Genomic DNA, 42,142 nt, shown 5'->3' on the forward strand with positions numbered 1-42,142 from the left:
CAAGCCCGCACCCTCTGGGTGATCCATGAAACGCGCCCCTCGCAGCCTTCAACACCATGTTTTATATAGGAAATATAATGGTCAGGACAGCGAAATCAGCGCCTTACTTGGGAAATGTGGGATGAAGCGTCTGATCGAAAAGGGGCTGATGTTCGGCAATCTGATCCGCGTGGACAGTCCCGCGCTGATCGAGCGGTATAATCGCGCGCTGAAACAGCTGAGCGGCAAGACCACGGCCCTGACAGAGTTTCACATCGACATTTCGGGCTATTCCCCCGAGGTGGGCGACGAACTGGGCGATCATTTGTATCTGAACCCGAACGGCTGCAACCGGCAGTTCATCCTGCTCTCGACCGAGCAGAAATCGGCGCCTTTGCTGGCTGCCAAATTCTCGATGTCGCGCAGCATCCTGCGGGAATTCATCGAGGCGAACGAGGCGCAGCTGTTCAGCCTGACCGCGCGCGATGCGGTGGCCGGAGAGCTGGAAGACACCGTCTATGAGCTGAGCACCCCCGCGCGGTTGTTCGACATCCAGCGCATGGTGGTGGTGGCCGATACCACCGGCAATCATGTGGCCGAGGCCGAGAAGCTGGCCGGTCTGATCGAGCAGTTCCGCACCCGGCCGGATGCCTGGTATGACGATGTGCTGATCGCGCAGATGATCGACCTGGCGAAGAAGACCGGCGATGTGACGCGCAATCCGGTCACGCTACGCTCTACCGCGTTTGAAACGCCGGATTTCTGGACGGCCCATTTCGGCGGGGTCTATGTGTTCCGCTCGGTCGCGCATCCGGCGGCGATCTGCATGGGCGATCGCAGCGCGCTTGGCGCCTTGCCGATTGCGCATGTCTTCGGCGCCGCGCAGCGCAACGAGATCGCCAAGTTTCTGGAACTGAACGGGTTGGTCGAACCCATCGTGCAGGCGCAGGGGGCGCAGGCCGGGGCGATCCTGCGTCAGAAGATGGATTTCATTCTGGTCGAGGCCGCCGCAGCACTTGGGCTGGATGCCGGGGCTGGCTCGCGGCGCGAGTTGCGCGCGGTGGCGCAGCGTCTGGGCGCCGATCTGCCGCCCGAGTTTCAGGCGCTGGCGGCGCTGCTGCGCTGGGTCGAGGCGGGCGGCCCCTGGCCGCGCATCGACAGCCAGCACCCGGCCTATTTCTACACGTTGCGGGCCGCGCAGGGCCCGTTGCGCGATCTGGTCAACATGCTGCTGGCCGAACTCAGCCCGCTGGATGTGCGGCAGATGTTCATCTGCCACAAGGAACTGTTCTATCGTCTCTACACGACCTGGCCCGAGGCGAAGAAAGCCTATGTGGCGGATTTCCTTGAGAAGGAGTATCAGATCGACAAGGCCGGAGCCCGGGCAGCGCTGTTCGGGGACGAGCCGTCGATGAACGAGGCCGAAGGGCCTTGGGGCGCCCCGCGTCCCGCGCCCCGTCCGGCACCGCGCGATCCGGTCGATCTGGTCGGGCCCTGGGGCGCAGTAAGGAAGGAGCGGCGATGATCGGATTTCTGCGACTGGCGATTTTCGGCACAGTGGCGGCGGCACTGTCCTATTGGGCGCTGCTGATCTATTCCCGTTCGCTCCGGCGCGAGGCGCTGGAAAAGGAATGGGACGGCGATTGGCACGAGGATGCCAGCCCCGAGGCCCGTGCGCTTTTCATCGAAGAGGGCATGGCCGAGTATGAACACAGCCTGCGGCGCAAGCTGATCTGGCTGGTCCTGGTGCTTCCGGCGGTGGTCGTCGGGGTGCTGATCTATCTTGTGAATTACGCGTGAGGCGGCGATGAAATATGTGAAATGGACATTCCTGGCGGTGATCCTCATCGTGGTGGGGGGCTTCCTGCACTACACCTTGCCGCAGCATGACATCGTGCGCGTGGTGAACACCTATCAGGAACGCCAGGATCTGAACGACTGGACGCGGATCTTCTGGTCCTCGCCGGACGATCAGTCGGGCACGCTGACCAACCGCGACGTGCAGTTCATCTCGGCGATCCAGACCAACGGCAAGCCGATGGTGTATCGCAATGAAGATACCGGATGGAACTGGCCGCCTTATTTCAAGTTCGACACCGCCAGCCTGCAAACCGAGGCGGACGACCTGAAATCCAACGCCGAAAACCCGAAATGGGCGGTCATCACCCACTACGGCTGGCGCAACGAGCTGTTCTCGATCTTCCCGAACGCGGTGGGGATCAAGCCGGTGGCGGGGCCGGATGTGCGGATCATTCCCTGGGTCAACATCTTCATCCTGACGGTGTTCCTGATCGTCCTGCTGACGATCCGCGCGATGTGGCGCCAGTTCAAGGAACGCTCGATCGACCCGGTGCTGGAGGATGTGGGAGAGGCCTGGGACGAGGTCGAAGACCGCGCCGATGCCGCAGGCGACGAGGTGCGCGGGCTCTGGGGCCGGTTCAAAGGATGGCTCGGCACCTGGCAGGGCAAACCGCGGAAATGACCAAAGGCGCGCCCCGGGGCGCGCCTTTTGGTTTGGGGGGTATGCGGGACGAAGCTGCCATTGACGACACGCTCTGCAATGTCTGCAATCACTTCAAGATGGAGTATCTGATAGTCTCCAGTCAGTCGCTGCAGCACAGGAAGTTGTCACTTCCCAGGCCGCGCCGTTGCGGCTCTTTGTTTCGCTCCAAAGAACCATTCCTGGGCGGAGCCCGCTCCGACTACAGATTGCGTCTGTAGCCAAGACGGCGATCAAAAAGTTGCCGTGCTCGGAGAGCGTTGGAGCCTCAATGATAAGGGTGAAATCCTGTATTGCATCGGCCCTGAGCACTTCACCAGAAAAATGTTCACCGAGAAGTTTTCCGAAAAAATCATTGGACTGCACTCCATTCTCGACGATGGGAAAAGCCAACTGAAAACCAGATAGTGCTTCCTCGACATTCACCGAGCCATCCTCGAGCAGGGGCACCTGAACAATGTCCGCATACGACGGTTGCGCAGAAAGAAGACAAGCAAAAAGACAAATGGAAATGCGCACGTTTTTAACACTCCGATCAACCGACGGGTTTGGCTACCGATATGTGCCTTTGTCTTACACAACAAGTCGTTGCTGTATCCCCCACTTCATTGCCACCATTCATCCAAAGTACAGCATCGGTCGCTTTGGGCTCGAACCTGCCTTCCCTCACTCTCCATAAGGCACCCAGATCGTCTTGATCTGCGTCGCACGGGTCAGGAAGCTGCGGCCTTGGGCATGGGTCCAGTCGCGGTTCTCCATCACCCAGGTGGGCTTCAGGTTGGCCGCACTTTCGGCCTCGACCATCGCCGCGCCTTGGGCGCTGCCGCAATACCACAGGGCCGCCACGTCATCGTGCTGGGCCAGCGTGCGGGCCAGATCGTCGCGCGGGCCGGTGACGATATTGACCACGCCGCCGGGCAGGTCCGAGGTGTCGAACACCTGATAGAGGTCGGTCACCGCCAGCGGCATCGAGGGCGCGGGGATCGCCACCACCCGGTTGCCCATCGCGATGGCGGGCAGCACGAGGCTGGCAAAGCCCAGAAGCGGCGCCGCATCGGGGCAGGCCACGCCCATCACGCCGAAGGGCTCGTGCATCGCCAGCGTCACATTGCGCGTCTTGGTCGATTTCACCGCGCCGTCGAACTTGTCGGCCCAGGCGGCATAATAGAAGGCGCGCTGGATCGTCGCCTCGACCTCGCGCGGGTCGTGGTCCGTGCTTTTCAGCCGTGCCTCGAATTCACCGGCGCGGGCGGCCAGATTTTCGGCGATGTAATACAGCACCTGCGCCCGGTTGTGGCCGGTGGCCTTGGACCAGCCGCTGGCCTTGTGCGCGGCCTCGACCGCGTTGCGGATGTCCTTGCGTGAACCCAGAGGCGCCAGCCCGATTTCGGTGCCCTTATGGGTGATCGCGTAGGAATAGCCACTGTCGGGGCGCTTCTGCGCGCCGCCGATATAGAGCTTTGCCGTGCGGTCGATCCCCGGCTCGGCGGGCGTGTCGGGGCGCGGGCTGGCTGTGAAATCCGTGCTGCCCTCGGGGCGTGCCTTCGGCTCGGGCGTGCGCAGATAGGCGGCCATCCCCTCGCGCCCGCCTTCGCGGCCAAAGCCGCTTTCGCGCATCCCGCCAAAGCCCGCGGCGGCGTCGAAGACATTGGTCTGGTTCACCCAGACCACACCCGCCTTGACCTTGGCCGCGATATCCAGCGCCAGCGTCAGGTTTTCCGACCAGATCGAGGCCGACAGCCCGTAGCGGGTGTTGTTGGCCAGTTCCACCGCCTCGTCGGGCGTGCGGAAGGTGCTGAGCGTGGCAACGGGACCGAAGATTTCCTCGACCATCGCCGGATTGGCGGGCTGGGCGCCGGTCAGGATGCCGGGGGCAAAGAAGCTGCCCTTGGCGGGCAGTTGGCATTCGGTCTGGATCAGGCGCGCGCCCGCGGCTTCGCCCCGGCTGACCAGATCGCGGACCCGGGCCAGTTGCACCGGATGCACAAGCGCCCCCATGTCGGTGCATTTGTCCAGCGGATTGCCGACGCGCAGCTTGGCCAGCCGGGCGGTCAGGCGGGCGGTGAAGGTTTCGGCCACGGCCTCGGCCACCAGCAGGCGCGAGCCCGCGCAGCAGACCTGCCCCTGATTGAACCAGATCGCATCGACGACGCCCTCGACCGCCGCATCCAGATCGGCATCTGCAAAAACGATGAAGGGCGATTTGCCGCCCAGCTCCAGCGTCAGCGCCTTGCCGCTGCCTGCAGTGGCGGTGCGGATCGCCCGGCCGACTTCGGTGGACCCGGTGAAGGCGATCTTGTCGACGGGGGCCGCGACCAGCGCCGCGCCGGTCGCACCATCGCCGGTGACGATGTTCACAACACCCTTGGGCAGGCCCACCTCGGCGCAGATCTCGGCAAAGGCCAAGGCGGTCAGCGGCGTGTATTCGGCGGGTTTCAGCACCACGGTATTGCCCGCGGCCAGGGCGGGCGCGACCTTCCACGCCAGCATCAGCAGCGGGAAATTCCACGGGATGATCTGCCCGCAAACGCCATAGGGCGCCTGACCGGGAAATTCATCGGCCAGCAGCTCGGCCCAGCCCGCGTGATGGTAGAAATGCCGGATCGCCAGCGGCAGATCGACATCGCGGCTTTCGCGGATCGGCTTGCCGTTATCGAGCGTCTCGAGCACCGACAGGAACCGTTCGCGTTTCTGCAGGTGGCGCGCGATGGCATAAAGCCACTTGGCGCGCGCATGGCCGGGCATGGCGGCCCATTTCGGCTGCGCCCGGCGCGCGGCGGTGACGGCGGCGGCGATATCCTCGGCGGTGCCCTGCGTCACCTCGGCCAAGGTCTCGGCGGTGGCGGGGTTGTCGGTGGCAAAGGTATCACCGGGCTTGGTGAAGGCGCCGTTGATGAAATGGCCGAAACGCCCGCGCGCGGCCAGCCAGGCGCGCACCTCGTCGGTTGCCTCGGGGGCCGGGCCATAGTCCATGGTTTCCAGAATCTCGGTCACAGTCGGCATCTTTCCCTCAGGCCAGTGCATGGCGGCTGGAGGACGCATAGCGCCCGGTCACATGGTGTTCGAGCTGCCGCTCGATATCGCCCAGCATCGACGAGGCGCCAAGCCGGAACAGATCGGGGCGCAGCCAGTCGCGGCCCATCTCCTCGTTCATCAGGATCTGCCAGTTCAGCGCGTCCTTCGCCGTTTTCATCCCGCCCGCAGGCTTGAAGCCGATCCGCACACCCGTGCGCGCGCCATAATCGCGCAGCGCCCGCACCATGGTCAGGCTGACCGGCAGGGTGGCGTTCACCGCCTCTTTCCCGGTCGAAGTTTTGATGAAATCCGCGCCCGCCTGCATTGCCACCATAGAGGCCATATAAACATTGCGCAGCGTCTTCAGATCGCCGGTGGCCAGGATCGCCTTCATATGGGCGGCCCCACAGGCCGCGCGCATCGCCGCAATCTCGTCATACAGCGCGGTCCAGTTGCCCTGCAGCACATGGGCGCGGGTGATCACGATGTCGATTTCGTCGGCGCCCTGATCGACCGCATAGCGGATCTCGGCCAGGCGCAGATCCAGCGGCATCAGCCCGGCGGGAAAGCCCGTCGCGACCGAGGCCACTGGAATCCCCGACCCGTCAAGGGCGCGCACCGCCGCGCCGACCATCGTCGGATAGACGCACACCGCCCCCGTGGTCAGATGATCCAGCCCCAGCCCCGCCATGATGTGATCGGCCAGCGGGCGGCGCGCCTTGGCGCACAGCCGGGCCACGCGGTCTTCGGTGTCATCGCCTGCCAGCGTGGTCAGATCCATGCAGCGGATCGCGTTGACCAGCCAGGCGGCCTGATGGTTCTTCTTCAGGCTACGACGGGCGGTCAGGCTGGCAGCCCGGACCTCGGCGGCAGGCGTATTGACGGCGATCTGCGTGAACCACGCGGGCTCGAGCGGCATGCCGGGGTTGCGGGTTGCGGTCGAGGGGAAAGACATGGCGTGTCCTGAACTGAGCGGGCCTGACGGCAGGCTACCCAAAGCCCGGGCGCGCCGCAACGGGGCAGGGCTGGAGGGAGGCAAAGCAAAAAGCCCCGCGCAGGACACGGGGCTTTGCGGCAGATGTCGGTGCCGGTCAGGCGTTGGCGGCGCGGATCTGTTCGGCGGCCTCTTTGTTGTAGGCCACGCCCTTGTCTTCGAACAGCTGATCCAGTTCGCCCGACAGGGTCATTTCGGTCACGATATCGCAGCCGCCGACGAATTCTCCCTTGACGTAAAGCTGCGGGATCGTCGGCCAGTCCGAGAAATCCTTGATGCCCTGACGGATCTCGGCATCGGCCAGAACGTTCACGTCCTTGTAGGTCACGCCCATGAAGTTCAGCACGCCCGCCACGCGCGAGGAAAACCCGCATTGCGGCATTTCCTTGGTGCCCTTCATGTAAAGCACCACGTCATTGCTGGCGATATCCTGTTTGATCTGTTCGATCGCGCTCATCTGTCTGTCCTTTCGGTCGCCCGGGGAGGGCCTGAAATCAGTCGGGGGCCTTGGTCGTCAGCGCCAGGGCGTGCAGCGGCGCATTGGCGCCGTCCATCGCACCCTTCAACGCGGCAAACACCGCGCGCTGTTGTTGCACCCGGTTCATGCCCTTGAAAGAGGCGTCGATCACTTCGGCGGCCCAGTGATTCCCGTCGCCTGCCAGATCGGTGATGGTGATCTTGGCATCGGGAAACCCCGCGCGGATCAGGTTTTCGATGTCTTGGGCTTCCATCGGCATTCGGGTCTCCTCGCTCGTTGCGACAAATCTAGGGCCTGGGCCGAGGCGCTGCAAGGGCGGCTGCGCCGGAGCCTCCGGCGGGAGTATTTGGGCCAAGAAGAAATACGTCCTTCTTCTTGGTGAAAATACTCTCGGGGGGTGCGGGGGGCAGACAGCCCCCCGTCTGCGGTCTCAGCCTTCGACCGCGGCGGCAAAGGCCGTGCGATAGATTGCGCTCAGATCGGCCAGAGGGGCCGTGGCGGCGCCAAAGGTTACCGCATCGCCGCCAAACCGGCCGACGCGGGTCACAGTCACGTCGGCGGCCCCGGCTGCGGCCTCCAGCGCGGCGGCGCCAGCGGCGTCGCAGATCACCAGATAGCGCGCCTGATCCTCGCCAAAGAGCGTGGCGATATCGCTCGCGTCGAGCGTCACGCCCAGACCGGCGGCTTCGGCCATTTCAAAGGCCGCCAGCGCCAGCCCGCCATCCGACAGGTCGGTCGCGCCCTTGACCAGCTTGTGCTGCGCACGCAGGAATTCGCCATTCTTGCGTTCAGCTGCCAGATCGACGGCGGGGGCATCGCCCGCCTCGATCCCGAAGGCCTCGTAGGCCAGTGCCGATTGGCCCAGATGGCCGAAGGTTTCGCCGATTACCAGCGCGATGTCGCCCGCCTCGGGCAGGCCCGCGATCATCTCGTCCAGCGATTTCAGCAGGCCCACGGCGCCGATGGTGGGCGTGGGCAGAATGCCGGTGCCGTCGGTTTCGTTGTAAAGCGAGACGTTGCCCGACACGATCGGGAAGTCGAGCGCGCGGCAGGCCGCATCGATGCCTTTGATCGCGCCGACAAGCTGACCCATGATCTCGGGCTTCTCGGGGTTGCCGAAGTTCAGGTTGTCGGTGGTGGCCAGCGGCAGCGCGCCGACGGCGGTCAGGTTGCGGTAGGCCTCGGCCACCGCCTGCTTGCCGCCCTCGAACGGGTTGGCCTTGACGTAGCGCGGCGTCACGTCGCTGGTGAAGGCCACGGCCTTGTCGGTGCCATGGATGCGCACCACGCCCGCGCCCTGACCGGGGCGGCGCACGGTGTCGCCCATGACCTGCGTGTCGTACTGCTGGAACACCCAGTCCTTCGCGGCGTAGTTCGGCGATCCGATCAGGGCCTTCAGCGCCTCGATCGGGCCGATCTCGGGCAGGCCGGCCAGCGGCGCGGCGGCGGGCGTTTCAACCCAGGGGCGGTCATATTCCGGCGCGCTGGAGCTGAGCTTCGACAGCGGCAGATCGGCTTTCACCTCGTTGCCATGCACGATCAGGAAGCGGTCTTCGGCGATGGTTTCGCCGACGATGGCGAAATCCAGATCCCATTTTTCAAAGATCGCGCGGGCTTCGGCCTCTTTTTCCGGCTTCAGCACCATCAGCATCCGCTCCTGGCTTTCGCTTAGCATCATCTCGTAGGCGGTCATGTTGGTTTCGCGCTGCGGCACATGATCGAGCTGCAGCTTGATGCCCAGACCGCCCTTGTCGCCCATTTCCACGGCCGAGCAGGTCAGACCCGCCGCGCCCATGTCCTGGATCGAGATCACCGCGTCGGTCTGCATCAGTTCCATGCAGGCCTCCATCAGGCATTTCTCGGTGAAGGGGTCGCCAACCTGCACGGTGGGGCGTTTTTCCTCGATCGTGTCGTCGAATTCGGCCGAGGCCATGGTCGCGCCGCCGACGCCGTCACGGCCGGTCTTGGCGCCCAGGTAAACCACCGGCATGCCGACGCCCGAGGCCGCGCAATAGAAGATGTTGTCGGTTTCGGCGAGGCCCGCCGCGAAGGCGTTCACAAGGCAGTTGCCGTTATAGGACGCATGGAAGCGCACTTCACCGCCCACGTTGGGCACGCCGAAGCAGTTGCCATAGCTGCCCACGCCCTCGACCACGCCCTTCACGATATGGCTGGTTTTAGGGTGGCTGGGCAGGCCGAAGGACAGGCTGTCCATCGCCGCGATCGGGCGGGCGCCCATGGTGAACACGTCGCGCAGGATGCCGCCGACGCCGGTCGCGGCCCCCTGATGCGGTTCGATGTAGGAGGGGTGGTTGTGGCTTTCCATCTTGAAGATCACGGCCTGACCGTCGCCGATGTCGACCACGCCCGCGTTTTCGCCCGGACCGCAGATCACCTGCGGGCCGGTGGTGTGCAGGGTGCGCAGCCATTTCTTCGAGGATTTGTAAGAGCAATGCTCGTTCCACATCGCCGAGAAGATGCCAAGCTCGGTGAAGGTGGGTTCGCGGCCGATGATTTCCAGGATGCGCGCGTATTCGTCGGGTTTGAGGCCGTGGGCGGCAATCAGGTCGGGGGTGATCTGCGGCTCGTTCATCATGGTCCTCCGAAGGCGCGTGTGTTGCGCGATCTTTAGGGCATGTGGGCCTGCGGGAAAAGGGGCGTTGGCCGGGAAAGATGCGCCGTTTTGACCCGATGCACGCGCAAAACAGGGGGCGCGGCGGGTTGGGGCCGTCAGGGCCGTGGGCAAGGTGCATAGGCGGGGCGTGCGGCGCGCCCCCGGGATGGATGGGCGCGGGATAAAAAAATGGCCGAGACAATGCTCGGCCTTAGTCCAACAGGGAGGTAGAAGATGATGAGAGATTCCTCATCTCATCGCCTTCGAAGCTCGATTTATGGGCAGTTTGTGAACCGTTCAAGGAGAATCATGCCGCAGATGCAGCATGGCCGTTATGCGCTGTGGTAATGCCTCACCTCAATCAGAGGTTGCGTCGCCCGTCTGTTGCCGACGATAGGCAAGGATCTCGTCCTGCACGAAGTCGCGGAAGGCGGTGACCCGGCGCGATTGGCGCAGCTCTTCGGGGTAGGCCAGGAACACCGGCACCTCGACCGATTCCACCTCGGGCAGAACGCGTTCGATGCCGGGGAAATCCACGGTCAGGTAATCGGGCAGGATACCGACGCCCAGATGGTTCAGGACGCCCTGCAACACACCGAAGTAGTTGTTGACGGTCAGCGTCGAGGCCACGTCATAGGCCATCACCTGCTGCACCAGCTGCGCCCCGGCCGTCACCTGCGGGGTCGACGGGTTCTGGCAAATCAGCCGGTGGGTGTGCAGATCCTCGAGCTTTGCGGGCCGCCCTGCGGTGGCAAGATATTCGGGCGTCGCATAAAGCCGCATGCGGATGTTCAGCAGCCGCTTGCGGATCAGGTCGGCCTGCGCAGGTTCCTTCATGCGGATCGCCACATCGGCCTCGCGCATCGGCAGGTCCAGCACGCGTTCTTCCAGAAGCAGGTCGATCTTCAGATCGGGATAGCGTTCGTAAAGCTTGGTCAGCCGCGGTGCCAGCCAGAGCGTGCCGAAGCCAACGGTCGTGGTCACCTTCAGTTCGCCGAACACTTCTTCTTCGCTGTCGCGGATGCGGGCCGCGGCGCTGTCGAGCTTTTTGGCCATGGTCGAGGTGGCATCGAACAGCAACTCGCCCTGCTCGGTCAGAATCAGGCCGCGGGCATGGCGGTGGAACAGGGTGGTGCCCAACGCCTCTTCCAGCGCGCGAATCTGGCGGCTCACCGCAGATTGCGACAGATGCAGCGCATCGCCGGCATGGGTCAGCGACCCCGCATCCGCGACGGCGTGAAAGATTCGTAGCTTGTCCCAGTCCATATCGGTCACTTTCGGTAAACTCGGCACGATTACGCGCTAAATTCTTATATTCATCTGTTAAACTTAACAAACCGGTTTCGCCGAAAAATTCCCTTTGTAGGTCAGCTTTTTTGACCTAACATTGCGTCATGCCCAGAAAGCAAGGGGAGGTGCTCAATGGGAAGGCAGGAAATATCTTTGGCTGATCGCTTCGATCTGGCCAAGTCGCCGGTTTTGTTGAATGGCACGCAGGCACTGGTGCGTCTGGTGCTGGCGCAGGCGGCGCGGGACCGTGCCGCGGGTTGGCATACGGCGGGTTATGTCACCGGCTATCGCGGCAGCCCGCTGGGCGCGGTCGATCTGCAGATGAGCAAGGCGCAGAAGGTGCTGGAAGCCGCCGATGTGCGGTTTCAGCCCGGGCTGAACGAGGATCTGGCGGCCACCGCGATCTGGGGCACGCAACAGGCCGAGTTGCGCGGCGAGGGGCGCTTCGACGGTGTTTTCGCGCTGTGGTATGGCAAGGGGCCGGGGGTTGACCGTTCGGGCGACGTGATGCGCCATGCGAATATGGCCGGCACCTCGGCCAAAGGCGGCGTGCTGATGGCGATGGGCGACGACCACACCGGCGAAAGCTCGACCGTGCTGCATCAGTCCGACTGGGCGATGGTCGATGCCTATATGCCGGTGCTGTCGCCTGCGGGCGTGCAGGAAATCCTGGATTTCGGCCATTACGGCTATGCGCTCAGCCGGTTTTCCGGGGTCTGGGTCGGGCTCAAGACGATGAAGGACACGGTCGAGGCGACGGCGGTTGTCGATGGCGACCCGTACCGCATGCAGTTCGTTACGCCGGACATCAAACTGCCGCCGGGTGGGCTGAACATCCGGCTGGGCGATACCCCGGTCGCGCAGGAAGCGCGGATGATCGACCACAAGCGGTTCGCGGCCGAGGCCTTCGCCCGCGCCAACCGGATCGACAAGCGGATGCATGGCAAGCCCGGCGCCAAGATCGGCTTTGTCGCGGCGGGCAAGAACTGGCTCGATCTGGTGCATGCGCTGCAACTGCTGGGGATCGGTGAGGCCGAGGCTGAACGGCTGGGCCTGACCACCTGGAAAGTCGCACAGACCTTCCCGATGGACATGAAATCCTTTGCCGAATGGGCCGAGGGGCTGGAGGTGATCGTCGTCGTCGAGGAGAAGCGCAAGCTGATCGAAGTGCAGGTGAAAGAGGCGATCTTCGACAACCGGCGCGGGCGGCGGGTGCTGGGCTGGCACCATGATCGCACCGGGGCCGAGTTGTTCCCGACGCGCTATGCGCTGGACCCGGTGATGATCGCCGAAAGGATCGGCCAGATCCTGATCGAGGAAGGCCGCGGCACCGAAGCGGTGAAGGCGGGGCTTGCCCGCATCGCGGACGCGCGCCGCGCTGACAACGCCCCCGAGATCGCCACGCGCACGCCGTGGTTCTGTTCGGGCTGTCCGCACAATTCCTCGACCAAACTGCCCGAGGGCAGCCGCGCCTATGCGGGGATCGGTTGTCACTACATGGTGCAATGGATGGACCGCGAGACCAGCGGTTTCACCCATATGGGCGGGGAGGGCGCAAACTGGGTCGGCGAGGCGCCGTTTTCCACCCGCGCGCATGTGTTCCAGAACCTGGGCGACGGCACCTATAACCATTCGGGCGTGCAGGCCATTCGCGCGGCGTTGGCCGCGGGGGTGAACATCACCTACAAGATCCTGTTCAACGATGCGGTGGCGATGACCGGCGGGCAGCCGAATGAGGGCGGGCTGAGTGCGCCGCAGATCGTGCGCGAGATCGCCGCGATGGGGGTGAAGCCGATCGTCGTGGTCTATGACGAAAAGGAACAGATCGACCTGAGCGCCTTCCCGCCCGAGGTCGAGAAAGTCGAACGCGCCGGGCTGATGGCGGTGCAAAAGCGGATGGCGCAGGAAAAGGGCACCTCGGCCATCGTCTATGTGCAGACCTGCGCCGCCGAGAAACGCCGCCGCCGCAAGCGCGGCACGTTCCCCGACCCGGACAAGCGCGTCTTCATCAACACCGATGTCTGCGAAGGCTGCGGCGATTGCGGGGTGCAGTCGAACTGCGTTTCGCTGGTGCCGGTGGAAACCGAATTTGGCACCAAGCGCGCCGTGGATCAATCCAGCTGCAACAAGGATTTTTCCTGCCTGAACGGGTTCTGCCCCAGCTTCGTGACGGTGGCGGGCGCGAAATTGCGCAAGGCCCCGGCGCGCGCGCTGGACCTGCCCGATCTGCCCGAGCCTGCGCTGCCAACCATTCAGGGCACACATAACATCGTCATCACCGGGGTCGGCGGCACCGGCGTCGTGACCGTGGGCGCGGTTCTGGCAATGGCTGCGCATCTGGATGGCAAGGGTGCGGGAATGATGGAGATGGCCGGCCTCGCCCAGAAGGGCGGCGCGGTGCATATCCATCTGCGGCTGGCCAATGACCCCGCCGATATTTCCGCAATCCGCGTCGCCGTGGGCGAGGCCGATTGCGTGATCGGCGGCGATCTGGTGGTCAGCGCCGGGTCGAAGACGCTGGGTCTGATGACCACGGGGCGCACCGGCGCGGTGGTGAATGCGCATGAAATCGTGACCGGCGAATTCACCCGCAACCGCGATTTCCACCTGCCGGGCGAACAGTTGCGGCTGGCCTTGCAGGCGCGGCTACGCGACCGGGTGGCATTTTTCGATGCGACGGATCTGACGCGGCATCTGCTGGGCGATTCGATCTATTCCAACATGGCGGTGCTGGGGGCTGCCTGGCAGCAGGGTCTGGTTCCGCTGAGCCATGCCGCGATTGCCCGGGCGATCACGCTCAATGGCACCGCGGCCGAGGCCAACCAGCGCGCGTTCGAGCTGGGCCGTTGGGCGGTGGCCTTCCCGGACGAGGCGCAGGCCGCCTTGGCTCCCGAGGCACCGCCCGCCCCGGCAGATCCGATTGAAACCCGCGCCGCGCACCTGGTGGCCTATCAGAATGCCGCGCTGGCAGATCGCTTCCGCGCGCTGGTCGCACGGGCGCCCGAAGCGCTGCGCGAGGCGGTGGCGAAGGGCTATCACAAGCTGCTGGCCTACAAGGATGAATACGAGGTCGCCCGGCTGCATCTGGACACCGCTGCCAAGGCACAGGCGGAATTCGAGGGCGATCTGCGCCTGACCTTCCATCTGGCGCCGCCCTTCCTGTCAGGCCCCGAACATAACGGGCGCCCGGCGAAGCGGGCCTTCGGGCCGTGGGTCTTGCGGGCCTTCGCGGTTCTGGCGCGGATGAAGGGGCTGCGCGGCACGGCGTTCGATCCGTTCGGGCGCACGAAGGAGCGCCGGACCGAGCGCGCGCTGATCGCCCAGTTCGAGGCCGACATGGCCGAGATCCTGCCCCGCGTCACGCCCGAAACCGAAGCCATCGCCCGCGAACTGGCCGAACTGCCCTTGCAGATCCGCGGCTTCGGCCCGGTGAAAGAGGCGTCGGTCGCGGCGGCAGCGGCGCGGCGGGCCGAGTTGCTGGCGGCGTTTCGGGCGGGTGGTGCGCCAATGCCCCTTGCGGCAGAGTGAACGCGCCTGCCCGCATTTGAGGCGTTTATTTCTGTGGCGATGGGGCATAGAAGGGGCGAAACCCGCCCACGAGGCGGGCGTCATCCCTTGGTGTAAGAGGCAGGCATGGCAGTAGGGATTTTCGACAGCGGTCTGGGGGGATTGACGGTCTATGACGCCGTGTCCAAACGGCTGCCCGATCAGGCCTTCGTCTATTTCGGCGACAATGCGCATGCGCCCTATGGCGTGCGCGATGCCGATGACATCTTCAATCTGACCTGCGCCGCGGTGGAACGGCTGTGGGACGAAGGCTGCGATCTGGTCATTCTGGCCTGCAACACCGCCAGCGCCGCGGCGCTGAAGCGGATGCAGGAAACCTGGCTGCCGAAGGACAAGCGCGTGCTGGGCGTCTTCGTGCCGCTGATCGAGGCGCTGACCGAACGGCAATGGGGCGACAACAGCCCCCCGCGCGAAGTGACGGTGAAACATGTCGCGCTGTTCGCCACCCCCGCCACCGTGGCCAGCCGCGCGTTTCAGCGCGAACTGGCCTATCGCGCGATTGGCGTGGATGTCGAGGCACAGCCCTGCGGCGGTGTTGTCGATGCGATCGAGACGGGCGACGAAATCCTGGCCGAAGCGCTGGTGAAAAGCCATGTCGAGGCGCTGAAGCGCCGGATGCCGCACCCGCAGGCGGCGATTCTGGGCTGCACCCACTATCCGCTGATGCAAAGCACCTTCCAGCAGGCACTGGGCCCGGATGTCACCGTCTATTCGCAGGCCAATCTGGTGGCTGAAAGCCTGGCCGATTATCTGATCCGCCACCCCGAGTTCAAAGGCCCGGGCACCGTGTCGAAGTTTCTGACCACCGGCAACCCGGCCTCGGTCTCGACCCATGCCACGCAATTCCTGCGACGCAAGATCGCGTTCGAAGCTGCCTGAATTTTCAAGTTTTCCATGGAGATGACCATGACCCAGAGAATCGCGATCCTTGGTGCGTCGGGCTATACCGGGGCCGAGCTGGCCCGCCTGATCGCCACGCATCCCAGCATGAAGATCACCGCCCTGTCGGGCGACCGCAAGGCCGGCATGGCGATGGGCGACGTGTTCCCGCACCTGCGCCACATGGGCCTGCCCGATCTGGTCAAGATCGAGGAGATCGACTTTTCGCAGATCGATCTGGCCTTCTGCGCACTGCCGCATGCCACCAGCCAGGCGGTGATTGCAGAGCTGCCGCGCGACCTGAAGGTGGTGGACCTGTCCGCCGACTTCCGGCTGCGCGATCCGGCGGAGTACGAGAAATGGTATGGCAAACCGCATTCGGCGGTCGAGCTGCAGAAAGAGGCGGTCTATGGGCTGACCGAATTCTACCGCGACGAGATTCGCGCCGCCCGGCTGTGCGCGGGCACGGGCTGCAACGCGGCCGCCGGGCAATATGCGATCCGGCCGCTGATCGAGGCCGGCGTGATCGACCTTGACGAGATTGTGATCGATCTCAAGGCGGGCGTGTCCGGCGCGGGCCGCAGCCTGAAGGAAAACCTGCTGCACGCCGAACTGTCGGGCGGGACGATGCCCTATTCGGCGGGGGGCAAGCACCGGCACCTGGGCGAATTCGATCAGGAATTCAGCAAGTTGGCGGGCCGTGACGTGCGGGTGCAGTTCACCCCGCATCTGATGCCCTTCAACCGCGGCATTCTGGCGACGGTCTATGTGCGCGGCGAACCGGCGGCGATTCACGCGGCACTGGCCGCGCGCTATGCCGATGAGGTGTTCCTCGAGGTGCTACCTTTCGGCGCACTCCCCTCGACACGTTCGATTGCAGGCTCCAATTACGTTCATGTGGGCGTCACTGGCGACCGGCTGCCGGGCCGGGCGATCGTGGTCGTGGCGCTGGATAACCTGTGCAAGGGCTCCTCGGGGCAGGCGATGCAAAACGCCAACCTGATGCTGGGGCTGGAAGAAACTGCGGGGCTGATGCTGGCGCCTGTGTTCCCTTGATTTAAGTCAGGGACCGGCTGGCAGAGCGGGCCGATAAGGCCCCTCAAGCCTTTCGACGAGGAGGGAGTGGGAATGAAGAGCCTCAAGAAAAAACGCCGCATTCAGGTGCTGCTCGTGACGGCCCTGGCCTTGGTCATCTCGACCGGGATGATCGGCTATGCGATGCGCGACGGGATCAACTTCTTCCGCGCGCCTTCGCAGATGGCCGAGAACCCGCCCAAACCGGGCGAGGTGTTCCGTCTGGGCGGGCTGGTCGAGGAAGGTTCGATCCAGCGCGGCGCGGGCGAAACGATCACCTTCAATGTGACCGATGGTGGCGCCGTGGTTCCGGTGCGCTTCACCGGCGTGCTGCCCGATCTGTTCGGCGAAAACCAGGGCATGATCGGCACCGGCACCATGGAAGGCACCGTCTTCGTGGCCAATGAAATTCTGGCCAAGCATGACGAAAGCTACATGCCCAAAGAGGTGGTGGATGCGCTGAAGGAACAGGGCGTCTACAAAGAGCCCACCTCCTGAGCGCACGGGGCGTAACGGCACCGTTAACCACCGATCAGAGACATTTCCCCGGGGAGCCTGGGGAAATGGACCATGAAATCAGTCACCGAGATTGCACGCGAGATCGTCGCCCGTGAGGGCGGCTATGTGAACGACCCCGACGATCCGGGCGGGGCCACCAAATACGGCGTGACCATTGGCACGCTGCGGCGGCTGGGGATGGATCTGTCGGGCGATGGCCATGTGACCGATCGCGACGTGCGGATGCTGACGCGCGAGAAGGCCGCGGAAATCTACGTCAGACATTATTTCGAGGGGCCGCGGCTGAACGCGCTGCCCGAGGCGCTGCAGGCCAGCGTGTTCGACATGTATGTGAACGCGGGCGCCAATGCGATCACCATCTTGCAAAAGCTGCTGGGCCAGATGGGGCAGGTGGTCGATGTCGACGGCGTTCTTGGGCCGCAGACGCTGGCTGCCGCGCATGCGGCCGCCGAGGCCGCACCGGGGCTGATCGCGGATGCCTACGGCATTGCGCGGCGCAATTACTACTACGCGCTGGCCGACGCCCGCCCCGCCAGCCGCAAATACGCCCGCACCCGCAAGGGCGGCAAGGGTGGCTGGATTCTGCGGGCCGAGGAATTCATCTCGCCCCGGTTTCACCTGACCGAGGCCGACCACAAGGCGCGGGTGGCAAAATGGGGATGATCGAAAAGGTCTTTGGCGGATCGGCCGCGACCACGGCCCTGGGCAATGCCGCAAGTTCGGTGGCCGAGGTCTTCGTGCCCAATGCGACCAAGAAAATGGAAGCCGCGCATGATGCCTACAAGGCTGCGCTGGATGAACACGGGGCCGAGTTTCAGCACGAACGCCCCGGCTGGTTCGACCGGTTCGTGAATGGGCTGAACCGGATGCCGCGACCGATGCTGGCGCTCGGCACGCTGGGGTTGTTCATCTATGCGATGATCGACCCGGTCAGTTTTGCGCAGCGCATGGTCGGGCTGAACTATGTTCCCGAACCGCTGTGGTGGCTGCTCGGCGCGATTGTCAGCTTCTATTTCGGGGCGCGCGAGGCCTATTATTTTCGCACCAAACCCGTTGTGGCGGCGGCGACCGCGGCGCTGACGACCGGGGCGGCGCCCGCCGCCGATGACAACCCGGCCCTGGCCGAATGGCGCGCGCGCGGCGCAGGCACCTGATCAGAAGCTGCGGGTGGGCCGGTCGAACACCTTCCGGCCCATCAGCGAGGCCACCAGATCCACCATCAGCTTCGCCGTGCGCCCGCGTTCATCCAGAAACGGGTTCAGCTCGACCAGATCGAGCGAGGTGACGAGTTGCGATTCATGCAGCAACTCCATCACCAGATGCGCCTCGCGGAAGGTGGCGCCGCCGGGCACTGTGGTGCCCACCGCCGGTGCGATGGCGGGATCGAGGAAATCGACATCCAGCGAGACATGCAAAAGCCCGCCCGCCGCGCGCACCCGGTCCAGGAATTCACGCAGCGGCGCGCTGATGCCGCGTTCGTCCAGCACGCGCATGTCGGCGATCTCGACGGCCTCGGGGATCAGGGCCTGGGCCTCGGCCTCGTCGACCGAACGGATGCCCAGCATGCAGATGTTTTCGGGCGGCACCGGCGCAGGGAAGGGCGGAAACGCGCCAAACCCTGGGCGTCCGGCGATATAGGCCACCGGCGTGCCATGCAGATTGCCGCTTTGCGTGCTGTCGGGCGTGTGAAAATCGGTATGCGCATCAAGCCACAGCACGAACAGCGGGCGGCCAAGCGCCGCCGCATGCGCCGCCATCCCCGCGACCGAGCCCAGCGACAGCGAATGATCGCCGCCCATGAAGATCGGAAACCCCTCTGCCGCAGCGGCGCGGCCCGCCTTGGTTAGCGCCTCGGTCCAGCCGACGGTTTCGGCCAGATGATGCACCGCAGGATTTGCATGGGCCATCGGCGGATGCGCCACCGGCGCCACATCGCCCCGGTCGATCACGCTATGCCCCAGCCCGGTGATCGCCTCGGAAATTCCTGCCACGCGAAAGGCGGCAGGGCCCATCAGGCAGCCCGCGCGTTTCTGGCCACTGTCCACCGGCGCGCCGATCAGGATGCAGGTCTGGGTCATCGGGCCCTCCTTTCGCCCGATGATGGCGCAGCTTGCGGAAAAGAGAAAGGGGGCTGTCTGCCCCCTCTTCGGCTGCGCCGAATTCACCCCCGAGGATATTTGCGCCAGAAAGAAAGCGCGCGGCCTTCTTTCTGGCGCAAATATCCCGGGGGAGGCCGCAGGCCGGGGGCAGCGCCCCTTAGCCGCGCGTGCCTGCGAAGCGCTGTTGCCAGTCTTCGCGTTCTTCATCGGCGATCTTGCGGAACAGAACCTCGGGCGTGGTGAAGGTATGGCCCACGGGCAGCAGTTGGAGCGCGGTTTTCGCATCGCCCGGCCAGCTGCGGTCTTCGGTCTGCATCCCTGCCAGCATCGCCTGCGCCGCATCCGGGATGAAGGGGGCCGACAGCACCGCATAGAGCCGCACAAGATTGAGCGCGAGGCGGGTCTGGGCTGCGGCCTGATCGGGATCGGTCTTGAACACGGTCCAGGGGGCGGCGGCCTGCAGATATTCGTTGCCCGCAACCCAGATCGCGCGCAATTCGGCGGCGGCCTTGCGCACTTCCTTCTCTTCCATGAAGGTTTCGTAGGCGCGGATGCGGGTGTTCAACTCGTCGATCAGGGCTTCTTCACGCGCGCCCCATTCCCCGCCTGCGGGCAGGGCCTCGCCGAATTTCGAACGGCAGAACTTGGTGATCCGGCTGACGAAATTGCCCAGCACATCGGCCAAATCCTTGTTCACCGAGGTCTGGAAATTCTCCCAGGTGAATTCGGCATCCGCGCTTTCGGGCGCGTGGCTCAGTAGCCACCAGCGCCAGTAATCGGCGGGCAGGATTTCCAGCGCCTGATCCATGAACACGCCGCGCCCGCGCGAAGTCGAGAACTGGCCACCATCATAGTTCAGGTAGTTGAACGATTTGATGTAATCGACCAGTTTCCACGGCTCGTTGCTGCCCAGAATGGTCGCCGGGAAGCCGATGGTGTGGAACGGCACGTTATCCTTGCCCATGAACTGGGTATAGGTCACGTCATCCGCGCCCTTGTCGGTGCGCCACCAGCGGGCCCAGTCGCCGCCGGTCTTGTCGGCCCATTCCTGCGTCGCGCCGATATATTCGATGGGCGCATCGAACCAGACGTAGAACACCTTGCCATCCATGCCCTGCCACGGCGCGCCGTCGAATTGCGCGGGCACGCCCCAGCTCAGGTCGCGGGTGATGCCGCGGTCCTGCAGCCCGTCGCCATCATTGAGCCATTTCTTCGCGATCGAGGTGGTCAGCACCGGCCAGTCGGTCTTGCTGTCGATCCAGGCCTGCAGCTTGTCGCGCATCGCCGACTGGCGCAGGAACAGGTGTTTGGTTTCGCGCAGTTCCAGATCGGTCGAGCCCGAGATCACCGAGCGCGGGTTGATCAGGTCCACCGGGTCAAGCTGCTTGGTGCAGTTGTCGCACTGATCGCCGCGGGCGCTGTCAAACCCGCAGTTCGGGCAGGTGCCTTCGATATAGCGGTCGGGCAGGAAGCGCCCGTCGGTCACCGAATACATCTGTTTTTCCGTGACTTCGCGGATCAGCCCCTGTTCGGCCAGAACCTTGGCGAAATGCTGCGTCAGCGCCCGGTTCTGCGCGCTGGAGGAGCGCCCGAAATGATCGAAGGACAGCCGGAAGCCGCGCGCGATCTCGGCCTGAACGTCATGCATTTCCGCGCAGTAATCGGCCACGTCCTTGCCAGCCTTGGCGGCGGCCAGCTCGGCCGGGGTGCCGTGTTCGTCGGTGGCGCAGATGAACATCACCTCGTTGCCCCGCGCGCGCTGATAGCGGGCGAACAGATCGGCGGGCAGCTGGCTGCCGACAAGGTTGCCCAGATGCTTGATGCCGTTGATGTAGGGAATCGCCGAAGTGATGAGGTGACGCGCCATGATCCCGCCTTTGGTCCGGTTTTGCCGGGGTTTACCGCGCTTGGCCTGTCATGGCCAGAGGCTTTGCCGTTTCGGTCGCGGGGCTGCGCGCTCAGGCAGGTCCGGCACTGCGGTCGGTGTCGGTCAGGAACAGTCCTTCGATCCCAAGGCGCGCGGCCAGTGCGCGGCCCGCGGCCTCGCCCAGCACCATGAAGGCGCTGGCCAGCGCGTCCGCCTGCATGCAACTGGGTGCCAGAACGGTGACCGAGGCAGGGCCGTCCAGCAGCGGTGCGCCGCGCGCAGGGTCCATGGTATGCGACAGCCGCCGCGCGCCGACATCGACCCAGTGCCGGTAATCGCCCGAGGTGGCGATGGCGATATCGTGCAATTCGAACACCGAATGGGTGGCGCGGGTGGTGAAATCGGGCCGTTCCAGCGCCACCGACCAGCCGCGCCCGTCGGGGTGCGGGCCAAGGGCGCGCAGCTCGCCGTCGATGCCGACCAGCGCGCGGGCGATGCCATGGTCGCGCAGCACGCAGGTCAGCCGGTCCACGCCGTAGCCCTTGGCGATCCCCGACAGGTCGAGTTGCATCGGCGCGCTCTTGCGGGCGCGCAGCCCGGGAAGATCCAGGTCGAGCGTTTCGAAACTGGGGCGACGGCGGCGCGTGCGGGCGGCGCGGATCGCCTGCGGATTGGCGGGGGCGGGGCCGAAGCCCCAGGCCGCAATCGCATCGCCCATCGCGATTTCGAACGCCCCGTCGCTGAGCCGCCCGATCTTCAGCGCGGTGTCCAGCACCTCGGTCAGTTGGGCGGGCAGGGGCACCCATGTCTCCAGCGGCGCGGCGTTCAACCGCATCAGGTCGCTGTCGGGGCGCCAGGTCGACATCTGCACGTCGACCTGATCCACCGCGGCCTGAAGATCGGCCCGCAGGGACCGCACGTCAGTCTCGGGCGGGGCGTAAAAGACCACGGACCAGCGGGTGCCCATCGTGGGGCCGTTCAGCACCTGGCGGGCGAGGTCAGTAGACGTCTTCGGCATAACGGCCCTCGGCTTTCAGCATCGCAGGGGACTGGCCGGTGCCGGCCAGGATTTCGGTCAGGGCCATGCGCACGGCGGCGGCCATCTCGCGTCCGCCGCAGACCATGATCTGCGCCCCGCCGGCAATCAGCCGCGCGATCCGGGCGGCATCGGTGCGCAGGCAATCCTGCACATAGGCCCGCCGCCCGTGGCGCGAGAAGGCCGTGGTCAGCGAGGTCAGGCGCCCGTCATTCTGCCAGTCGCGCAGCTCGGCATCATAAAGCAGGTCGCTGGTGGGCGTGCGGGCGCCGAAATACAGATGCATCGGGCGGTGGCTGCGGTTGGCGCGCAGGAACCCGGCCAGTGGCCCGATCCCGGTGCCCGCCCCGATCAGGATCACCGGCGCGCGGCCCTTTGCGGGGCGGAATTCGGGATTGCGGCGCAGGAACGCGGTGACGGTGGCCCCCGGTTGCAGCGCGGTCAGCTGCCCTGAACAAAGCCCGCCGGGCTGACGCCGCACGCAGATTTCGACAAACCCGTCGCGGGCCGAAGAGGCCAGCGAATAGAACCGCGGCACCGCCGATCCCTCGGGCAGGACACCCAGCAGATCGCCTGCGTGAAACCGGGCGAAGCCCTGTCCGGTCAGCCGCGCCCACAGGCCCTGATGCGGCAAGGCAAAGCGCAGGATCGCGGTGGGGGCCTGCACTTCGGCGCCATAATCGCGCCGGTAGGTCAGGCGCAGCATATGCGTCTGCGGCAGGTCGGGCAGATGCGACAATTCCAGCGGCAGGCCCAGCACATCGCCCAGATCGCGGCCCCAGCGGGCGAAATCCTGCGGCGATTGCCGGTCGACCATCGCCAGCGGCAGCAGCTCGGTCCAGCCGATGCCGGCGGCAGCCTGCGCCAGATCGGTGGCATAACCGCAAAAATCAGGGAAAGCGCGGTCGCCGAAGCCCAGCACCGCCAGCGGCGCAGAGGGCGCCTGTGTCAGCGCGCGGATGCGGGTCAGCACACCGCGGGCGGCCGCAGGGGCTTCGCCCTCGCCATAGGTTGCGGCCAGAATGAGGACCCGTTTGGCACGGCCATACCGCGCGGGGTCGAACTGGCTCAGCGGTGCGCTGTGGACGGGCTGCCCCGCCGCCATCAGCGCGGTTTGCAGGGTGCGGGCAAAACCCCAGGTGCTGCCCCCTTCAGAGGCCACAAGCACGATCGTTTCTGCGCTGCCAGCCGCCACATTGCCCTTGATCCGGCGGCCCCGGGCGCGCGTGGCCAGCCATTGCTCCGCCCCCGTCAGGGCCAGCGCCGGCACGCTCAGCGCCATCAGGCCAAGGATCAGGCCCAGCACCAGTGCGCCTTGCCCGGTGTGCAGCATCTGCGCGATCTCGGAGGCGCGCTCCCACCCGGTCGGGGCGGCCGAGGACAGCACCGCACCGGTGCCGGGGTCGATCCGGGCGCTGCCGCCATCGGTTTTCAGGGTGAAGACATCGGTCGGATCGCCCGCCGCCGGAAGCGACAGCTTTTGCAGCGCGGCCACCGGGGTTTCGGCCAGCGCCGCGATCTGCGCCAGCGGCAGCGGCGCGGAGCCGACGGTGGCGGTGACGAAATCGGGCTCGGCCGGGTCGTCGGGCAGCAGCGCGAAGGTCGAGGCGGTCATCCACAGCCCGGTGAGCGAGGACAGCAGCAATCCGCCTACCGCGAAGCGTGCCAGTTCCACATGCACGCGTCCGGCCCAGGGGCCGCGCGTGCGCCCGAACCAGCGGGCCCAGCCGCCCATTCGCCGCGCCACCAGCCCCGCACCCGACAGTGCCAGAACCAGCATTGCGGCGGCGCCTGCGGCCATGGTGATCCGCCCCGTGTCGCCCAGAAACAGCGAGCGGTGCAGATTGGTCAGCCACAGCTCCGCCGCGATCGGATCGGGGGATCCCGCGTCCTGCCCGGTGGCCGGGTCGATCACCGCGGCGCCCGGCTGACCGCCATCGAACCAATAGGCCACCACGCGCCCCGAAGGCGCGCGGCGGATCTGTTCCAACCCCGGATGCGCGGCGGCAACCCGCGCGGTCAGATCGGCCACCGACAGGTCGGAGGCGGCCTGCGGCGCGGCCAGCCGCTCGATCAGCGGAAACACCGACAGCGCGGCGCCGCTCAGTGCCAGCAGGACGATCAGGAGCGCGGCGATCAGGCCGGGCCAGCGGTGGATCTGACGCAACATCCGGTTTCCTTCCGGTCAGTAGCTGACGGTGATGCTTTTCACATAGCGGCGCCCGGGCGCAGGTTGGCCCAGATTGGCCGAGGTCAGCGGCAGAACCACCTCATTCGGGCTGTCGGGCATATCCTCGACCGCGGCATCGACATGCAGCGTATAGCCCGCGTCAAACAGCGCATCCTGCAGATCAAGCGTAATCGTCAGCGCGCGCCCGGCGCCGACCGACGCGCCGGTGATGCCGTCGACCTGCGCGGTGTCACCGCCCGTCGCGGCATTCCAGCCGCTCAGGTGGCGGTAATATTTCGCCTTGCCCCCGGCCAGCCACAGGCTGCCCGCATAGGCGCCCTGTGGATCGGTGACATAAAGGGCCAGATAGGCGCCATCGCCGCCGTAATTGGCCATCTGCGTGGTGAAGGTGACCGGGCGGGCCTGGGCAAGGCCGGGCAAGGTCAGCGCGGTGCTGAGCGCGAGGGCCGCAAGAAGGGATTTCATCGGGTCGCTCCTTTATCTCGGATCAGTTGACTTGCACGGCGGGGGCAGCGCCCGGCGCAAAAAGCCCGTTCTTCGGCGGGGCGACGCTGCCTGCGGGGGCCGGGGCCTTGCCCGTGGCGCAGCCCGGCTGGCCCGGCATGCAGGAATAACCGTCGTCGTCATCTTCATCGTCGTCATCATCGTCACCGCGCTCACGGTTTTCGTGGCGCTCCTCGTGACGTTCCTTGCGCATGAAGAACCAGCCGTCGTCATCGTCGTCGCCGTCATTGTCAGCCAGGATCAGGGGCGCGCCGGTCGTGGCGAGGGGCAGGCCGTCGACCCGGGCCTGGCAGGCGGCGGCCGGCGACACGGCACAGCCGGACGACATGCTGTCAGGCGCGGCGATCGGTGCGGCGGACAGGGCGCCGACGATGCTGGTGCCAAGTGCGGTGGTCAGGGCGAGAAGGGCAAATGCGGATTTCATGAGGGGTCCTTTTCACAAGGTGTTTCGATAGGGCCGGATATGGGGGGCCAAGCTGATACGATGCTGAAGCGTTGCTCCGTTCCCGTTCAGCCTGCGTTCAGGAACTACCGGGGGGTCACTTGTGGCGTTCCTCGTGCTCTTCGTGGTCGTCTTCGTCCTCGTCGTCCGAACGCAGCAGTTCCAGCGTCGCGGGATTCAGGCGCATCTCGATCCGGTGACCTTGCGCATCGCGGGCGTCGACCTCGTAACAGCCGTCGTCGATCTTGATGCGCCGGACGGTCAGGCCCTGGGCCTCGACCAGCGCGCGAACGGCATCGCGGGGTTGCCAGTCGGCCATCGGCACACGGCAATGCGCCTCGGACGCCACCGCGGCAGAGCCGAGGCTGGTAGCGACAAGGGCGCACAGGGCAAGGCGGGGCAGGCGGGGGGCAAGGGGCATGGCGGTCTCCGGCTTGGGGTAGGTCTTGTTTGCGCGCCGAACCTGACAGCGGGCTGAAGCGCTGCCTTGGGCGGGTTCAGCTTGCGGTCAGCTTCGCGCGCGATAACGTGGACGTGAGCCGTGGAGACCCGAATGCGCATTCTGCTGATCGAAGACGATGACGTGCTGGGCGCGGCCGTGCGCGACCAGATCGCGGCGGACGGGCATTCGATCGATTGGGTCATGCGGCTGGATGCGGCGGGCGATGCGATGGCGGTGGCGGTCTATGACCTGGTGCTGCTGGACCTGATGCTGCCCGACGGGCGCGGCATCGGTTTTCTGCGCGGCCTGCGCGCGCGTGGCGATGTGACGCCGGTGATCATCCTGACCGCGCTCGATCAGGTGTCCGACCGGATCGAGGGGCTGAACGCCGGGGCCGACGACTATCTGGTGAAACCTTTCGATCTGGCCGAACTGTCGGCGCGGATCGGGTCTGTCGCGCGGCGCTATGCGGGCAATCCGAACCCGGTCATCACGCTGGGCGCGCTGGACATCGACCTCGCGGCACGCTCGGTCTTTCGCGAGGGGCGGGCGGTGGCGCTGACGGCGCGCGAATGGGTGCTGCTGGAGGCGTTTCTGAGCCGCCCCGGGCAGCTTTTGTCAAAACGCCAGCTGGAAGAACGGCTTTATTCCTTTGAAGCAGAGGTCGAAAGCAACACGGTCGAGGTGCATGTCAGCCGCCTGCGCAAGAAGCTGGGCGCTGGCGTGATCGAGACAGAGCGCGGCCTTGGCTATCGGTTGGGCCGGGGATGAGACAGGCGCGCTCGCTCCAGATCCGGCTTGGCCTTGCGGTCGGTGCGGTGGTGACGCTGCTGTGGGCGGCCACGGCGCTGGTCACCGCGCAGCTGGTGCGCGCCGAAATGTCCGAAGTGTTCGATTCTGCGCTGGAGGAAACCGCGCAGCGCATCCTGCCGCTGGCGGTGAGCGAGATTCTGGGCCGCGAGGGCGTGACCGGGCCGCAGACGGTGCCGGTGATCCGCCCGCATGACGAATATTTCACCTATGTCGTGCGCGATGCCGCAGGTGCGGTGCTGCTGCAATCTCATACCGCCCGGCCGCAGGACTTTCCGCCCTATGCGGGCCCGGGGTTTTCCGACACGCCGCAGGTGCGGATTTTCAGCGACGAGGCGTTGCGCGGCAGCATCACGATTGCGGTGGCCGAGCCGCTGGCGCATCGCGACGAGGTGGCCCATGAGGTGCAGATGGGGCTGCTGGCGCCGCTGGCGCTGATGATCCCGCTGTCGCTGGCGGCGATTGCACTGGTGCTGCGGCTGGGGTTTGCGCCGCTGCGCCGGTTCCGGCTGCGTCTGGCGCAGCGTGGCGCGGCGGATCTGTCGGCGGTGGAAACCCGCGACCTGCCCGCCGAGGTGCTGCCGCTGGCGCAGACGTTGAACAGTCTGCTGGAACGGCTTGATGCCGCGTTTCAGGCCGAGCGCAGCTTTGCCGCCAATGCCGCCCATGAACTGCGCACGCCGCTGGCCGGTGCCATCGCGCAGGCGCAGCGGCTGCGCGCCGAAACCGCCGATCCGGCCAGCGCCGCCCGCGCGACCGAGATCGAGGCGGTACTGAAACGTCTGACCCGCCTGTCAGAAGGCTTGATGCAACTTGCCCGCGCCGAGGGGGGCAAGCTGCGCACCGATACCGCGCGCGACCTGCGCCCGGTGCTGCGGCTGATGGCCGACGACACGGCGCGTCTGGCCGGGGCTGCGCAGCTGCGACTGGATCTGCCGCCCGCGCCGGTGATGTCCGACCTCGACCCCGATATTTTCGGCATCCTGTGCCGCAACCTGATCGAGAACGCCCTGCGTCACGGCGCGCCCGGCACGGACATCGTCGTGCGGCTGACGCCTGCGGGGCAGTTGAGCGTGGAAAACGACTGCGATCCGGTGCCGGCCGAGGTGCTGGACCGGCTTGGCACGCGCTTCGTGCGGGCGCCCGGCGCAGGCAAAGGTAGCGGGCTGGGGCTGGCCATCGTGCATGCAATCGTTGCGCGGGGCGGCGGACGGCTGGCGCTGGCCTCGCCGCGCGCGGGGCAGGCGCGGGGCTTTGCCGCAACCGTCGATCTGCCGCTGACGACCCAAATCTGACCTTTCCCTTTCGACACCCCGAGGAAATCATGTCCCTTCCCTATGAATCCGCCCATGAAGAACTGCATTACATCAACCGTTCAGGCTGGCTGCGCGCCGCGGTGCTGGGCGCCAACGATGGTATCGTTTCGGTCGCCTCGCTGATCGTCGGGGTGGCGGCGGCGGACCCGTCGCATACCGCCGTGCTGATCGCGGGGGGCGCGGGGTTGGCGGCGGGCGCAATGTCGATGGCGGCAGGCGAATATGTTTCGGTCAGCTCGCAATCGGACACCGAGCGCGCCGACATCGCCCGGGAAAAGGCCGCGCTGCGCGACACGCCCGAAGAGGAAGAACGCGAACTGGCGTCGATCTTTCAAAGCCGCGGGTTGAGCCCGGCCACCGCCGCACTGGTCGCGCGGGAGTTGACCGAAAAAGACGCGCTTGGGGCCCATGTGCGCGAAGAACTTGGCCTGTCCGAGGTGCATGCCGCCAATCCGTTGCAGGCGGCGCTGGCCTCGGGGCTGACCTTTTCGGTCGCCGCGGCCTTGCCGCTGGCGGCGGCGGTGCTGGCGCCCGAGGGGCAGATCATCCCGGTCGTCACCGGCGCAACGCTGGTCTGTCTGGCGGGGCTGGGCGCGTTGGGTGCGCAGGCCGGGGGCGCGCCGAAACTGCCCGCGACGCTGCGGGTGCTGTTCTGGGGCGCGGCCGCCATGGCGATCACCGCAGGCGTCGGGCGGATCTTTGGCGTCAGCGTCTAGGCCGTCCCCGCGGCAGGCAGCGGCGCGCTCGAAACCGGACTCAGAAGGGACCGGCGTCGCCCGCCTTGCGCAGCAGGAGCCGGCCTGCGGTGACCGAACCGTCGCGGATGTCGCTTTCGATGGCGGCGCATAGCGCGATGACATCGCGGGCGCCCATCGCGGCCAGCATTTCCTTGTGGCGATCGACGACATCGACCATCTTCACCGTCTCGATCACCTGCCGCTGGAACGGGCCGAGTTGCAGCCACAGGCTTTCGATCAGCGGCATCACCGCCTGATAGGGGTTCAGGCGATACAGGATCTTGTGAAATTCCTGGTTCATCCGGGTCAGCGCGTCCAGATCGCGGGCCGCGATTGCGCCATCCATGCGATCATCCAGTGCGCGCAGATGTTCAATAACAATTTCAGACAGATACGGGAATGCGCGCTCGGCCGCGTGCAGTTCCAGCGCGATCCGTAGCTGCACCAGTTCTTCAAAGCGGCCAAGGGTCATGTCGGGGATTTTCAGCCGCCGGTTGCCCAAAACCTCGATCGCGTTTTCCGAGCTCAACCGACGCACCGCTTCGCGGATCGGGGTCGGGCTGAGGTCAAGCTGCTGTGCCAGCCCGCGGATCGTCAGCGCGGTGCCGGGCCGCAGCGCGCCCAGCATGATCGCGTTACGCAGCCGGTAATAGGCATGTTCTTGCGTCGTCATCCCGTCGTCGCGGGGAAGCTCGGGGATGTCGGTGGTGGTCATCAATGCGTGGCCCGGCCTTTGGGAATGGTCCCCCCGAAGATGACGTGCCTTGAGAGTTGACACAATGTGTAAAAATATCACATCCTCGAAAATGATATCACATTTTGCAGGGGAATCGAATGACGACGGCGGAAGCGATGGCGTGGCTCGAAGAGCGTCCGGAAATCGAGACGATCTTTGCGTGCATCTGCGACCTGAACGGGGTGATGCGCGGCAAGCGCGTGCCCGTGGATCAGCTGGACAAGATCCTGGACGGAAGTCTGCGGATGCCGCTGTCGCTGTTGGGCATGGACATCTGGGGCGAGGACATCGAGGGCAACGAACTGGTGTTCGATACCGGCGATGCGGACGGTCTGTGCGATTTCACCGGCCGCGCGCTGAGCCCGGTGGATTGGATCAGCCGCCCCGCCGCCTTTGCCCAGCTGTGGATGCGGCAGGAAGACGGCAGCGATTTCCCGGGCGATCCGCGCCGCGCGCTGGCCGCGATTGTCGAACGCTTCAAGGCCCGTGGGCTGACCCCGGTCGTCGCGACCGAACTGGAATTCTATGTTGTGGACCCGTCGCAATCGGCACCGCAGCCGCCCTGTTCGCCAGTCACCGGCAAGCGGCTGGATTCCGATGGCGCGCTGTCGCTGGACGAATTGCAGCACTTCGACGCCTTCCTGAACGAGGTCTATGACGGTTGCCGCGCGCAGGGCATTCCGGCCGATGCGGCGATTTCCGAAAACGGCGCCGGGCAGTTTGAAATCAACATGATGCACGTGGCCGATCCGCTGAAGGCGGCGGATGACGCGGTTCTGTTCAAGCGGCTGGTGCGGGGCATCGCGCGCAAGCACGGCTTTGCCGCCACCTTCATGGCCAAGCCTTACGGCGACCGCGCCGGATCGGGGATGCATGTGCATTTCTCGTTGGCGGACGCGGCAGGCAACAATGTCTTTGACAACGGCGGCCCCGAAGGCACCGATATGCTGCGGCACGCCGTGGCCGGGCTGTTGCGCACCATGCAGGAAAACACGCTGGTCTTCGCGCCGCATGAAAACTCGTTCCGGCGCCTGCTGCCGGGCGCTCATGCGCCGTCCAGCGTGGCCTGGGGCTATGAAAACCGCACCGCCGCGATCCGCATTCCGGGTGGCAGCCACAAGGCGCGCCGGATCGAGCACCGGGTCGCGGGGGCCGATGCCAACCCCTATCTGGTGCTGTGCTCGATCCTGGGGGGCGCGCTGATGGGGATCGAAAACCAGTGGGAACCGGCCAAGCCGATCACCGGCGATGCCTATACCCAGGACCACGCGCACCTGCCCTATGACTGGGCCTCGGCGATCGACGCCTTCAACCGCGGCAAGCATGTCGAGCAGATCTATTCCAAACGTCTGAAGCGGATGTTCGTGCAGTGCAAACAGCAGGAACTGAGCCGCTTCACCCGCCATGTCACCGATTTCGAATATCACTCCTACCTGGAGGCCGTCTGATGAACGCCATGACCAATCTGCAACCGCACCCCTATGCCGGGACCGGCGCGCATACGACCAGCTATTACGCCGCCTCGGCCAATCCGGCGCCGGAACGCCCGGCGCTGAGCGGCAGCCATGAAATCGACGTTTGCGTCGTGGGGGCGGGGTATTCGGGCCTGTCGACGGCGCTGCATCTGGCCGAAAAGGGGTACAAGGTGGCCATCGTCGAAGGCGCGCGCGTCGGCTGGGGCGCCTCGGGGCGCAATGGCGGGCAGATCGTCAACGGGCTCAATGCCAGCTTGCAGACCATCGAGAAGCGCTATGGCAAGGATACCGCGACCTTCGTCGCCGGTCTGGTGCAAGAAGGCGGCCAGATCATCCGCGAGCGGGTGAAGACCTACAACATCCAGTGCGATCTGAAGGACGGCAACGTCTTTGCCGCGCTGACCCACAAGCACATGCAGGAGCTGGAGGAGCGCCGCGCGCTCTGGGCCGGTTACGGGCTGCACAATCAGGACATGCTGAGCCGCGACGAGATGCGCGCGCATGTCAACTCTGACCTCTATGTGGGCGGCATGATCGACCATTCGGGCGGGCATATGCACCCGCTGAACCTGGCGCTTGGCGAGGCGGCGGCGTTCGAGAGCCTTGGCGGCGTGATCTATGAAATGTCGCCGGTGACCTCGGTCGATACCGAAGCCGCGCGCCCGGTGGTCAGAACCGCGCAGGGGCAGATCACCTGCAAGACGCTGGTGCTGTGCGGCAACGCCTATCTGGGCCATGTCGTGCCCACCCTGACCTGGCGGGTGATGCCGGTCTCGACCCAGGTGATGGCGACCAAACCGTTGGGCGAGGCGATGGCGCGTGATCTGATGCCGACCGATGTCTGCGTCGAGGATGTGCGCTATATCCTTGATTACTATCGCATGTCGGCCGACAACCGGCTGCTGTTCGGCGGCGGCACGGTCTATGGCGGCGCCGACCCCAAAGACATCAAGGCCAAGCTGCGCACCAATCTTGACAAGGTGTTCCCGCAGCTCAAGGGCATTGAGATAGACTATGCCTGGAGCGGCAATTTCGCGCTGTCGTTCTCGCGCGTGCCGCAGATGGGGCGGATCGGGGCGAATACCTATTTCGCGCATGGCTACAGCGGCCATGGCGTCACCGGCTCGCACACCTTCGGGCGCATTCTGGCCGAGGCGATCAATGGCGATCTGACCCGGTTCGACGTGTTCGCCAAGCTGCCGTGGTATCCGTTCCCGGGTGGGCGCATGTTCCGCGTGCCCTATTCGGTCATCGGGTCGTGGTGGTATGCTGCCCGCGACAAACTGGGCGTCTGACGGCGAATTCCTGCGCTTTGGGATTGCATGCGGTGCGCGCGGACTGGCGCGGCCGCCTCTGCTTGCGGCGTGGGATTTTGGGTCCCAGGCCCATTGATTTCGGGCCTCTGGCGTGAGGCGATGTGCCGATGGGCACAACCTTCATTGGCCGACTGTCGCCCGGATGGAGCGTCTCAAACCGTTGTTTCCAAAGAGACATGGCACGCCGCGCGCCGCGACCGTCGTGTTCTGGGTGTGAAAGTGACTGACTTTCGCGTCTAGTGCGTGGCCGCTTGCGCATTTTGCGAGGGGGTGTCGCATTCGGATACGCCCAGCCGGATCAGTTCCGCGCCACTTATGCGGATCAGGTTCGTGCTGTAACGACCGGCGCGCAGATACCACTCTTGCAGGGCCGCAGGATAGTGCTGGGCGATAATCTGCGACCAGTATTCGAATTTGGCAGGCGACAGGTCGGCGCCATAGAAGCTCGGCTTGTGAAAACCGAACTGGGTCTTGCGGCTTATACAGGTGCCGGCCATGCCCAGATACATCGTGCAAGAGGAATAGCAGGCCGTGCCGACGATGGCCACGCGCCGCCCTTGCGCACGCATTGCGGCAATCTTGTTGGCACGGGCGCCGACATCCCCGCCCATGTCATTGCCGATGATGACGGTACGGGGGGCATAGCCGATCGCTTGCGCGGCCGCGGGCGCGGCTGGCAAGACAAGCATCAGCAGGGCCGCCGGAATGACCGCAGAGAAAAGCACAAAGGCATGCAGACACGCAGGCGCCGCCCGCGCAAATAACGCGTTGATGTTCATTGGATACCACCCCGGTAATCTATGCGACGATCTTCACCACGCGGCAGCAAGCCGCCCGCACCGTCGAGAGCAGTGAAGCGCGGAACCTTTAAAGAAGCTTTACCCGGCCCCGCTGCAGCCTTGGGATGTCATTAAAATTCATAGACAATCTGGCCAATAGAACGATTCGGGGCGCGTTTATGGGCGTCCTGTCGGGATGGGCGGACGGGGAGGTTTCAGGCAACCAGATGTCGATGAAACGGCATGTCGGTTGTGCAACATGCCAAGATTCAGGCAAACCCACGCAAAATTCACAAATTGCATGTATTTCTGAGCCTGGCAGCGGGAGAGGGAAGTATTCAAGGCTGTGCAGGTGCAGCGCAATATGGTATCAGGACAAAGCATTTCTTATTTTCAAGCGAGCTTACCATGAACAAACTCTTCCAAGTCTTCGCCGTGGGTGCCGCCCTTTTCTCTGTTCCGGCTTTTGCGCAAAATGTTCCGGTTCAGCCGGGCATCTGTCCGGCGGGTATGGTCTTTAATCCCGCGGGCCAGTGCGTGCCGACTACCCAATTGCCCCAAGGGGCGTTCCAGATCGGTCAGGCGACGAACTTTGCGGTGTTCGCGCCTATTGCGGTGCTGGGGGCTGCGGCGGTGGCTATCGGTGGGAACAGTGCGACCTCGTCGACCACTTCGACGACCTCGACCACCAACTGAGCAGATCGCTTGGCCTGTAGGCCAAGCCGCAACTGATCAAAAAGGGCGCCCTTGGGGCGCCCTTTCGTTTTTCGGTTCCCCATGCCGGTGCGGGGCGCGCTTAGTCCGTTACCGCGCCCACCGTGGTCGAGATCAGCGACGGCGTGATGGAGTTCACGACGTTGCTCCAATGGGTAACGGGATGGGCGGCAACGAAAATCACGTCATTGGGGTGCAATTCGAAGCGGGTCGCCAGAATCAATGCCGCTGCATTGCGGACGTCCAGATGCCACGCGGTGATGGAGGCAAACTCCAGCGGATTGTCCGAACCGCGCAGCACATAGATTTCCTTCGGGCTGCCGGTTTTTGTCGGAATGCCCCCCGCCGCATCATACAGCGCATCGGCCAGATTGGCCTTCTGGTCGTAGGGCAGCGCAAAGCGTTGCTGCTTGCCTACCTCGCCGGTGATATAGACGTAATCGCGCGCCTCGGCGCCCAGCTTCAGCCGCGCGTCGAAGTTGCTGCGGGCCTCATCCAACTGGGCCCGGCGCAACTGAACCTCGGTGCTCAGCGCGGTCAGTTCCGCCTGGCGGGCGGCTTGCTTGAAGGTCGCAAGCTTGATCTGTTCTTCGAAATAGGCGGCGGCCTTGTCCAGTTCGTATTCGCTATCGACGAAGATGCTGTCGCCCGCCGCCAGCTGAATGCGCTGCGCCCCCCGGCGGTTATACAGGTCCTTGAGCGGAATCTGATACAGCGTGCCGTCCCGATACAGGCGCACCGTCGCATAGTCGATGTCGGCCGCCGTCGCCCCACCCGCAGCGGCAAGGGCCTCGTCCAGATACAGCGGCGAAAGCGTGATCGGCACCACGGCCGGGGCCCCGACCGCGCCGCCGATGGTCACTTTCTTGGAGTGGAATTCGGCGATTTCGAGCGAGAAAGTGGGGTCGATCTGCTGGTCGAGGAAGCGCTGGAACAGCGTCGCCTCGGCATCTTCGACGGTCTGGCCCGCGATCTGCACGCGTCCGACATTGGGCACCGAAATCGTGCCGTCGTCCTGCACCGTGTACCCCTGACGCGAACTTTGCGCGGCCAGGATGCCGGTCAGCTGTTCGACGGTCGATCCCGATTTCGGCGTGGCCAGCAGCACCACGTCGCCGACACCGATCCGATAGTTTCCGGGGGCGACGGCGGGCGGCAACCGGGTTTCCATGCCTGCCGGCCGGCTGACGCGGTCAAAGGCGGTGGGCGGCGGCGCAATCACGCCCCCGCCAGAACTGCGCACGCCTGCCGTTTGCGAAAAATAGGCAGGCAGGGCCTTGGGCTGATAGGGCCCCTTGTTCGCCACCATCACCGTTTCGGCGGTGATCGGCAGAACGCGCACCTTGCCTTCTTCCGTGATGCCGGGCGAAACCGAAGAGCTGTTGTAAACAACGCCACACCCCGTCAGCGAGGTCGTCATCAGGGCAATCAGCAAATATTTCACAGCGCTCTCCAGTTTACGTCTTCGGCCGGGGCAAGGTCATTGCTCTGCCGGAATAATGATCTTGCGAACCGACACCCGCTCGATGAGTGGGCCTGCCCACTGGCTTGACTGAACGATCTCGCCGGTGGCGGGGACGACCCAGTAATAGTTGGCGAATGAGGTATCAGAACCGCGGCAATCTTCAACCATCGTCTGTGTGGACACGAGGGTGGTGCCGATCACCACGCTGTCGATCCCCGCGCGGGAAATACGGCATTTGAAGGCGCGGGTCACGGCGTGGTCGTCACCGTCGATCTGCGTCATCAGATGGGTGGCGATGCCATCACCCATGCCTTGCACCAGCGGCAACACATCCGAAACGTCAGAGGCCATGAGATCCGCGCCAAAGCCGCGCGTGCCGACCACGATGCCATCTTCGAACATCAGCTGCGAGCCATCGGCGGTGATCCAGGTGCCCACACCGCTGCGATCCGACAGGGCCTGACGCAGGAACACCGCGATGACCTCGGGGCGGTTTTCCTGCACGGCGATGACGGCGGGCGCCCCGGCCTTGTGGGCCGCCAGAAAGCCTGCCGCAGGTTCCGGTGCGGATTTGCGCATCAGCGGCAGGGCCGAGAGCTGTTTCTGGGTTTGCGGATCGGAGGAGCATCCAAGCAGCGGTGCGGCGCAAAGCGCACAGATCAAAAGGCGCGAGAGGGCATGCATCGGTGTCATCTCCAGAACTTGCCCCAGCGATCTTCAAGCTCGTTGGCGTTGCCGGAACGCACCTCGCCATAAAGCCGGTTGGCGATCGACAGGCGCGCGCCGCCGTCGCGCTGAACCGGACGGATCGTTTGCGACACAAAGCTTTTCGCGGGGGTTCCGGCCAGCCAGTCGACCGGAATGACGATGCGGATGCCCTTGTCGAAAGAGCCTTCGCCGAAGTCGTCGAAGGATACATCGGTCAGGGTGAAGAAGGCGCCGACACGGAAGCCGTTATCGAACTCACGGTCGAGCGAGAAGGTCGCGCCCCAGTCGCCTGCAAGATAGCGCCCCACGTCCAGCTGGCCAAGATAACCCTTGCCGAAATCGTAATACCCCGAGACATGCCCGGTTCCGATCCGGTAATCGGTCAGGCCGAAGCCCCCTTCGTAATCGCGCTGTCCGACATAGTTCATCTCGGCTCCCAGGGCCAGTCGACTGTCGACCGGATACCACAGCACCTCGCCCGAGACCCCCGCATACATCTGCTCGAAATAGCCCGCCGAAAGCCGCCCATACAGGTTCTGCCCGGGGCGGAACAGATAGTCGGCAGTCAGCCGCATCACTTTCGGGCCGCTGGTCTTGTCATACAGCGCCTGGTCCGAGCGCACATGCGGCAGCACCGAGTTCGACATCCGGTCCGAACTGTCCAGATTGCCCACCAGTTTCTGACGCACCGCGCCCGAGACCGACAGGCCGGGGGCGAAGGTGTATTTGCCCGACAGTTCCGCGCCCAGATCCATCCGCGCGGGGCCGTCGGGATCAAACAGCGACAGCGCATAATAGGGCAAAAGCGACCAGGCGTGGCGGGGGTAGGTGCCGGGGGCGGGCGGCAGCCGGTCGGGGGCATCCGCAAAATCGGTCCGCACGAAACTCTGCCAGCTGCCATCCCAGGCATGCTCCAGCTCGCTCAGGTCTGCGCGGCGCAGGGTCGCGCGCGATACCGGCATACCATCCGTCGCCAAGGTGATCTCGAAGGTTTCGAGTTCGGGCGGCAGGGTGTTGGCCATCGCGCGCGCTGTGCGACCCATCGCCTCGGCCGCAGCCGGATAGCGCGGGTTGTCGATCACGATGCGGGCGCGGCTGCCTTCCTGGGCATAGCTTTCCAGCACCAGCCCCTGACGGTCGAGCGCGCCGGTCAGGCGCGCGCGGTTGGCGTCGGGCTCGGCCACCGACCAGCCCAACGCAAGCAGATCGCCGCGCGGCAGGATCGGCTCGACCGGACGTTCGGTGCCGCCGGGGTAGGGCGGGCGACGCGGATCAAGCACATAGCTCAGCTTGGCGCCGAACTGCGCCCCGCCGATGGCGAACGCGCTCAGCGTCATGTTCTTCGTCGCGCGGTAGTCGATGCCCAGATTGATCGGCGTGCGGTGATCATAGCCCATCCGCGCGACTTCCTGCGTATAGGCGTCCGACGAATATTCCGCGACCAGCCGCGTGCGGTCGTTCAACTGATATTCCACACCACCGAAGAACGCGGCGTCCCCGCGGAAGAAGCGATCAAACGAGACCCGCCCCGTTTCCGAGATGCTGCTGAAACCGGGGCGGGTCTTGAAACGGTCGTCGATGACGCCCAGCGGATTGGTGAAGCCGCCATAAGAGCCCAGCCTGCCCCAGCCGATCCCCCCGGTGAAGGTGAACCGCTCGCCGATGTGCTTGCTGGCCACCAGGTATTCCGAGCTGAAAATCCCGGTGCCGCCGAAATCCCGCAGGCCGATGGCGAGGGCGGGAAACCGGGGGCTTTCTGCACGCAGTTGATAGTGGAGGTCGAAACTGCGGTCGAACAGACCGTCGCCGTGTGCGATCGAAAAATAGTCCTTCAGAATCGAATAGCGGAACACCCCGGACAGGCGCGGGGTGATCTGGAAATGCAGCGTATTGCGGTATTCCTTGGGCAGCGCGGCGGTGGTGAAGGTGAAGGTGCCGTCTGGGGTCGTGGTGGCGCTCGGCATGTCGATCAGGCCCGGCGTGCCGAAGCTGGAAATGCCGTCGGCAAACGTGGCGGTCCCGCAAAGGCACAGGGCAAGGCTGCCGGAACGCAGGATGTTCTGAGAGTGATTGGGGGCCATCAGTTCCACGAAATTACAAGAAGTAAGCTGCGCTCAGTCATCGGCTCTTTACTGGAAACACAACCCGCGCTGGCACTATTTAGTCATTGCCGAGGCTTCACCCCGAGCGGTGATGCATCTGCGCAACGCCCGTTTCAGTGCCCGGTCCTGGACAGGACGACGCGTGCGGTGCGCAGGATCAGGCTCAGGTCGGACAGGAAGTTGAGCTTGCTGTAATAGGTCTCGTCGAAGGACACGCGGGCTTCGAAGGTGGTGGCGCCGCGGCCGAACACCTGCCAGGGGCCGGTGATGCCGGGGCGCATGTGGTAATAGGCCTTGCCGCCGGCCGCGTCGTAGATTGCCTTTTGCGAGGGCAGGAAGGGGCGCGGGCCGACCAGGCTCATGTCGCCACGCAGCACGTTGAAGATCTGCGGCAGCTCGTCCAGGCTGGTGGCGCGCAGGACCTTCCCGATCTTCGAGATCCGCGGGTCGTGGCGCAGCTTCTGGTAGGTGTGCCATTCGGCGGCGATTTCGGGGTCTTTTTCGCACATCTCTTCCAGCACGCGTTCGGCGTTGACCACCATGGTGCGGAATTTGAAGCAGGTGAAGCTGCGCCCGTTCAGGCCGATGCGGGGCTGGGCGAAGACGGCCGACCCGCCGTCGCGCTGGATCACGACCCAGATCACGGCCAGAATGGGCAGCAAGACCGGCATCAGCAGCAGGGCCAGGATAATGTCCAAAACGCGCTTGCCAAAGACGGCATAGACCCGGCCGAATTCTGCGCTTCTGGAGGCCCGCACAGCCTCTGATTGCACAGCCTGCGTCCGCGAAACCTCGATATCCTGAAAAGCCATTGTGCCTCCTGCTGAAATTGAACCCTGAAAAATCTTCATCTCAACCGCGCGACCTGAAGGCGGAAGGCCGTGCAATTGGGCAGGCGCTTCCTCGCCGTCGCACTGTGATCAAGACGCCAACACTTACATCGAAAACCTACAGCTCGATATTAACGGTTCGATAACATTTTTCCGCGAAGCAGCATGAATGCGCAAGGCTTACATGGCGCAAAATCGACGGAAACGCCGGTTTATTGGGCGGTATCCCTCCGGTCCGGGAAGGAAATGGGCGGAACATTGCCACCTTTGACCCGGTCTTTTCTGCAGAAGCACACAATTCCCGATTGTGACGGTTGCAGGGTTGGCGAATCTCCCCTGTCAAACTAACTGCGAATCTGGTTGCGAATCTTGCGGGGGTGTGATTCCCGCAACCGCCATGGACGAGAGCGCATGATGTTCAGAATTCTGCCACGCAAAAGCAACGGACCGTCGCGCCGTGCCGCGGAACCGACGCGCCGCTTCGATGTGCCGTTGGCGCCGGCCCGGGATCTGGCTGTGATCGGCGATGTTCATGGCTGTGACGGGTTGTTGCAGACCTTGCTTGCGCGGCTGGAGGTGCAGGCGCCGGGCGCGCAGTTGGTATTCGTGGGCGATCTGATCGACCGGGGCGAGGCCAGCAGTCGCGTGCTTGATACCGTTCATGCGCAGCGCGATCAGTGCATCACACTGCGCGGCAATCATGAAGAGCTTATGCTGGATTTTCTGGATGCGCCCGAACGCGCCGGTGCGCGCTGGCTGCGCAATGGCGGATTGCAGACACTGGCGAGCTTTGACATCGGCGGTGTGACGGAGCATGCGAACGAGGCGTCGATGCGGCGCGCCCGCGACCAGTTGCGTGACCGGCTCGGGCCGGAAAAGGAGGCCTGGCTGCGGTCATGCCCGCGTGCCTGGGGTTCCGGGAACGTGACCGTCACGCATGCGGGGGCTGATCCCTGGGTGCCGATTACCGCACAGAAAGGCCGTTGCCTGACCTGGGGGCATCCTGACTTCGGTCTGCGTGCGCGGACCGATGGGGTCTGGATCGTGCATGGTCATACAATCGTGCCAGAGCCGGTTTGCGATCAGGGGGTCATTTCGGTCGACACCGGGGCGTTTGCGACCGGGCGGCTGACGGCCGCCTTGATTTCGTCACAGGGCGTATGCTTTGTGACGGTAAGCGGATAAGTGCTGTGCAGAAACAGGGCACCTCGACGGCGATCATCTTGGCTTCGCGCTGCCTTTCTGCCAGCCTGATACAGGGCAATAGCGAAGCGCTCGCTTTCCCCCCAAAAAAATTAGAGTATCGAGAGGTTCCATGAAGCATATTTCACCCACGCACCCGGCCCAACGAGAGCGCGGCGACGATGATGTGATTGATCTGGGACAGATCTTGCATTCTTTGCGCGCTGGCTGGCGGGTGATCGCGGCCTCTTTTTCGGCGCTCGTGGGGCTCGGTCTGGTGTATCTGCTGCTGATTGCAACGCCGGTTTATACGGCGAAATCGGTGGTGATGCTGGAAACCCGTCAGGCACAGGTCGTGGATTTCGAGGGGGCGTTGAGCGGTCTGACCGGCGAATCGGGCGAGTTGAATACGGAAATCGAAGTGATCCGCTCGCGCGAATTGCTGAGCAAGGTGGTCGATGAACTGGACCTGACCGCCGATCCGGAGTTCAACGCCCGCCTGCGATCCCCGTCGTTTCTGGCGCGGGTGCGGGGCATTTTCAGCTCGGCCACCCCCGAGCCCTCGGCCGAGCAGGTAAAGTCTTCGGTCGTGAATGAGCTGCTGGAGGCCCTGTCGGCGCGCAACATTCCGTCCAGCTATGTCTTTGAAATTGCGGTCAGTTCCGTCGATCCGCAAAAGGCTGCGACGATCGCGGATGCGGTGGCGCGGCGCTATATCCTGAACCAGATCGAGGCCAAGTTCCAGGCCACCGAACAGGCCACCAGCTGGCTGGCGAACCGGGTGGGTGAACTGAAGGCCGAGCTGGAGGCCGCCGAGGAAAAGGTGAAGCAGTTCAACGCGCAAACCTCTCTGGTGTCGGTCGAGATGCTGGCCACGCTGGAGGTGCAGCTGAAGGATCTGCGCGAGCGTGCGACCCAGATGGCCGCCAGCGAGAAGGCCGCGCAGGCCCGGCTGGAGGCGCTGGAGGCCGCGCAAAGCCAAAGCGAGAAGATCGCGGCGGCGCAGGATGAAGGGCTGAACCGTCTGGCCGGGGCAGACGCCGCGGCGGGCGGCGAGACCTTCGATCAGCGCTACGAGCGTATCGTCGCGCGCGCAAAACTGGAACTGGCGCGGGCCAGCGATCAGAAACAGGCGCTGGAGCGCTCGCTCCAGGCGCTGGAAACGCAGATCGCAAGCCAGGGCAACGACATGATCCAGCTGCAGCAGCTGACGCGCGAGGCCGAGGCGAGCCGGATGCTCTATGAATATTTCCTGTCGCGGATGAAAGAGACCTCGGCGCAGCAGGGGATTCAGCAGGCCGACAGCCGGGTGATCTCGAATGCGGTCGTGCCCGTCACGCCGACCGCTCCGCGCAAATCGCTGGTGATGGCGATGTGCGGTATTCTGGGGCTGATAATCGGTGTGGCGCTGGTGCTGGTGCGCGAGGCGATGCATAGCGCCTATCGCTCGGCCCGCGAGCTTGAAGAGGACACCGGCGTGACCGTCATGGGGCAGATCCCGGTGATCCCCGGCAAGGACCGCGTGGACATCCTTGATTATCTGGTCAGCAAGCCGTCCTCTGCCGCGATGGAGGCGATCCGGAACCTTCGGACCTCGGTGTTGTTGTCAAACGTGGACAACCCGCCGCAAGTCATCATGTCGACGTCGAGCATTCCGGGCGAGGGCAAGACCACGAATTCGCTGGCGCTGGCGACCAACCTTGTCGGGACCGGGAAATCCGTTCTGCTGCTGGAAGGCGACATCCGGCGCAATACGCTTCTGGAGTATTTCCCCGAACTGAAGGGGCGCAAGGGGCTGGTCTCGGTCCTGTCCGGCGAGGCCGGATTCGACGATGTGGTGGCGCTCGATCCGAAAACCGGGGTGTCGATCCTGATGGGGCAACGTTCGACCACGAACGCGGCGGATCTGTTCATGTCCGACACCTACATGAATTTCATCGACGAGATGCGCCGGCGTTTCGATTACATCATCATCGACACGCCGCCGGTTTTGGTGGTGCCCGATGCGCGGATCATCGCGAAATCGGCCGATGCGATCCTGTTCACCGTGCGCTGGGACTCCACCGCGCGCGGGCAGGTCGAAGCGGCGCTGCAAATGTTCGAAACGGTGAACCAGCGCGTCACCGGGATTGTGTTGAGCCAGATCGATTCCGAGGAAATGAAACGCTACGGCTATGGGGGCAAATATGGCCGCTATGGGTCCTACGGGGCCTATGGTGGCAACTACTATACCGAGTGATCCTCTGCGGGCCCCGGGGACGGGTGCCCGCAGAATTGACCTTATGGAATGAACGGCCTCCCGTCAGCCTGTCGCGATCTTCGCAGGGCTGGCGGAGAGGGGGCGCCCCGTCAGATCAATTCCACGGCGACGACGTTGTTTTTCTGCGCGAGGAGTGCTGCGTTGGAGAGGCCGACATATCCGAGCCCTGCAACTGCTATTTTCATCCTTTGGCTCCCTGCCCGCGGGCATAGACATCTTCGT

At 64.8% G+C, this 42,142-nt stretch carries 37 protein-coding genes; 17 read left to right on the plus strand and 20 right to left on the minus strand.

Translation table 11 applies throughout. From position 1 onward, the window contains the following. The first annotated feature begins 121 nt into the window (after positions 1 to 121). From P2G62_RS16690 to P2G62_RS16700, 3 genes are read left to right on the plus strand one after another with little or no spacing between them, the layout of a single operon-like run. Positions 122 to 1,504: a DUF6638 family protein gene (locus P2G62_RS16690; protein WP_275736018.1), complete on the plus strand. Its 1,383-nt coding sequence runs from the start codon at positions 122 to 124 to the stop codon at positions 1,502 to 1,504. Beyond that, on the plus strand, positions 1,501 to 1,779 hold the full coding sequence (locus P2G62_RS16695; protein WP_275736019.1) for a hypothetical protein: 279 nt from the start codon (positions 1,501 to 1,503) through the stop codon (positions 1,777 to 1,779). Before P2G62_RS16690 ends, P2G62_RS16695 begins: the two co-directional genes overlap by 4 nt. 7 nt (positions 1,780 to 1,786) lie before the next feature. Further along, complete coding sequence (locus tag P2G62_RS16700; RefSeq protein WP_275736020.1) at positions 1,787 to 2,461, plus strand: DUF1523 family protein; 675 nt, start codon at positions 1,787 to 1,789, stop codon at positions 2,459 to 2,461. Between the two features lie 93 nt (positions 2,462 to 2,554). On the opposite strand, the gene P2G62_RS16705 is transcribed toward P2G62_RS16700, so the two are convergent. The 7 genes from P2G62_RS16705 to P2G62_RS16735 all read right to left on the minus strand — a co-directional run bounded on the left by P2G62_RS16705 (position 2,555) and on the right by P2G62_RS16735 (position 10,846). Continuing rightward, on the minus strand, positions 2,555 to 2,998 hold the full coding sequence (locus P2G62_RS16705; protein ID WP_275736021.1) for a hypothetical protein: 444 nt from the start codon (positions 2,996 to 2,998) through the stop codon (positions 2,555 to 2,557). Positions 2,999 to 3,145: 147 nt separating this feature from the next. Next, complete coding sequence (locus P2G62_RS16710; protein WP_275736022.1) at positions 3,146 to 5,482, minus strand: aldehyde dehydrogenase family protein; 2,337 nt, start codon at positions 5,480 to 5,482, stop codon at positions 3,146 to 3,148. Between the two features lie 7 nt (positions 5,483 to 5,489). Beyond that, positions 5,490 to 6,449 carry a deoxyribose-phosphate aldolase gene (gene deoC / locus P2G62_RS16715; RefSeq protein ID WP_275736023.1) on the minus strand — a complete coding sequence of 320 codons (960 nt, stop codon included), beginning with the start codon at positions 6,447 to 6,449 and terminating at the stop codon, positions 5,490 to 5,492. A gap of 136 nt (positions 6,450 to 6,585) precedes the next feature. Beyond that, positions 6,586 to 6,945 carry a Grx4 family monothiol glutaredoxin gene (gene grxD / locus P2G62_RS16720; protein WP_275736024.1) on the minus strand — a complete coding sequence of 120 codons (360 nt, stop codon included), beginning with the start codon at positions 6,943 to 6,945 and terminating at the stop codon, positions 6,586 to 6,588. A gap of 37 nt (positions 6,946 to 6,982) precedes the next feature. Further along, entirely contained in the window at positions 6,983 to 7,225 is a 243-nt protein-coding gene (locus P2G62_RS16725; RefSeq protein ID WP_275736025.1) for a BolA family transcriptional regulator, read from the minus strand. Positions 7,226 to 7,396: 171 nt separating this feature from the next. Further along, positions 7,397 to 9,559 carry a phosphoribosylformylglycinamidine synthase subunit PurL gene (purL, locus tag P2G62_RS16730; RefSeq protein WP_275736026.1) on the minus strand — a complete coding sequence of 721 codons (2,163 nt, stop codon included), beginning with the start codon at positions 9,557 to 9,559 and terminating at the stop codon, positions 7,397 to 7,399. A gap of 378 nt (positions 9,560 to 9,937) precedes the next feature. Beyond that, a complete protein-coding gene (locus tag P2G62_RS16735) occupies positions 9,938 to 10,846 on the minus strand; it encodes a LysR family transcriptional regulator (protein WP_275736027.1) in 909 nt (302 codons plus the stop codon). A 156-nt stretch (positions 10,847 to 11,002) separates the two neighbouring features. Here P2G62_RS16735 and P2G62_RS16740 point away from each other — a divergent pair, with 156 nt between their 5' ends. The 6 genes from P2G62_RS16740 (at position 11,003) to P2G62_RS16765 (ending at position 18,063) form a co-directional block, all read left to right on the plus strand. Beyond that, a complete protein-coding gene (locus P2G62_RS16740) occupies positions 11,003 to 14,398 on the plus strand; it encodes an indolepyruvate ferredoxin oxidoreductase family protein (protein ID WP_275736028.1) in 3,396 nt (1,131 codons plus the stop codon). 105 nt (positions 14,399 to 14,503) lie between these two features. After that, positions 14,504 to 15,316, plus strand: coding sequence for an aspartate/glutamate racemase family protein (locus tag P2G62_RS16745; RefSeq protein WP_275736029.1), 813 nt, complete (start codon positions 14,504 to 14,506; stop codon positions 15,314 to 15,316). A gap of 27 nt (positions 15,317 to 15,343) precedes the next feature. After that, positions 15,344 to 16,372: an N-acetyl-gamma-glutamyl-phosphate reductase gene (gene argC, locus P2G62_RS16750; RefSeq protein ID WP_275736030.1), complete on the plus strand. Its 1,029-nt coding sequence runs from the start codon at positions 15,344 to 15,346 to the stop codon at positions 16,370 to 16,372. 72 nt (positions 16,373 to 16,444) lie between these two features. Beyond that, a complete protein-coding gene (gene ccmE, locus P2G62_RS16755; RefSeq protein WP_275736031.1) occupies positions 16,445 to 16,888 on the plus strand; it encodes a cytochrome c maturation protein CcmE in 444 nt (147 codons plus the stop codon). A gap of 72 nt (positions 16,889 to 16,960) precedes the next feature. Next, positions 16,961 to 17,572 carry a holin-associated N-acetylmuramidase gene (locus P2G62_RS16760; RefSeq protein WP_275736032.1) on the plus strand — a complete coding sequence of 204 codons (612 nt, stop codon included), beginning with the start codon at positions 16,961 to 16,963 and terminating at the stop codon, positions 17,570 to 17,572. After that, complete coding sequence (locus P2G62_RS16765) at positions 17,563 to 18,063, plus strand: holin family protein (protein ID WP_275736033.1); 501 nt, start codon at positions 17,563 to 17,565, stop codon at positions 18,061 to 18,063. Before P2G62_RS16760 ends, P2G62_RS16765 begins: the two co-directional genes overlap by 10 nt. On the opposite strand, the gene rocF is transcribed toward P2G62_RS16765, so the two are convergent. From rocF to P2G62_RS16800, 7 genes are all read right to left on the minus strand, one after another. Further along, positions 18,064 to 18,987 (minus strand): arginase, encoded by a 924-nt coding sequence (gene rocF, locus P2G62_RS16770; protein ID WP_275736034.1) that lies wholly within the window; start codon positions 18,985 to 18,987, stop codon positions 18,064 to 18,066. A gap of 178 nt (positions 18,988 to 19,165) precedes the next feature. Continuing rightward, the gene (metG, locus tag P2G62_RS16775; RefSeq protein ID WP_275736035.1) at positions 19,166 to 20,875 is read right to left on the minus strand and encodes a methionine--tRNA ligase; all 1,710 of its coding nucleotides are present in this window, start codon (positions 20,873 to 20,875) and stop codon (positions 19,166 to 19,168) included. 91 nt (positions 20,876 to 20,966) lie between these two features. Next, on the minus strand, positions 20,967 to 21,893 hold the full coding sequence (locus P2G62_RS16780; protein WP_275736036.1) for an FAD:protein FMN transferase: 927 nt from the start codon (positions 21,891 to 21,893) through the stop codon (positions 20,967 to 20,969). Continuing rightward, positions 21,874 to 24,081 (minus strand): PepSY domain-containing protein, encoded by a 2,208-nt coding sequence (locus P2G62_RS16785; protein ID WP_275736037.1) that lies wholly within the window; start codon positions 24,079 to 24,081, stop codon positions 21,874 to 21,876. The genes P2G62_RS16780 and P2G62_RS16785 overlap by 20 nt, the downstream gene beginning before the upstream one ends. Positions 24,082 to 24,096: 15 nt before the next feature. Beyond that, positions 24,097 to 24,567, minus strand: coding sequence for a DUF2271 domain-containing protein (locus P2G62_RS16790; protein WP_275736038.1), 471 nt, complete (start codon positions 24,565 to 24,567; stop codon positions 24,097 to 24,099). 22 nt (positions 24,568 to 24,589) lie between these two features. Next, a complete protein-coding gene (locus P2G62_RS16795; RefSeq protein WP_275736039.1) occupies positions 24,590 to 25,030 on the minus strand; it encodes a hypothetical protein in 441 nt (146 codons plus the stop codon). A gap of 115 nt (positions 25,031 to 25,145) precedes the next feature. Beyond that, complete coding sequence (locus P2G62_RS16800; protein WP_275736040.1) at positions 25,146 to 25,469, minus strand: PepSY domain-containing protein; 324 nt, start codon at positions 25,467 to 25,469, stop codon at positions 25,146 to 25,148. A 132-nt stretch (positions 25,470 to 25,601) separates the two neighbouring features. Between P2G62_RS16800 and P2G62_RS16805 the strand changes: the two genes are divergently transcribed. The 3 genes from P2G62_RS16805 to P2G62_RS16815 are packed head-to-tail and all read left to right on the plus strand — an operon-like array spanning position 25,602 to position 28,332. After that, entirely contained in the window at positions 25,602 to 26,261 is a 660-nt protein-coding gene (locus P2G62_RS16805; RefSeq protein WP_275736041.1) for a response regulator transcription factor, read from the plus strand. Continuing rightward, a complete protein-coding gene (locus P2G62_RS16810) occupies positions 26,258 to 27,595 on the plus strand; it encodes an ATP-binding protein (RefSeq protein ID WP_275736042.1) in 1,338 nt (445 codons plus the stop codon). Before P2G62_RS16805 ends, P2G62_RS16810 begins: the two co-directional genes overlap by 4 nt. 29 nt (positions 27,596 to 27,624) lie before the next feature. Further along, positions 27,625 to 28,332, plus strand: coding sequence for a VIT family protein (locus tag P2G62_RS16815; RefSeq protein ID WP_275736043.1), 708 nt, complete (start codon positions 27,625 to 27,627; stop codon positions 28,330 to 28,332). 40 nt (positions 28,333 to 28,372) lie between these two features. On the opposite strand, the gene P2G62_RS16820 is transcribed toward P2G62_RS16815, so the two are convergent. Further along, entirely contained in the window at positions 28,373 to 29,068 is a 696-nt protein-coding gene (locus P2G62_RS16820; protein WP_275736044.1) for a GntR family transcriptional regulator, read from the minus strand. Positions 29,069 to 29,187: 119 nt separating this feature from the next. Between P2G62_RS16820 and P2G62_RS16825 the strand changes: the two genes are divergently transcribed. Then, positions 29,188 to 30,537, plus strand: a complete 1,350-nt coding sequence (locus tag P2G62_RS16825; RefSeq protein WP_275736045.1) for a glutamine synthetase family protein — start codon at positions 29,188 to 29,190, stop codon at positions 30,535 to 30,537. Beyond that, positions 30,537 to 31,859 carry an FAD-binding oxidoreductase gene (locus tag P2G62_RS16830; protein WP_275736046.1) on the plus strand — a complete coding sequence of 441 codons (1,323 nt, stop codon included), beginning with the start codon at positions 30,537 to 30,539 and terminating at the stop codon, positions 31,857 to 31,859. Before P2G62_RS16825 ends, P2G62_RS16830 begins: the two co-directional genes overlap by 1 nt. Before the next feature lie 257 nt (positions 31,860 to 32,116). Here P2G62_RS16830 and P2G62_RS16835 read toward each other — a convergent pair whose 3' ends face one another. Beyond that, positions 32,117 to 32,659 carry a hypothetical protein gene (locus tag P2G62_RS16835; RefSeq protein ID WP_275736047.1) on the minus strand — a complete coding sequence of 181 codons (543 nt, stop codon included), beginning with the start codon at positions 32,657 to 32,659 and terminating at the stop codon, positions 32,117 to 32,119. 243 nt (positions 32,660 to 32,902) lie between these two features. On the opposite strand from P2G62_RS16835, the gene P2G62_RS16840 reads away from it, so the two are divergent. Then, positions 32,903 to 33,355, plus strand: coding sequence for a hypothetical protein (locus tag P2G62_RS16840; protein WP_275736048.1), 453 nt, complete (start codon positions 32,903 to 32,905; stop codon positions 33,353 to 33,355). A gap of 100 nt (positions 33,356 to 33,455) precedes the next feature. Here P2G62_RS16840 and P2G62_RS16845 read toward each other — a convergent pair whose 3' ends face one another. The 4 genes from P2G62_RS16845 to P2G62_RS16860 form a co-directional block, all read right to left on the minus strand. Beyond that, a complete protein-coding gene (locus tag P2G62_RS16845; RefSeq protein WP_275736049.1) occupies positions 33,456 to 34,817 on the minus strand; it encodes a polysaccharide biosynthesis/export family protein in 1,362 nt (453 codons plus the stop codon). A gap of 36 nt (positions 34,818 to 34,853) precedes the next feature. Beyond that, complete coding sequence (locus P2G62_RS16850; protein ID WP_275736050.1) at positions 34,854 to 35,522, minus strand: YjbF family lipoprotein; 669 nt, start codon at positions 35,520 to 35,522, stop codon at positions 34,854 to 34,856. Between the two features lie 5 nt (positions 35,523 to 35,527). Beyond that, positions 35,528 to 37,627, minus strand: coding sequence for a YjbH domain-containing protein (locus P2G62_RS16855; RefSeq protein WP_275736051.1), 2,100 nt, complete (start codon positions 37,625 to 37,627; stop codon positions 35,528 to 35,530). Positions 37,628 to 37,761: 134 nt separating this feature from the next. Next, the gene (locus tag P2G62_RS16860; RefSeq protein WP_275736052.1) at positions 37,762 to 38,460 is read right to left on the minus strand and encodes a sugar transferase; all 699 of its coding nucleotides are present in this window, start codon (positions 38,458 to 38,460) and stop codon (positions 37,762 to 37,764) included. Between the two features lie 429 nt (positions 38,461 to 38,889). Here P2G62_RS16860 and P2G62_RS16865 point away from each other — a divergent pair, with 429 nt between their 5' ends. Both P2G62_RS16865 and P2G62_RS16870 read left to right on the plus strand, forming a co-directional pair. Beyond that, on the plus strand, positions 38,890 to 39,663 hold the full coding sequence (locus P2G62_RS16865) for a metallophosphoesterase (protein ID WP_275736053.1): 774 nt from the start codon (positions 38,890 to 38,892) through the stop codon (positions 39,661 to 39,663). 130 nt (positions 39,664 to 39,793) lie between these two features. Then, positions 39,794 to 41,899 (plus strand): polysaccharide biosynthesis tyrosine autokinase, encoded by a 2,106-nt coding sequence (locus P2G62_RS16870; protein WP_275736054.1) that lies wholly within the window; start codon positions 39,794 to 39,796, stop codon positions 41,897 to 41,899. Positions 41,900 to 42,142: the final 243 nt, after the last annotated feature.

The organism is Paenirhodobacter sp. CAU 1674 (genome assembly GCF_029222945.1).
Classification (GTDB): domain Bacteria; phylum Pseudomonadota; class Alphaproteobacteria; order Rhodobacterales; family Rhodobacteraceae; genus Rhodobacter.

Bases quoted from the DNA above. Each gene is read 5' to 3' on its own strand.
- P2G62_RS16745 (WP_275736029.1), top strand. From the start codon at position 14,504: ATGGCAGTAGGGATTTTCGACAGCGGTCTGGGGGGATTGACGGTCTAT.
- P2G62_RS16850 (WP_275736050.1), bottom strand. From the start codon at position 35,522: ATGCATGCCCTCTCGCGCCTTTTGATCTGTGCGCTTTGCGCCGCACCG.
- rocF (WP_275736034.1), bottom strand. From the start codon at position 18,987: ATGACCCAGACCTGCATCCTGATCGGCGCGCCGGTGGACAGTGGCCAG.
- P2G62_RS16810 (WP_275736042.1), top strand. From the start codon at position 26,258: ATGAGACAGGCGCGCTCGCTCCAGATCCGGCTTGGCCTTGCGGTCGGT.
- P2G62_RS16785 (WP_275736037.1), bottom strand. From the start codon at position 24,081: ATGTTGCGTCAGATCCACCGCTGGCCCGGCCTGATCGCCGCGCTCCTG.
- P2G62_RS16700 (WP_275736020.1), top strand. From the start codon at position 1,787: ATGAAATATGTGAAATGGACATTCCTGGCGGTGATCCTCATCGTGGTG.
- P2G62_RS16865 (WP_275736053.1), top strand. From the start codon at position 38,890: ATGATGTTCAGAATTCTGCCACGCAAAAGCAACGGACCGTCGCGCCGT.
- P2G62_RS16760 (WP_275736032.1), top strand. From the start codon at position 16,961: ATGAAATCAGTCACCGAGATTGCACGCGAGATCGTCGCCCGTGAGGGC.
- P2G62_RS16740 (WP_275736028.1), top strand. From the start codon at position 11,003: ATGGGAAGGCAGGAAATATCTTTGGCTGATCGCTTCGATCTGGCCAAG.
- P2G62_RS16860 (WP_275736052.1), bottom strand. From the start codon at position 38,460: ATGGCTTTTCAGGATATCGAGGTTTCGCGGACGCAGGCTGTGCAATCA.
- P2G62_RS16725 (WP_275736025.1), bottom strand. From the start codon at position 7,225: ATGCCGATGGAAGCCCAAGACATCGAAAACCTGATCCGCGCGGGGTTT.
- P2G62_RS16805 (WP_275736041.1), top strand. From the start codon at position 25,602: ATGCGCATTCTGCTGATCGAAGACGATGACGTGCTGGGCGCGGCCGTG.
- P2G62_RS16815 (WP_275736043.1), top strand. From the start codon at position 27,625: ATGTCCCTTCCCTATGAATCCGCCCATGAAGAACTGCATTACATCAAC.
- P2G62_RS16830 (WP_275736046.1), top strand. From the start codon at position 30,537: ATGAACGCCATGACCAATCTGCAACCGCACCCCTATGCCGGGACCGGC.
- metG (WP_275736035.1), bottom strand. From the start codon at position 20,875: ATGGCGCGTCACCTCATCACTTCGGCGATTCCCTACATCAACGGCATC.
- P2G62_RS16765 (WP_275736033.1), top strand. From the start codon at position 17,563: ATGGGGATGATCGAAAAGGTCTTTGGCGGATCGGCCGCGACCACGGCC.
- P2G62_RS16795 (WP_275736039.1), bottom strand. From the start codon at position 25,030: ATGAAATCCGCATTTGCCCTTCTCGCCCTGACCACCGCACTTGGCACC.
- P2G62_RS16735 (WP_275736027.1), bottom strand. From the start codon at position 10,846: ATGGACTGGGACAAGCTACGAATCTTTCACGCCGTCGCGGATGCGGGG.
- grxD (WP_275736024.1), bottom strand. From the start codon at position 6,945: ATGAGCGCGATCGAACAGATCAAACAGGATATCGCCAGCAATGACGTG.
- P2G62_RS16835 (WP_275736047.1), bottom strand. From the start codon at position 32,659: ATGAACATCAACGCGTTATTTGCGCGGGCGGCGCCTGCGTGTCTGCAT.
- P2G62_RS16820 (WP_275736044.1), bottom strand. From the start codon at position 29,068: ATGACCACCACCGACATCCCCGAGCTTCCCCGCGACGACGGGATGACG.
- deoC (WP_275736023.1), bottom strand. From the start codon at position 6,449: ATGTCTTTCCCCTCGACCGCAACCCGCAACCCCGGCATGCCGCTCGAG.
- P2G62_RS16780 (WP_275736036.1), bottom strand. From the start codon at position 21,893: ATGCCGAAGACGTCTACTGACCTCGCCCGCCAGGTGCTGAACGGCCCC.
- P2G62_RS16840 (WP_275736048.1), top strand. From the start codon at position 32,903: ATGTCGGTTGTGCAACATGCCAAGATTCAGGCAAACCCACGCAAAATT.
- argC (WP_275736030.1), top strand. From the start codon at position 15,344: ATGACCCAGAGAATCGCGATCCTTGGTGCGTCGGGCTATACCGGGGCC.
- P2G62_RS16790 (WP_275736038.1), bottom strand. From the start codon at position 24,567: ATGAAATCCCTTCTTGCGGCCCTCGCGCTCAGCACCGCGCTGACCTTG.
- P2G62_RS16695 (WP_275736019.1), top strand. From the start codon at position 1,501: ATGATCGGATTTCTGCGACTGGCGATTTTCGGCACAGTGGCGGCGGCA.
- P2G62_RS16825 (WP_275736045.1), top strand. From the start codon at position 29,188: ATGACGACGGCGGAAGCGATGGCGTGGCTCGAAGAGCGTCCGGAAATC.
- P2G62_RS16800 (WP_275736040.1), bottom strand. From the start codon at position 25,469: ATGCCCCTTGCCCCCCGCCTGCCCCGCCTTGCCCTGTGCGCCCTTGTC.
- P2G62_RS16870 (WP_275736054.1), top strand. From the start codon at position 39,794: ATGAAGCATATTTCACCCACGCACCCGGCCCAACGAGAGCGCGGCGAC.
- ccmE (WP_275736031.1), top strand. From the start codon at position 16,445: ATGAAGAGCCTCAAGAAAAAACGCCGCATTCAGGTGCTGCTCGTGACG.
- P2G62_RS16710 (WP_275736022.1), bottom strand. From the start codon at position 5,482: ATGCCGACTGTGACCGAGATTCTGGAAACCATGGACTATGGCCCGGCC.
- P2G62_RS16855 (WP_275736051.1), bottom strand. From the start codon at position 37,627: ATGGCCCCCAATCACTCTCAGAACATCCTGCGTTCCGGCAGCCTTGCC.
- P2G62_RS16690 (WP_275736018.1), top strand. From the start codon at position 122: ATGAAGCGTCTGATCGAAAAGGGGCTGATGTTCGGCAATCTGATCCGC.
- purL (WP_275736026.1), bottom strand. From the start codon at position 9,559: ATGAACGAGCCGCAGATCACCCCCGACCTGATTGCCGCCCACGGCCTC.